The organism is Streptomyces sp. NPDC057424 (genome assembly GCF_042803315.1).
Classification (GTDB): Bacteria; Actinomycetota; Actinomycetes; order Streptomycetales; family Streptomycetaceae; genus Streptomyces.
Map to the genome: position 1 here is coordinate 279404 of NZ_JBHVCP010000002.1, position 54231 is coordinate 333634.

Consider the following 54231-nt stretch of genomic DNA (forward strand, 5'->3'; position numbering starts at 1 on the left):
CGACACCTGCCGCCGTCCTGCACCGTCAGGCTCCCGCAGCTCAAGCCACGCCGCATACTTCTCCGGGTCAGCGGGGGTATCGCCCAGCGGCATCAAGGACACCAGGAGCGAGGCCGGCAGGCCACCGTCCCGTGAGGTCGTCAGGAGGAAGAACTCCATGGCACCGCGAGCCCGGCCGGCCTCAGCGGTGTTGCGCAGTGTGATCCATACGTGTTGTTTGAGCTCAGCTGAGACGGGCCGGCCTTCCGACTGGCGGTCGACGAAGGTCTTGAGCTGGGCGCGCCAGCGGTCTCGCATGAGGTCGACACGGAACCACTCGCGAGGAACCAGCAGCCTGTAGTCCCTGGGCCCCCCCACCGTCGGTGAGGTGCCGCCCAGCGCCGCCCCCTTCACCCCGGCATCACCAGCGGAGCTCCGTCGGCGTCGAAGAAGCGGACGCTCTTCACCACCCCGGCGAACATGGCGGAGAAGACGTCCCAACCTTCGACCGTCGGCGTGCCCATTTCCAGCAGTAGCACGGTCCCGTTGTTCAGGGGAATCTGGACCTGTATGAACGACGTCCAGATCGGCTCGTCCTGCCCCGACTGCGTCAGGCTGCCGTCGATGCTGGATGACCGGTTGCCGACGCATGTCACGGCCGGGCCGCAGGGCAGCTGCACTTCGCCGACCTGTCCGAGCTCCAGGTGCCGCATCGTGGTGGCGATGAAGCCCACCGGGTTGCTGCCGGCTCGCTCATCGAGGTCCAGCAGGCTGACGTTCACCGTCGCCGTGCAGCGGACACCGTCGACCTCCGTGGTGACGAAGCCCGCGTACTGCACGCCCGCCTCGATGAACTCGTCGTAGTGCGCCACACACATCGCGGCGTACTGCACCTGCACTTCCTCGTCGGCACCGGGCAGCGCCTGCTTGGCCAACTCGACCAGTTGCTCAGCCAGATCTTCCATGTCATCTGCCTCGAAAGGCAGCTCGAGGAAGCCCTCCGGCATGATCCAGCGAACCTCTATGCCGCCGCTTTCTGTGAGGCTGCGCTGGGCTTCGTCAACGGTGTCCGTGGTCATCTGCGCCTTTACTCTCGGACTGTTCGCAATCAGCCACTTCGGGACGGAATCTCGCGGCGAAGGGGTAGGGCCCGTAGTGAGGGTAGTGAGCGGGGATGTCAGCTCCTCCCCGACGAGCAACGTGGGCGATCTGCCGGTACTTCGCCGCCCGGGCCCGCAGGTTCTGCCGGACCGGATCGCCCCATTGTGAAATCGCGCTTCGCACGAAGAAGAAGATCTCAAGCGCCAGGACGGCTCCGGCGACCGCCAGGTAGGCGTTGCGGGCTGCTGCGGTCTCCCAGTACTGAGCCACGCCGCCCCAATAGGTCACGGCCCCGAAGCCGACGAGCGCCAGCGGCACTCCGTGCTTGAACCCTGCGTTGAACATGTCCTCTTCGTCGACATGACGCCGGCGCAGCAGGTCGAGCACCGCTCGGTCGTCCAGGAAGTCGAACCGAAGGTCTCGTCGAGCTTCCTCCGCGGCCCGCTTCGCCTCGGGCACGGAAGCGATCACCGAGCTCTCGACCAACGTAGCCACGTCACCTCCCCGCCGGCCGATGAACTCCCGCGGCCCGAGGTTCCGCTTGTCCTCGCTCATGGTTTCTGTCCTCCTTGAACGGATTTCCAAGCCTTAGGCCGCCAGGGCCGCATTGAACGGCTTCGGCGAAACGTTCGGAGCGGGACCGGGCGAAGGCGACGGCGCAGGTGTCGGCGTAGGTGTGGGTGTACTGGCGGCAGGCTCCTGGTAACCGGTCCTCTCGCCGTTCTCGCCGCTGAGCATCCTGTGCAGGGCGCCGCCGAGACCGGCCCCCTTGATCACTCCAGTGATCTTCCTGCCCTCTATCGCGCTGCGGCCTGCCTTGCCCAGAACCCAGTTGACGCCCTTGACGGCGATCCCGTTCATGAAGTTGTCTCCCACGCCGCGGAGTGCGGCGGAGCCTCCCACCTTGAGCTTCGCCAGTCCCTTGACACCCTTGAGCGCCTTGATCCCCTTCAGGGCGCCAAGTCCGGGGAACACTCCCAGCGCATCGGCTCCCAGCTTCATCCAGTCGACCTTCCCGCCACGCACTGTCATGTCGTATGCATGGCCGGCGAGCGCAGCCGCGCTGGTCACCACCGCAAGGGCCGCGAAGACGGGAGCCAGGAACTGAAGGGGTGGGACGAATGCGCAGATCACCGCAAGCACGGACAGGACGGCCGAGATGTTCGACAACATATCCGCCCAGTCCGCCAGCAGGTTCATGAAACCGCCCGGATCCCGGACCGCATCATGGTGCACGACGTTCCTGATATGACGGGCCGCCTTGTCCCCCGCGTCGTCGTAGATTTCCCTGGCGTCCTTCACCGCCCTGCGTGCATCGCCGATGCGATGCAGGGCCTCGTCGCGCTTCTTGACCCAGCGCTCGTGCTCTTCCTTGTCCGCGGCGGGAATGTTCTGCGCGGGATACTTTTCGGTGAACTTCTTCACCTCGTCGTCCGCGAGGTCATGGTCGGCCTTGGCCTCACGGTAGTCGGCGAGCGCCTTGTCCGCCTTCCGCTGCGCGCGGCGCATTTCGCTGGCGAACTGGTCCGAGCTGCCTTCGCGCACATCCTCCCCGATGGCCTTGGCCGCTTCGTCGTAGCGCTCGAAGGACTTCTTCAGCTTGTCCGCCGTGCCACCAGCCAGTTCATGGAAGCCCTTTCCGGCCTCACTGTCCCAACCCTCCACCGAGGCGAGCGCCTTGATGACCCGGGACTGTTCCTCGATCATGTCGGCCATCTTGCGCAACTTGCGCCCCAGTTCGGCGACTTCCTCCGGGTCACCCGGCGTCGGGTCGTCGTGCCACAGAGGCGGCCAGTCGGCGTCGGTCCTGCTCACTTCTTCCCCTTGCTCTGCGCCTTGGCATCACGTATGGCCTTGGCCAGTTCCTGGTCGATCTCGTCGTACGCCTTGGCGGCGGTACGCGTGAATTCGGCCAGCTGCTCAAGTTCCTTCATCAGTTTCTTGCGCGTCTTCTTCCAGGTGTCCCCGAATTCCCCGAAGGCATCCCTGAGCCCACCGTGGCCTACCGCCTGACCGTACTCGTCCGCAGGATTGCCGTTCCGCTCGAACTCGCCATGAATCTTTGTCAGGTCTCGTGAGCACTGTTTGATGGCGGCGAGATCCGCCTTTATGTGGTCCCCCATCAGCGATGCCTCTCTATGGCTCTACAATTTTTCTCGGTGTGCATCTGACGAGCGCGGGCGCGATTGCGGACTCCCTCACACCTCCTGACGCCCCGTACGAGATACGCTCTCGATACACCAATCCCGTTCCGCGTCGGCGAGGAGAGTCTTGACGTGACACCTACGGACAAGCAGCGCGTGGTAATGGACCGCCTGGGCATCCACGCCGAAGCCGGCGACTGGTGCTGGATCGGCAAGATCCCGCAGCCCCCTGCCGACGTACTCCAGGCCGCAGGCAACCCCCGTCTCCGCCCTGCCAGACTGCCTCCACTGAGCATGATCGGCATGGTGCTCGGTGCACCGTTCATACCTCTCCTCATACTGTTGCGCCTTCTGTCCGCTGCGGAAGAAGCCGTCAAGCGATCCCTCGACAGGAAGGAAGAGAAGGAACAGCGGCGCGCCAAGGAGGAAGAGGAAAAGCGCCGGGACGCCGCCATCGCCCAACAAGATCTCGACAACGTCTTCGACGGAAACTGGCACGGCAACGCCGGGCAGTTCCTGCTGCGTTGGTACAGCCACTCCACCCACCACGAGCGCATGCTGCTTGCGACCCGGGAGGGGATCGTCCTGGCGGCTCCGCCGCGGCGCGTCAGCGTGGGGCGGGAAAAGCGCATGCAGGTCGTCGCCCGCCTGCCTGCCTCCGAAGCAATCCTCGTCGACCCCTTCTCCGGCGAATTCGAGACGAGCATCCTGCTCATACGTTTCCGCGACGGATCCTGGCTGCGCGTCGACACGGAAGAACTCCGCAGCGATCTTCACATGTACGTGCTCCGGCAGCCCCTGCCCGGCAGCTGACGAGCCTCGGCCGGTCGGACGCCTGCCCGGCACGTTCAGCATCCGCTGCCGCACCGGGCAGGCGTCATCCGGCTACTTGCGAGCCTGCTTCGCCAGTTCCTCGTCGATCTGCTCGAACTTGTCCGCGGCCATGGTCAGGTAGTCACCCATGCCGTCCAGACCGTCCAGCGTGTCCTTCGAACCCTTCACGAACTCGTCGAAGTTCTCGTCGAAAGCCTTGGACGAGCTCTTCGTGACGTAGCCGGACTCCACGAGGTTGCTGATGTACTTGCGGAGGCCGTCGAGCTTCTCGTGAAGCTTTTCCTTCTCCTTCACGACATGCTTGGCTGCATCCCGCATGTCCTGATATGTGACATCAAGGTCCTTGGCCATGAAGCCGCTCCCTCTCACAACGCCGCAGGGCCGACCCCCGTGGCTCCCTGTTTGCGGACTCATCGGGCCGGAAGCCGAGTTACTGGTAGCAAGTGGCAACCGGTGTGATCGTCCGCTCTTGCGTCAGCAGCTTACGGGTGTGGCCTGTGGTGCCCCATAACCGCCTTGTGAACGAGCCGTCGTGAAAGCGTGTACGAGGTTGCCATCGGGAACATCGCGGCGGCTCCCCCATTGCCCCGCCGTCGTAGCGAACGGATATCGTCCCTGTACCACTGGGGCCCGCGTGACCGAAGCGATCAGCGCGGCGGCCCCAGCGACAGACACCACAGCGGCCGTACCGGCCCAGTGGCACGGGGAGGACAAGTCGTGCGCCTGACTCTGACCGTCGTCGACCCGTACGGCGGCGGCACCGCCGACGTGGTGCTCGATGCCGATCCTGAGTCCACCGTGGGGGACATCGCGCAGGAGCTGGCCAAGCAGGTGGGGCACAGCGGGGCGCAGGTCATCCCGCTCGGGCAGCACCGGCACGCGCCGGCCAACAACGCGCCCCTCGTGTACGTGGACGGGTACGCCGTCGATCCCGGAGCCACCGTCGTCGGATCGCCCCTGCGGGAGGGCGCTGTCGTCAGTCTGCAGGACCCTTCGGGGTGTCTGCCCGGTGAGCCTACCGGCCTCGTCGAGCTGCGCGTCGTCGGCGGGCCCGCCGCCGGGTTCGTGCACCGGCTCGGCGTCGGGCGTTACGACATCGGCAGCGGGGCTGCGTCGTACGTCCGGATCGACGATCCCGAGGTCGACGCCCGGGCCCTCACCCTCTCGGTCGCCACCGACGGCACCTGCCAGGTCGTCGTGCACATGGACAAGGAACACGTCACCCTCGACGGCACGTCCCTCGCGGAGAAGGAAGAGGACGAGCCGAGCGGCAGGAAGAGCGGCAGGAAGAAGGACCAGGAGAAGAAGGAAGAGAAGAAGGACGGCCCCACCGAGTGGCCCCTCGGTGCTCAGATCGCCGTCGGCAACACTCTTCTCGAACTCACCCGGTACACACCCCCGAACGCCGCCCTCAAGTGGTCCGACGACGGTGTCGGTCTCGACTACAACCGTCCTCCGCGGCTGCGTCCGCCCGAGCGGCAGACCAGCTTCCGGCTGCCGTCGTCGCCGCGCGAGTACGAGGCCCGTCCGCTGCCCTGGCTGATGGCGATGACGCCGCTGGTCGGTGCCGTCGTGTCAGTGATGATCTTCCAGCGCTGGTACTACCTCATCATGGCGGGCCTCAGCCCGATCCTGCTCTTCGCCAACTACTACAACGACAAGAAGCACGGGCGTAAGTCGCACGCCAAGCAGGTCAAGGAGTACGAGGAGCAGAAGGAGCGGATCGAGAAGGACGCCCAGGACGCGCTCGTCGCCGAGCGGAACGACCGGCGGCAGGCCATACCCGACCCGGCGACCGTGCTCGCCCTCGGAACCGGGCCCCGTACCCGCCTGTGGGAGCGGCGGCGCACCGACCGCGATCACCTTCTGATCCGTTTCGGAACCGGGCAGTTGCCCTCCGAGGTGGTGCTCGACGACCCGGAGCAGGACGACCACCGCCGCCAGGTGACGTGGAAGATCGAGGACGCGCCGGTCGCGCTGCACCTGCGCACCCTCGGTGTCGTCGGTATGGCCGGGCCCGGTGACTCCGCCCGTGCCCTCGGGCGCTGGGCCGTCGCGCAGACCGCGGCGCTGCACAGCCCGATGGACGTGCAGTTCTACGTGCTGAGCGACAACGCCGCGCAGGAGTCCTGGGACTGGGTGCGCTGGCTGCCGCACGCCCGGCCGTCCGGCGGACAGGACGTCAACGCGCTCATCGGGACCGACGCCGAGACCGTGGGCGCCCGCATCGGCGAGCTGACGCAGATCCTCGACGCGCGCAAGAAGGCCGCCGAGGAGAACAAGTCGCAGGGCAATTCGAGCTTCAGCGACCCCGACATCGTCGTCGTGTGGGACGGGTCGCGGCGGCTGCGGTCCCTTCCCGGCGTCGTACGGCTGCTGCGCGAGGGGCCGTCCGTGTCCCTGTTCGCCATCTGTCTGGACGCCGAGGAGCGGTTCCTGCCCGGCGAGTGCCAGGCGTACGTCGTGGCCGAGCCGAAGGCCGAGGAGTACCGGCCGGCCGCCCAGCAGGTGCAGCAGCCCCAGCAGGCCGCCGGGGCGTTCCCCTCCTTCCAGGCCTGGCACACCACCGCGCATCAGCCCGAACAGGCGGATCGCACCGAGCAGTTGAGGCTGCGCGTCGAGGAGGCCGGTGCGGAGCGCCTGAAGGACGTACGGCCGGACTTCGTCTCCGCCGCCTGGTGTCTGCGGCTGGCACGGTCGCTGTCGCCGCTGCGGGACATCAGCGGCGAGACCGAGGACTCGGCGCTGCCTGGCTCCAGCCGGCTGCTCGACGTGCTGCAGCTGGAGCCGCCGACGAGCGACGCGATCGTCGCCCGGTGGCGGATGGGCGGGCAGTCGACGCTGGCCGTCATCGGTGAGTCGTACGACGGGCCGTTCGGCCTCGACATCCGCAAGGACGGGCCGCACGGCCTGATCGCGGGTACGACCGGTTCGGGTAAGTCGGAGCTGCTGCAGACCATCGTGGCGGCGCTGGCGGTGGCGAACACGCCGGAGAACATGACGTTCGTGCTGGTCGACTACAAGGGCGGCGCGGCGTTCAAGGACTGTGTGCATCTGCCGCACACCGTCGGCATGGTGACCGACCTCGACGCCCACCTGGTGGAGCGGGCCCTGGAGTCGCTGGGTGCGGAGCTGCACCGGCGCGAGCACATCCTGGCCGCCGCCGACGCCAAGGACATCGAGGACTACCAGGACCTGGTGCGCCGGGATCCGTCGCACCAGCCGGTGCCGCGACTGCTCATCGTCATCGACGAGTTCGCCTCGATGGTGCGTGACCTGCCCGACTTCGTCACGGGGCTCGTGAACATCGCCCAGCGTGGCCGGTCCCTCGGCATCCACCTGCTGCTGGCGACGCAGCGGCCCTCGGGTGTCGTCTCACCCGAGATCCGCGCCAACACCAACCTCCGTATCGCGCTGCGTGTGACGGACGGCGGTGAGTCGTCGGACGTCATCGACTCGCCCGAGGCCGGGCACATCTCCAAGAACACCCCGGGTCGCGCGTACGCCCGGCTCGGGCACGCCTCCCTGGTGCCCTTCCAGTCCGGCCGCGTCGGTGGCCGCCGGCCCGGCGCGGCCGACCCTGCCCTGCTGATGCCCTGGGTGGGCCCGCTGACCTGGGAGGATCTGGGCCGGGCGGCGCTGGTCAAGCCGAAGGCGGAGTCCCGGGAGGACGAGGAGATCACCGACCTGAAGGTCCTCGTCGACACCATCCGCGATGCCAACCGCTCCCTCGGCATCCCGCCGCAGCACAGCCCGTGGCTGCCCGCCCTGGACGAGACGCTGCTGCTGGACGACGTGGAGCTGCCCGCGTTCGCCGGTGGCCCCGGCAAGCTGCCGCCGGCCCCGTACGGCATCGAGGACCTGCCCGCGAGCCAGTCGCGCCGCCCGGTCGCCGTGGACTTCTCCTCCTTCGGCCACCTCATGATCGGCGGTGCCCCGCGCAGCGGCCGTTCCCAGGTGCTGCGCACCCTCGCCGGTTCCATCGCCCGCACGCACTCCATCGCCGACGTGCACCTCTACGGCATCGACTGCGGCAACGGAGCGCTCAACGCCCTGACGCGGCTGCCGCACTGCGGTGCGGTCGTGGGCCGTAACCAGACCGAGCGGGTCGTGCGGCTGGTCAACCGGCTCAAGGGCGAGATGGGCCGCCGCCAGGACGTGCTGGCGGAGAAGGGCTTCGCGGACATCGGGGAGCAGCGGGCGTCGGTCGCCGAGGACGAGCGGCTGCCGCACATCGTGGTGCTGCTGGACCGCTGGGAGGGCTGGGTGCCCACCCTCGGCGAGATCGACCACGGGTCGCTGACCGACGAGTTGCAGGCGATGATGCGTGAGGGCGCGAGCGTCGGCATCCACCTGGTCCTGACGGGTGACCGCACCCTCCTGGTGGGCCGTATCGCGACCCTCACCGAGGACAAGTACGGTCTGCGGCTCGCCGACCGCAGCGACTTCTCGTCGCTCGGTATCCCGGCGCGCAAGGTGCCGGAGGAGATCCCGCCGGGGCGTGCGTTCCGCAACGAGTTCGGTACGGAGACGCAGTTCGCGCTGCTCGCGGAGGACACGACCGGTCAGGGTCAGGCCGCGGCGCTTGCGGCGATCGGCGAGGCGGCCGCGGCCCGGGACGCCGCCGTCCCCCGCTCGCGACGGCCCTTCCGCGTCGACAGCCTGCCCAGCCGCATCTCCTTCCCGGAGGCGTGGGAGCTGCGCGACCCGGACGCGTCCCGCTCGCGGCTGTGGGGTCTGGCCGGCATCGGCGGCGACGAGATCGTCGGCTTCGGTCCCGATCTGGCCGACGGCGTACCGGCGTTCGTCATCGCCGGCCCGGCCAAGTCGGGCCGCTCGACGGTTCTGCTGAACTTCGCCCACTCGTTCCTGGCTCAGGGCACCCGGCTGGTCATCGCGGCCCCGCGGCAGTCCCCGCTCCGTCAACTCGACGGTACGGACGGCGTGCTGAAGGTCTTCACCGGTGACGACATCGACGAGGACGAGTTCGAGGAGCTCGTCGACCAGGCATCCCTGGAGGAGCCGATCGCGGTCCTCGTCGACGACGGCGAGATCCTGGAGGACTGTGACGCCGAGAGCCAGATGAAGAAGCTGGTCTCCCGCGGCGCCGAGCGCGGCCTCGCGCTCGTCATCGCCGGTGACGAGGAGGACGTGTGCAGCGGCTTCTCGGGCTGGCAGGTCGATGCGAAGAAGGCCCGCCGGGGCATCCTGCTCTCCCCTCAGGAGTCCTCCAGCGGCGACCTCGTCGGCGTGCGCCTCAACCGCAGCATGGTCGGCGGCCAGGTCGCCCCCGGCAAGGGCATGCTCCACCTCGGCGACGGGGAGCTGCGTACGGTCGTCATCCCGGGGTGAGCCGGTGACCAGGGGCAGCCGGTCCGAAGCGGGGACGGCTGCCCCGGCTACCGCACCTTCGACAGCCGAGCCCCCGGACGCCCCGACTCCTCGCTCTCCGACCGGTACTGCAGGTCGTCGCCCACCGGCTTGAGGTGGACGGTGGTCTTCGCCGGGTTGCAGCCGCTGTGGTTGGTCCTCGCGCCGACGGACGTCGCGACGAGCTCCGTCTTCGTCACCTGCTTCAGGGTGAGTACGTCGACGCAGACGCCGCCGAGCTGGTCGGTCTGGCGGAGCTTGCCCAACTCCTCGCCGACGGAGGCCTGTTCCACGGTGACGCGGAACGTGCCGAGGGGCAGTCTGCCGTCGAGGGCGACGCCCTGGCCCTCCCAGGTGCCGAGGTACGCGGCGGGCACCGCGCCGGTGGGGGCGGAGCTCGCGGTCGCCGCCGGAGGGGAGTCGGACCCGCTGCCGGAGTCCGCGTCGTCCGGGCCGCCCCGGCCCGGCAGCAGGTCGAACACGAACACCGAGCCGATCGTCACGGCCGCCATCGCGCCCGCGGCCGCCAGCGCCACGGAGCAGCTCAGCCTCCGCACCCGCCCGGCGCCCTCCGGGGCGGAGGTCGCCGCGACGGAGACGGAGACCCTGGCGGGGCGGCGGCCGGAGGTCGGGGCGGTGTCCTGCGGGTGGTCGCCGTCCCGGGGTTCGGGTACGGCGGCGTGGAGGGACGCGGGCGCCCCGGCCGTCGTGGGCGGAACCGGCGGCGGCATGACCGGCGGCGGTCCGAACACCCCCAGCCCCTCACTCTCACCCGCTTCCGGCACCCCCACCGAAGGGCTGCTGAACCCGACCGGCCCGGAAGGCCCCCCGGCCCCCGGCCCCGGCCCCGTCGCCTCCAGATTCAGCAGCCGCACGGCACCGCGGCTCACCTGCTCCACCAGCGCCCCCGGCAGCCATCCGCCCGCCACCAGCCGGGCCGCGCCTTCGGGGGCCAGTCGGCGGGCCACCTCCGCGGGGGCGGGCCGCGCGTCCGGGTCCTTGGCGAGGCACTCTGCCGTCAGGCTCCGCAACTCCCCGTCCAGCAGACCGAGTTCCGGCTCCTCGTGGACGACCTTGTAGAGCAGGGCGGCGGAGGAGTCACCGGGGAAGGGCGGCCGGCCGGTCGCCGCGTACGCGAGGACCGCGCCCAGCGAGAAGACGTCGGCCGCGCCCGAGACGCCCTTGCCGAGGATCTGCTCGGGCGACATGTAGCCGGGCGAGCCGATGGACACGCCGGTGGAGGTGAGGGACGCCGTGCCGTCCGTGGCCCGGGCGATCCCGAAGTCGATCAGCAGGGGGCCGTCGAGGGTCAGCAGGACGTTCGAGGGCTTCACGTCCCGGTGCACCAGCCCCAGTTCGTGCACCGCCGCCAGCGCCTCGGCGAGTCCCGCGCCCAGGGCCCGTACGGTGTGGGCGGGCAGGGGTCCGCCGTCGGCGACCGCGGCCGACAGGGACGGACCGGCGGCGTACGCCGTCGCCACCCACGGCACCCGCGCCCCCGGGTCAGCGTCCAGGACGGGCGCCGTCCAGGCGCCGCCCACCCGGCGGGCGGCCTCGACCTCGCGCCGGAAACGCGCCCGGAACTCCTCGTCCAGCGCGAAGTGCGGATGCACGATCTTCACGGCGACCGTGCGGCCACCGGCGCTGCGGCCCAGGTAGACCCGGCCCATGCCGCCGGAGCCCAGCCGGCCGAGCAGCCGGTAGGGACCCACGACGGTGGGTTCGTCGACGTCGAGCGGCCGCATGGGCGTCATCCCTCCCCCGTAGGCAAGCGGGGACGGCTGCGGTCCCGGTACGCCTGCGTTCCCCAGCAGAGTAGTGCGGGAGCAGCGCCCGGCTCACGGCTGGAGCAGGTCCACCTTCACGTCCGCGGGGAAGCCGGTCGTCGGCCCGACCCGCCGCGCGAACTCGGCGACCGCCGCGAGCTGCGGGCCGCCGAAGCGGAAGTCGAGGGTCGTGAAGTAGCGGGCGAGGGTCTCCTCGTCGAAGGCCTCCCAGCGGGCGGCCTGCTCGGCGACCTTGCCGACCTCCTCCAGGGAGAGGTTGCGGGAGTCGAGGAAGGCCTCGTGCACCCGGCGGGTGATGACCGGCTCACGCTCCAGGTAGTCGCGGCGGGCCGCCCAGACCGCGAAGACGAACGGCAGGCCCGTCCACTCCTTCCACAGCGCGCCCAGGTCGTGCACGTCCAGGCCGAAGCGCGGCCCGTCGAGCATGTTGGCGCGCAGCGCCGCGTCGCCGATGAGGACGGCGGCGTCGGCCTCCTGCATCATCAGGCTCAGGTCGGGCGGGCAGGTGTAGTAGTCCGGCTGGACGCCGTAGCGCTCGGCGAGGAGCAGCTGGGCGAGGCGGACGGAGGTGCGGGAGGTCGACCCGAGGGCGACGCGGGCGCCGTCCAGCCGGTCCAGCGGGACCTGCGAGACGATCACGCAGGACATGACGGGGCCGTCGCAGCCGACGGCGATGTCGGGGAAGGCGACCAGGTCGTCGGCGTGCCGGAGGAACTCGACGAGGGTGATCGGACCGATGTCGAGTTCGCCCTGCACCAGCTTCTCGCTGAGCTTCTCCGGGGTGTCCTTGGAGAGCTCGAAGTCGAGGAGCGTGCCCGTTCTCGCGAGCCCCCAGTACAGGGGCAGGCAGTTCAGGAACTGGATGTGGCCGACACGCGGCCGGGTGCGAGGATTGTCCACATCGTGAGGCTAGCCCTCACGGCGTACGGACCGGCGCGCGACCCCGCCGTCGGGGTGTGGGGCCGTTGTGGACGCCCCCACCGCCAGTCGGCGGGGGGATGTTCAAACATTCGGGTGACGTGATCTTGACCCCTATTGCATTCCGCGGCCTGCGTGCTAGGCTCGTCGCAAGTTGCAGTTTGGTTTCCCTTGCAGTACAGAGCCTGCGGAGCATGTGACCGCGGGCTCTCGTCATTCTCAGACATATGCACTTGTGCGGAATTCATCTTCACACTTGCTGGTTCTGGAGCAGGGCAACCCTTTTGGGCCCAAGGAGGGCTTATGGCTACCGGAACCGTTAAGTGGTTCAACGCCGAAAAGGGCTTTGGTTTCATCGCCCAGGAGGGCGGCGGCCCCGACGTCTTCGTCCACTACTCCGCGATCAACGCGACCGGATTCCGGTCCCTCGAGGAGAACCAGCAGGTGTCTTTCGACGTCACGCAGGGTCCGAAGGGCCCGCAGGCTGAGAACGTCACGCCGGTCTGATTTGTAGTACCCAAGGAGCCCCGCGCCGCCAGGCGACGGGGCTCCTGCCCTTTCCGGCCCTTCTGCCCGATGAATTCCCGGCGAATTCTGGCCGTGGGACGATGAGCGGATGCGGAAAGATCAGGGGAACACTGGGGAGGCCGGCGGCGCTCCCGCCGACAAGACCCTGGCCACGGGCCTGTCGGTCGGCCTCTCCCTCGGCCTGTCCCTCGGCACGGCCATAGGCCTCGTGTTCGGCATGACCGTCTTCGACAACCTCGCCCTCGGCCTGGCTCTGGGCCTCGGCTTCGGCACGGCGATCGGAGCGGGCGCGGGCATCGGCGCCGCGCGGGCACGGGCAGACCGGGAGGACGGGGAGCAGGGCCGGAATCACGGAGACGGCCGGTCGGACGAGGGCCGGGGAGACGAGGGCCGGGGAGACGAGGGCCCGCGCTAGGGTCGGCGGCCATGACCGACGCCGACTTCGTGACCGAGACCCGCGTGTTCTACGACACCGTCGCCGAGGAGTACTCCGTCCACTTCGGTGACCTGCGCCCGGGGACGCCCCTGGACCGGGGCGTGCTCCACGGCTTCGCGGAGCTGGTGGGTGCGGGGGGCGAGGTCGCCGATCTGGGGTGCGGGCCCGGGCGGGTGACGGCGTACCTGGCGTCCCGGGGGCTGTCGGTTTTCGGGCTGGACCTTTCGGAGTCGATGCTCGCGATCGCCCGCCGCGAGAACCCGGGCCTGCGGTTCGTGCGGGGCTCGATGCTGGAGCTGGACCTCCCGGACGGCTCACTCGACGGTGTCGTGTCCTGGTACTCGATCATCCACACACCCGAGGAGCACCTGCCCGGCCTCTTCGCCGGCTTCCACCGCGTCCTGCGCCCGGGCGGCCATCTCCTCCTCGGCTTCCAGTGCGGTGACATGCCCCGCCACTACGAGGAGGCCTTCGGCCACCCGGTGTCCCTGACCTTCCGCCGGCGACGGCCGGAGCGTGTGGCCGCCCTGCTGGGTGCCGCCGGCTTCACCGTGCGCGCCACGACGGTACGGGAGCCGGACGAGGCCCAGGGCGAGCCGGTCGCCCAGGCGGCTCTCGTGGCCCGGAAGCCGGCGGAGTAGGGGGCCCTGAGCCGCCCGGGGCATCGCCGCAGCCCCACGCGCGACACCCGGGCGGCCCCGCGACCGGGCACGGGTGCCCCAGGCGTACCGCGACCGGCTCACGCTCAGCCCTCAGGAGCCCTCCGCATCCGCAGCCGCACCCGCATCGCCACCGCCCCCTAGAGCACCCCCGCGATGTCCCTCGCCGCGATGTACCCGAACGTCATCGCCGGGCCGATCGTCGACCCCGCGCCCGCGTAGCTGTGGCCCATCACGGCCGCGCTGGCGTTGCCCGCCGCGTACAGGCCGGGGATCACCGAGCCGTCCTGCCGCAGCACCCGGGCCCGGGCGTCCGTGCGGAGGCCGCCTTTCGTGCCGAGGTCGCCGGGGACGATGCGGAAGGCGTGGTACGGGGGGAGCCAGAGGGGGGCCAGGCAGGAGTTGGGGTGAACCGACGGGTCCGTGTAGTAGTGGTCGTAGGCGCTGTCGCCGCGGTGGAAGTCGGGGTCCTCGCCCCGTCGCGCCTGGGCGTTGAAGCGGTTCACGCTGGTGCGCAGGGCCGCCGCGGGGACGCCGATCGAGGCCGCCAGCGCGTCCAGGGTCCACTCCCTGTGCGCGGCCCCCGAGTCGTACCAGGCGTCGGGGAAGGGCAGCGTCGGCAGGACGTCCTTGAAGAGGTACCGGTTGCGGTAGTTCTGGTCGACGACGAGCCAGCACGGGATGGCCGGGTCGGTGTCGTGGACGTCGTACATGGTGTGCACGACGTCGCTGTAGGGCGCGGCCTCGTTGACGAAGCGCCGGCCCGAGCCGTTCACCATCAGCCCGCCGGGCAGGGTGCGTTCGGCGAGGCAGAAGTAGGGCCGGCCGGGGAGGGGGATCGCCGGGCCCCACCAGGCGTCCTCCATCAGGTCGAGCGCCGCGCCCAGCCGCTCCCCCGCCCGGATGCCGTCGCCGGTGTTCTCCTTGGCCCCGACGGTCCACTCCGTGCCGATGGGCTGCCGCTGGAAGCGTTGCCGCATCGCGGCGTTGTGCTCGAAGCCGCCCGAGCCGACGATCACGCCCCGGCGGGCGCGGACCAGGCCGGGGGCGCCGTCGCGGGTGACGACGGCTCCCGTCACCGTGCCGTTCTCGACGTGCAGGTCCGTCAGGGGCGTGTTCAGCCAGACCGGGACCCCGGCCGAGTTCAGGCCCGCCCGCAGGCCCGCCGCCAGCGCCTGGCCCATCGTCAGGGGCTTCTGGCCGAGCGTCGCCGCCTTCGCGCCGCGGGCGAGGCACTGGGCGGCGACGGCCGCGCCCCGGGCGTTCACGGCGGCCAGGGCGACCCACTTGTAGTCGGCAGAAAAGACCACCATGCCGGCGGGGACGTCCATGTACGGCGGGTTCAGGTGCGCCAGTTCGGCGCCCAGGAGGTTGCCGTCGAACTGGTCCGGCTCGATGGAGCGGCCGTTCGGCAGTCCGCCGGGGAGCTCGGGGTAGTAGTCGCTGTAGCCCTCCATCCAGCGGAACCGGAGCGGACTGTTCGCCATGACGAGGGAGAGCGCCGCCGGGCCGTGGGTGAGGAAGGCCCGCTGCCGGTCGGCGGGGACGTCCGGGCCGACGACCGCGGCGAGGTAGGCGGCGGCCTTCGCGGGCGTGTCCGGGACCCCGGCCGCGAGGATCACCTCGTTGTTGGGGATCCAGATCCCGGCACCGGAGCGGGCGGCCGAGCCGCCGAAGGTCGGGGCCTTCTCCACGACGACGCAGCTCAGGCCCTGCCGCGCGGCGGTCAGCGCGGCGGTCATGCCGGCGGCGCCGGAGCCGATGACGACGACGTCGTACGTGCCGAGCGGGGGTGAGTCGGCTGCCCGGGCGCCCTGTTGCACTCCCGCGGCGACCGCGAGACCGGCACCGGCGGCCCCGGCCAGCAGTCGTCTTCGGGACGGGGCTCCGGCAGTTCCTGCGGTGTCCGTGCGTGTGGTCATGGCCGCTCCAGCCCGACGAGAACGCGAAAAGGGGTGGGGAATGTCGCGCGGGGGTCTTGCGAAGTCAAGACCCGTGCGGCACCCGCCCCGGCCCGCTACTCGAGGCCGATGGCCGCGCAGTCCGCCTTGTACGTGGCAGTGCAGATGTCCTTGACGGTGTACACGCCGTCCGTGATCACCGTTTCCTTGATGTTGTCCTTGGTGAGGGCGACCACCGGCACCAGCATCGCGGGGATGCTCTTCTGCGTCGGGCTGTCGACCGTCTCCCGGGTCAGCGCGGAGAACTCGATCGTGCGGCCCTGGACCTTGGCCACCGCGATCTTCGCGGCGTTGGTCGCCTCCAGCAGGAAGGACTTGTAGACGGTCATGTACTGCTCGCCGGACACGACCCGCTGCACGGCGTCGAGGTTGGCGTCCTGGCCGGTGACCGGCGGCATGCTGGTGGCCCCGGCCTCCTGCAGCGCCTCGATGACGGCGCCCGCCATGCCGTCGTTGGCCGAGTAGACGGCGGCGATGTTGTTCAGCCCGACGGCCTGGATGGCCTTCTCCATGTTGGCCTTGGCGATCGCCGGCTTCCACTCCTTGGTGTCGTACTGCTCGACGATGTCGACCTGGCCCTGGAGTTCGCTGAGCGCGCCGTCCTTGAAGCGTGCGGTGTTGGGGTCGGCGGGGTCGCCGTTCATCATGACGACCTTGCTCTTCTCGGCCTTGTCGCCGAGCTCACCGACGATGGCGCGGCCCTGGACCTGGCCGACGAGTTCGTTGTCGTGGGAGACGTAGGCGTCGATCGGGCCCTCGGCGAGCCGGTCGTAGGCGATGACCGGGATGCCGGCGTCCTTGGCCTTCTGCACGTCCGTGGCGATGGTCTTGGAGTTCAGGGCGTCGACGAGGATGACGTCCACCTTGTCGGCGATCATCTTCTGGAACTGCTCGCTCTGTCTGCTGACGCTGGCGTCGGCGTTGGCGTAGCGGACCGTGCCCTTGTTCTCCGTGAGGGACGCGACCTCCTCCTTGATCAGGGGGTAGTCGAACTTCTCGAAGCGTGCCGTGTCCCGGTCGGGCAGCAGCAGGCCCACCGTGATGTCGTTGCCCTTCTTCGCGGCGGTGTCGTCACTCCCGCCGTCGCCGCAGGCGGCGAGGGACAGGGCCGATACCGAGACCGCCAGGGCCATGGAGAGGTGCCGCACGGCGGCCTGACGGGTGTTGCGCGCTATCACTGGTGGTGCCTTCCGATGGGGGAGCATCGTGACGAGGTGGTCGAAAGCCAACGGGCAGACGCCGTGTGTCGTCAAGAACCACGTGTGAAGAGATCGCAAAGGTGCCTCACCGCGTGTACAGGCTCTCCACTTCCACGGCGAACGCGCGCAGCACGGCTTCCCGGCGGAGCTTCATCGAGGGGGTCAGATGGCCCGCCTCCTCGGTGAAGTCCTCGGGGAGGATGGCGAAGCGGCGGATGGACTCGGGGCGGGAGACCATCTTGTTGGCCTCGTCGACGGCCCGTTGGAGGACGGCGCGCAGTTCCTCGTCGTCGACGAGGAGCGCGGGCGGGACGGGGTGCTTGCCGTTCATCTGGCGCCAGTGGGTGATGCCGGCCGGGTCGAGGGTGATCAGCGCGGAGACGAACGGGCGGCCGTCGCCCAGGACGAGGCACTGGGAGATCAGCGGGTGTGCGCGCAGCCAGTTCTCCAAGGGGGCCGGGGCGACGGACTTGCCGCCCGCGGTGATCAGGAGTTCCTTCTTGCGGCCGGTGATCGTCAGGTAGCCCTCGTCGTCCAGTTCGCCGATGTCGCCGGTGGCGAGCCAGCCGTCCGGGGCGGCGGGGACGACGCCGCCGGCCTGCGGGTCCCAGTAGCCGCGCAGCACGTGGTCGCCGCCGACGAGGATCTCCCCGTCGGCGGCGATGCGCACCCGGGTGCCGGGCAGCGGCCAGCCGACGGTGCCCAGCCGGGGTTTCAGGGGCGGGGTGACGGTGCTCGCGCCGGTGGTCTCCGTCAGGCCGTAGCCCTCGAAGATCTCGATGCCGGCACCGGCGTAGAACGCGGCGAGGCGGCGGCCGAGCGGGGAGCCGCCGCAGATGGCGTAGCGGACTCTGCCGCCCATGGCGCTGCGGATGCGGCGGTAGACCAGGGGGTCGTAGAAGGCCCGGGCGGTCTTGAGGGCGCGGGAGGGGCCGGGGCCGGTGCCCGTCTGCTGGGCCTCCAGGGCCTCTCCGTAGCGCTGCGCCACCGACGCCGCACGGTCGAACGACGAGACGCGGCCGCCGGCCTCGGCCTTGGCGCGGGCCGAGTTGAAGACCTTCTCCAGCATGTACGGGATGGCCAGCAGACAGGTCGGCCGGAAGCTGGCCAGGTCCGGGAGCAGCCGGTCCGCCTTGATGCTCGGCGCGTGACCCAGCCGTACGCGGGCGCGGATGCAGGCGATGGCCACCATGCGGCCGAAGACGTGGGACATCGGCAGGAACAGCAGGACCGAGGCCTCTTCGCTGGTCTTCGCCCGGAAGACGGGGTAGAGCAGCTCGATGGCGTTGTCGACCTCGGCGAAGAAGTTGCCGTGGGTGAGCGCGCAGCCCTTGGGGCGTCCGGTGGTGCCCGAGGTGTAGACGAGGGTGGCCAGGGTGTCGGGGCCGAGCATGCCGCGCCGCACCTCGACCTCCTGGTCGGGCAGGTGCGCCCCGGCCTCCGCGAGCCGGTCCACATGGCCCTTCTCGACGATCCACATGTGTGTGAGGTCGGGCAGGCGTTCGCGTTCCGGGCCGAGGGCGGCGGCCTGCGCGGCGGTCTCGGTGACCAGGGCGACCGCGCCGGAGTCCTGGAGGATCCAGCGGGCCTGGAAGACGGAGGAGGTGGGGTAGACGGGGACGGTGACCAGTCCGGCCGCCCAGGCGGCGAAGTCCAGCACGGTCCACTCGTAGATGGTGCGGGCCATCACGGCGATCCGGTCGCCCGGCATCAGGCCCTCGGCGATCAGTCCCTTCGCCACGGCCCTCACCTGCTCGGCGAACTGCGCCGCCGTGACGTCGCTCCAGTGCCCGTCGGCGTCCTTGCGGCTGAGCGCCACGGCACCCGGGTTCGCGTTCGCGTTGTCGAAGGGCAGGTCGGCGAGGGACCCGTGGGTCCACGGTGGGGCCAGCGGCGGTACGGAGGCCTCCCGCGCGGCCCCGTCCAGCCGCCGCACCTCGGGCTCGACGAGCACCGGTCCGCCGTACGCGTCGCCGTAGGCGGAGGAGGGATACGCAGTGGACACGGGCGACTCCTGGGGCGTGCAGCGAGAGACTGCTTGCTGCATGACGTACGTGCCTCGTACGCCGAGGCGCTCAACCGGCTGAACCCCCAGATAGGGGTTACTGACGGTAGGAACGGGATCGTACGGCGCTCACGTGGCGGGTTTGTGCGGGTTCGGGGATGGTCCGGAGCCAGGCCTGTGCAATCTCGAGGGTTAAGTGAGAGTCCTTCAGGTTCTGCACGCCGTGCGCTCAGGCCCGTTCCAGGATCGCCGTCACCCCCTGCCCGCCCGCCGCGCAGACGGAGATCAGCCCGCGGGCGGGGGCGTCCCGTTCGGTGAGGAGCTTGGCCAGGGTGGCGACGATCCGGGCACCGGTGGCGGCGAAGGGGTGGCCGGTGGCGAGGGACGAGCCGGCGACGTTCAGCCGGGCGCGGTCCACCGTGCCCAGGCCCCGCTTCTCCCAGGCGGCGAGCGTGGCCAGCACCTGGGAGGCGAACGCCTCGTGGATCTCGACGAGGTCGAAGTCGTCCAGGTTCAGTCCGGCCCGCTCCAGCATGCGCGGGACGGCGTGGGCGGGCGCCATGAGCAGGCCGTCCTCGCCTCCGGCCACATCACCGCCCACGAAGTCGACGGCCGCCGTCTCGTACGCGGTGAGGTACGCCAGCGGTTCCAGGCCGCGCTGGCGGGCCCACTCCTCGCTCGCCAGCAGGACGGTCGCGGCGCCGTCGGTCAGCGGGGTGGAGTTCCCGGCCGTCATGGTCGGGCCGGGGTGGCCGAGCCCGAACACCGGCTTCAGGGAGGCGAGTTTCTCCACCGTCGAGCCGGGGCGCAGGTTCTGGTCGCGGGCCAGGCCGCGGAAGGGGACGACCAGGTCCTGGAAGAAGCCGCGTTCGTACGCCGCCGCCAGCCGCTGGTGACTGGTGGCCGCGAGTTCGTCCTGCGCCTCGCGGGCGACGCCCCAGGCGCGGGCGGTGACGGCGGCGTGTTCGCCCATGGACAGGCCGGTGCGCGGCTCGGCGTTGCGCGGGATGTCGGGGACGAGGTGGCCCGGGCGCACCTTCGCCAGGGCCTTGAGACGGGCGCCCGGCGACTTCGCCCGGCGGACCTCCAGGAGGATGCGGCGCAGGGAGTCGTTGACGCCGAGGGGTGCGTCGCTGGCGGTGTCGGCGCCGCCCGCGACGGCCGACTCCGTCTGGCCGAGGGCGATCTTGTTGGCGGCGGCGATGACGGCCTGGAGGCCGGTGCCGCAGGCCTGCTGGATGTCGTAGGCGGGGGTGCGGGGGTGGAGTTTCGAGCCGAGGACGGTCTCGCGGGCGAGGTTGAAGTCGCGGCTGTGCTTGAGCACGGCCCCGGCGGCGAACTCGCCCACCGCGCCCGGCTCCTGGAGCCCGTACCGCTCGACGAGGCCGTCGAGGGCGGCGGTGAGCATCTGCTGGTTGGAGGCGGTGGCGTAGGGGCCGTCGGAGCGGGCGAAGGGGATGCGCGCTCCGCCGACGATCGCCACGCGCCGCACCGACGGCGCCATCTCCTGGGGGCTCATCTCGACCTGCTCCTCGTCCGTGACGTAGCCTTACCTCCGGTAACCTTACTCCAGAGTAAACAGGAGTCGGGCTTCAGTGAGCCGTTGTCGGGAACTGGGAGTTGTCATGGCCGACCGCTATCTGCGCTTCACCGGTACCGCGCCCGGCCGCTTCCTCACCCGCCGGCTGGGGCTGCCGCAGCCCGCGGCGCTGACCCGCTGGTCCCCCGAGCGGCCCGCCCTGGACGGCGGCCTGCTGCACCTCACCGCCGGCCGCTCCGGCCTCGGCCTGGATCCGGTCCTGGCCCGTACGGGGCTCGGCCCGGCCGGCTCCGACCGCGCGGCCGCCGTCGTCCTGGACGCGACCGGGGTACATGACGTCGAGGGGCTGGCGGAGGTGCACGCGGCCCTGCATCCCGCCGTGCGGTCGGTCGCCGCCGAGGGAGGGCGCGTGGTGGTCCTCGGCGCGCCGCTCGACCCCGCCGACCACCACCAGGCCGCGGCCCAGCAGGCCCTGGAGGGCTTCACGCGCTCCCTCGGCAAGGAGATCGGCCGGGGCAGGACGGTGAACCTGGTCCGGCTCACGGACGCCGCCGCCGCCGAGTCCACACTCCGCTTCCTGCTGTCGCCCAAGTCGGCGTACGTCAGTGGCCAGGTGATCGAGGTGGGGGCACCGCAGGAGACCCCTCCCCCCGACGGGGAACGCCCCCTCGCCGGCCGCACCGCCCTCGTCACCGGCGCCGCCCGGGGTATCGGCGCAGCGGTCGCCGAGACCCTCGCGCGGGACGGGGCCCGGGTCGTGGTGCTCGATGTGCCGCAGGCCGAGCAGGACGCCCGGCGCGTCGCCGACCGGCTCGGCGGCACGGCGCTGCTGCTCGACATGACGGCCGCGGACGCGGGTGCCCGGATCACCGAGGCCCTGCCCGACGGCCTGGACCTGCTGATCCACAACGCGGGCATCACCCGCGACCGGCGCCTGGTGAACATGTCCGCCGAGCGCTGGATCTCCGTCCTCGAAGTGAACCTGGCGAGCGTGCTGCGCACCACGGACGCCCTGCTGAAGGACGGGACGCTGAGGCGCGGCGGCCGGATCGTCGCCACCGCCTCCATCGCGGGGATCGCCGGCAACGCCGGCCAGACCAACTACGCCGCGAGCAAGGCGGGCGTCGTCGGCCTGGTCCGCTCCCTCGCACCGCGTGCGCTCGCGGAGCACGGCGTGACGGTCAACGCGGTCGCGCCCGGTTTCATCGAGACGAAGATGACGGCCGCCGTCCCGCTGTTCATCCGCGAGGCGGGCCGCCGCATGAACTCCCTCGCCCAGGGCGGCCTCCCGGCCGATGTCGCCGAGACCACCGCCTGGCTGACGCACCCGGCCTCGGGCGCGGTCAACGGCCAGGTCGTCCGCGTCTGCGGCCAGAGCCTGCTGGGGGCGTGATGACCTCCACCGCCGATCTCACACTCGCCCAATCCCCCTCCCTCGCCCCGCTCCTGGCCCGTGGTGCCCTGCTGTCGCCCTTCAAGCGCCCCGGCCCCGACCGGGAGTTCGCCCGTACCCGGCTCGTCCTGCCCGGCCTGCGCGTCGACCTCGCGCGGCTCGCGGCGTACGAGCGGGTCTGCGGGTTCCCGACCGGGGAGGACGCGCTGCCGGTGACGTATCCGCATGTGCTCGGGTTCCCCCTGGCCATGCGGCTGATGAGCGGCCGGGACTTCCCGCTGCCGCTGCTCGGCCTCGTCCACACGTCGGTCACCGTCACGCGGCACGCCCGGATGCCGGCGAGCGGCGCGTACGAACTCTCCGTGCACGTCCAGGGGTTGGTCCCGCACCGGCGCGGCACCGAGGCCACGGTCGTCACCGAGGTGCGCGGCGGCGGGGACGTCGTATGGGAGTCGAGGAGCACGTACCTGGCACGGCACCGCACGCACGGGCCGGCCGGGGCCGGCCGGGAGCCCGAGGCGCGCGAGCCGCTGCCCGCCGTCGCCGAGTGGCGGCTCGCCGGGGATGTCGGGCGCCGCTACGGGGCCGCCTCCGGGGACCGCAACCCGATCCACCTGCACCCGCTCACGGCCCGGCTGTTCGGCTTCCCCCGGGCCATCGCGCACGGCATGTGGACCGTGGCCCGCTGCCTCGCCGCGCACGGCATCCCCGAGTCCTGCCATCTGCGCGCCGAGTTCAGGGCGCCGGTCCTGCTGCCCGGGACGGTGACGTACGCGGCGCGGGACGGCCGGTTCGAGCTGCGCGGCCGGGAGGGCCGGATCCACGTGACGGGGGACGTCTACCCGGTGTGAGGGCCCGGCTGCTCCTCCGGAGGTGCCCAGGGCCGCCCCTCCATGAGGTCGCCCAGCCCCGCCCAGGCGAAGTTCATCAGCGTGGCCGCTGCCTGCCGGGCCGTGACGCCCGGGGTGGCGTTGGCCCAGGCGGCGAGCGACTCGGCGGCGCCGACCAGGGCCTCGGCCAGGCCGGCGACCTCGCGTTCCGGGAGGTCGGGATCGCGGTGGGCCTCGCGGGCACCGGCGAGGATCAGCTGCGTCACGAACGCGACGATCTCCTCGCGCATCGCGGCGACCTCGGCGGCGAACGGCTCGCCGTGCGTACGGGCCTGGAGGTGCAGGACGGACCACGCGTCCGGGTTCTCGCCGGTGTGCGCGAAGAAGGCGCCGAGGCCTTCCCAGAGTTGCCGGTCGGCGGGCAGGTCGCGCCGGACGCCGGCCCGTACCGCCTCGACGAGGGCACCCGCCTCCCTGCGGATGCAGGCGGTGAAGAGGTCTTCCTTGGAGTTGAGGTAGAGGTAGACCAACGGCTTGGACACGCCCGCCAGTTCGGCTATCTCATCCATCGACGCGGCCATGTAGCCGCGCTGGCCGAAGATCCGCACGGCGGCGTCCAGCATCTGCTGTTCACGGACCGCGCGCGGCATCCGCTTGGTCTTCACGGCACCCATACCGCTTAGCGTACGGGCCCCCTGGACGGCCCTCGCCCCGGAGACCGGGGAAGGACCGCCCAGGGGGCCCGTCAACTCCGCAGGCCGATCGGCCCGTCAAGCGGCCGCGGGGACCGGCTCGGCCTTGCCGGGCTGCTCGTCGAGCGGCTCGTCCAGGGAGGAGCCGTCGGCCGTGGCGTACGCGTCGCGGTCGAGCAGGTTCTCGCGGGCCGAGACCAGCACCGGGATCAGCGCCTGTCCTGCGACGTTGGTCGCGGTGCGGATCATGTCCAGGATCGGGTCGATCGCGAGGAGCAGGCCCACGCCCTCCATCGGCAGGCCGAGGGTGGAGAGGGTGAGGGTCAGCATGACCGTCGCGCCGGTGAGACCGGCCGTGGCGGCGGAGCCGACCACCGAGACGAACGCGATCAGCAGGTAGTCGCCGACGCCCAGCTGGATGCCGAAGATCTGGGCGACGAAGATCGCGGCGATCGCCGGGTAGATCGCGGCGCAGCCGTCCATCTTGGTCGTCGCGCCGAACGGCACGGCGAAGGAGGCGTACTCCTTCGGCACGCCGAGCCGCTCGGTGACCTTCTGCGTCAGCGGCATGGTGCCCACGGAGGAGCGGGACACGAAGGCCAGCTGGATCGCGGGCCAGGCGCCCTTGAAGAACTGGACCGGGTTGGCCTTGGCGACGGTCGCGAGCAGCGTCGGGTAGACGCCGAACATCACGATGAGGCAGCCGACGTAGATGTCGGCGGTGAACGTCGCGTACTTGCCGATCAGGTCCCAGCCGTAGGTGGCGATGGCGTTGCCGATGAGGCCGACCGTGCCGAGCGGGGCGAGCCGGATGACCCACCACAGCGCCTTCTGGAGCAGGCTGAGGACGGACTCGCTCAGGGTGAGGATCGGCTGGGCCTTCTCGCCGAGCTGGAGCGCGGCGATACCGGCGACGGCGGCCATGAAGACGATCTGCAGCACGTTCAGCTCGGTGAACGGCGTGATGACGTCGGTGGGGATGATGCCCGTCAGGAAGTCGATCCAGGAGCCGGTGTCCTCGGGCTTCCCGCCGTCCTTGGGCGTGAGGCCGGTACCGGCGCCGGGGTTGGTCAGCAGGCCGATGACCAGGCCGATGCTGACCGCGATCAGCGAGGTGATCATGAACCAGAGGAGGGTGCGCGAGGCCAGGCGGGCCGCGTTGTTGACCTTCCGCAGGTTGGTGATCGAGACCAGGATCGCGAAGAAGACGAGGGGGGCGACCGCGAGCTTCAGCAGCCCGATGAAGGTGTCGCCGACCTTCTCCAGTGTCGTGACCAGCCAGGACACGTCCTGGCTGCGGGCGAGCCAGCCGAACAGCACACCCAGGACGAGACCGGCGAGGATCTGGGCCCAGAAGGGCACCTTGAAGGATTTCGTGTGTGAGGACACGGACTGACTCCGTTGGGGGGACGCGTGAGGGAGCTGACGTGGGAGACGACGGGGGGTTGCGTTACGTCAGGGACGACAGAAAGCGGACGCGCACCGACAGAGATCCACGTGCAGCCGCGCCACGAGCGGAACGCTCAGGGGCGAGTGGGGCGCGACTGCTGACTTCATACAATGACCTTAACACCTGAACTTTGAGGACCCCAAAGCCTGGCTTTGACAGGTGACGGCGCACACACGCCCATACAACGCAAAGCGCCCCGTTTCCGAGCATGTGCGGAAACGGGGCGCTGGCGAGCGCGTGAAGGACCCTACGAGGTCTGGCCCTGGGCCTGGGTGCGGGCGGAGTCGTCAGCGACGTCCTCCTGGCTGCGGCTGGCCTCCAGGTTGGCCTTCATCCGGTCGACCCGGTGCACGATCTGCACGGACGCCCGGTCCCGCTCCTTGCGCAGCACGACGAAGCTGATCGGCGCGGAGACGAGCAGGGCGAGCAGGACGATCCACAGTCCGTTGCTGTCGCCGAGCCCGCGCGGGGCGATGCCGGAGTAGACGGCGCCCCAGACGACCACGAGGCAGCCCACGAAGACTCCGAGGCGCATCAGCGTGTAGCGGAGCATCTCAATCCACTCTTCCGGTTTCGAACGGCCAGAACACACCCAAAGGGGCACCGTCCAGTGAAGCACGCCGAACGGCCGATCTTGCAGGGGGGTCAGCCGAGGGGCAGCAGCATGATGACGTCGTCCCGGTCGTCGCCCGGCGCCACCCGGATCGCCCCGGGGATCCGCCCGACCTCCTTGTAGCCGCAGGACGCGTAGAACCGCTCGAGACCGAGCCCGCCCCGGCAGGTCAGCCGGATCGCCTCGATGCCGTCCATCCCGCGGGCCGCGCCCGCGGCGGCGTCCAGCAGATCCCGCCCGTAGCCCTTCCCCTGGTGCCGCGGGTGCACCATCACCGTGTACAGCCACAGCCAGTGCGTCATGAGGTGATGCGTGTTGAAGGTCAGGAACGCGGTCGCGGCGACCCGCCCCTCCGCGTCGTGCCCGACGAGGAGTCTGACCCGCCCCTCCGCCATCGACGCGAAGTGCTGCACCAGAGCGGGGCGGATCTCCTCCCGTGTCACCGGCGGCACGTACCCGACGGCGCCGCCGGCGTTGGAGACATCGGTCCAGAGATCCAGCAGACCGTCACGCAGCGCGGGGGTGACGGCGGGGGCCAGCGTGAAGGTAAGGGGCATGGAGCGATTGTAGCTATTACGACAGGGCGCGGGGGGAACCGCGCGATCAGCCCCCACGCACCCGCACCCGCACCCGCACCCGCCGTCAGACCCGCATAGGCTGTGGCGCCTCGCGAAGCGAGGGATCGGGCCCGTCGTACTCCCGGATGATCTCGTACCGGGTGTTCCGCTCCACAGGCCGGAACCCGGCATCACGAATGAGGTCGAGCAGATCCTCGCGCGTCAGCTTGTTCGGCGTCCCGTAGTTGTCCGCGTCATGCGTGATCTTGTACTCGACGACCGAACCGTCCATGTCGTCCGCACCGTGCTGCAGCGCGAGCTGCGCCGTCTGCACACCGTGCATGACCCAGAAGACCTTCACGTGCGGCACGTTGTCGAACAGCAGCCGCGACACGGCGAAGGTCTTCAGCGCCTCGGCCCCCGTCGCCATCTGCGTCCGCGCCTGGAGCCGATTGCGCACCTTGCCGTCCTGCATGTCGACGAAGTCGTGCTGGTACCGCAGCGGAATGAAGACCTGGAAGCCGCCGGTCTCGTCCTGCAGCTCGCGCAGCCGCAGCACGTGGTCCACCCGGTGACGGGGCTCCTCGATGTGCCCGTACAGCATCGTGCACGGGGTCTTCAGACCCTTCTCGTGCGCGAGCCGGTGGATGCGCGACCAGTCCTCCCAGTGGGTGCGGTGGTCGACGATGTGCTGCCGGACCTCCCAGTCGAAGATCTCCGCACCGCCACCGGTCAGCGACTCCAGACCGGCCTCGATCAGCTCGTCGAGGATCTCGGAGGCCGGCATCCCGGAGATCGTCTCGAAGTGGTGGATCTCGGTGGCCGTGAACGCCTTGAGCGAGACGCCGGGCAGCGCCTTCTTCAGCTCGCTCAGCGACCGGGGGTAGTACCGCCACGGCAGGTTCGGGTGCAGCCCGTTGACGATGTGCAGCTCGGTGAGGTTCTCGCCCTCCATCGCCTTGGCGAGCTTGACGGCCTCCTCGATGCGCATCGTGTACGCGTCCTTCTCCCCCGGCTTGCGCTGGAAGGAGCAGTACGCGCAGGAGGCCGTGCACACGTTGGTCATGTTGAGGTGCCGGTTGACGTTGAAGTGCACGACGTCGCCGTTCTTGCGCGTCCGCACCTCGTGCGCGAGGCCGCCGAGCCAGGCCAGGTCGTCCGACTCGTACAGCGCGATGCCGTCCTCACGGGTCAGGCGGACACCCGCCCTGACCTTCTCCTCCAGCTCGCGCTTGAGCCCGAGATCCATGCCCACACCTTTCTACGACGACGTCCCAACCGTACGCCCCCACCCTTCGGGCGGGAGGTGCCCCCAGACGGCCCTTCGGGCCTACTCTTCTTCGGGCAGCTCTCCGACCCGGTTCTCCCACTTCGTGGAGAGCACGATGGTCGTACGCGTCCGGGAGACGCCCTCGATCCCGCTGAGCCGCCGGATCATCCTCTCCAGGCCGTCCACGTCCGCCGCCCGCACCTTGAGCATGTACGAGTCGTCGCCCGCGATGAACCAGCAGTCCTCGATCTCCGAGAGGTCCTTCAGCCGCTGCGCCACGTCCTCGTGGTCGGTGGCGTCGGAGAGCGAGATGCCGATCAGGGCGGTGACGCCGAGGCCGAGCGAGGCGGCGTCGACGGTGGCCCGGTAGCCGGTGATGACACCGGCCGCCTCCAGCCGGTTGATGCGGTCGGTGACACTGGGTCCCGACAGTCCGACGAGGCGTCCCAGCTCCGCGTAGGAGGCCCGGCCGTTCTCCCTCAGGGCCTGGATGAGCTGCCTGTCCACCGCGTCCATTGCGATCGAAGCCTTCCGCTGAAGTTGTCGTTGAGTCCGATGAGGTTCGGGTGCTGCTCAGCCGTCGCGGTGTGCACCGCCGCCGAGTTCACCCTGCCAACGGCGGTAGAGACCGTGCGGCACGCCCGCCGCGTCGAGTACGCGTCCGGCGACGAAGTCCACCAGGTCCTGGATGTGCGTCGCGCCCGCGTAGAAGGCGGGTGAGGCGGGCACCACCGTCGCGCCCGCGTCGTCGAGGGTGACCAGATGCCGCAGGGTCTGGCCGTTCAGCGGGGTCTCCCGTACGGCCACGATCAGCTTGCGGCCCTCCTTGAGGGTCACGCTCGCCGCCCGTTGCAGCAGGTCCTTCGACAGACCGAGCGCGACTCCGGCCACGTTCGCCGTCGAGGCGGGCACGATGAGCATGCCCTTGGTGGGGTACGACCCCGAGGAGGGCCCGGCGGCCAGGTCGCCGGCGCTCCAGTGCCGTACGGCGCCGATGTCGACGGAGAAGGTGTCCGGCTTGCCATCGGCACCCCGGGACAGCCATTCCCGCAGGTCAGACTGCCAGTGGGCGTCCCGGAAGGAGATCCCTGTCTCGTCCAGCAGGGTGAGCCGGGAGGCCCGGGACACCACGAGGTCGACGCTCTCCCCGGCGGCGAGAAGAGCCCGCAGCACGGCAGCGGCGTACGGGGTGCCGGAGGCGCCGGACACCCCTACGATCCAAGGCGTACGCGGCATCTCGCCTGGCTTGACTGGGTTCACGACACCGAGCCTATCCGGCGTCGCAGGGTGGGAACCGGCCAAGGGGTGCGGGCCGTTGCACTGAGGGGATGAGCGAGCACTGGGGGTCGCCATGTCGAATCCGAAAGCCGGGTGGTCACAGAGCGACCGCGCGCTGGCCGCGGGCAAGCTGATGCTGGCCTGGGTCGCGCTGCTGTGGCTGCTGGAAGTGGTGGACACGGCCACGGGCCATGCGCTGGACGGCTTCGGCGTCACCCCGCGCGACCCGTCCGAGCTGGTCGATGTCGTCCCCTCCTCCTTCATCCACTTCGGCTTCGCCCATCTGGCGGCGAACACCGTGCCGCTGCTGGTCCTCGGCTTCCTCGCCGCGCTCGCGGGCCTGCGCCGGTTCCTGCTCGTGTGCGCGCTGATCATCGTCGTGGACGGCCTGGGTGTCTGGCTCATAGCCCCCGCCCACACCAACACCGCGGGCGCCTCCGGCCTGATCTTCGGCCTCTTCGGCTTCCTCCTGGTCAGCGGCTTCGTCGAGCGCCGCCCCTGGGGCGTCCTGGCGGGCGTCCTGATCGCCGCGATCTGGGGCGGCTCGATCCTGGCGGGCCTGGCCCCGACCCAGACGGGCGTCAGCTGGCAGGGCCATCTGCTGGGCCTGCTGGCGGGGGTGGCGGCGGCGTTCGTGTTCCGCCGCGACCCGGCAGCACCGCCCGCGCTCACACGGTGAGACCACGCACCAGCAGATCCAGCAGCGCGCACACGAACAGGGCGATGCCGATGAAGCCGTTGACGCTGAAGAACGCGCGGTTCACGCGGGACAGGTCGTGGGGGCGGACGATCGAGTGCTCGTAGAGGAACGCGGCGGCGACGATCAGCAGGCCCAGCCAGAAGAAGGCACCGGCGTCGGTGGCTAGGGCGTACCAGACGAACAGGGCCGTCGTCACCGCGTGGCAGACCCGCGCGCCCCAGACGGCCGCCGGGATGCCGAAGCGGGCCGGGACGGACATGACGCCGATCTCGCGGTCGGTCTCCACGTCCTGGCAGGCGTAGATCAGGTCGAAGCCGCCGATCCAGATGCCGACGGCGAGACCGAGGAGCACCGCGTCCCAGGACCAGGAGCCCGAGATCGCCAGCCAGCCGCCGACCGGGCCCATCGCCTGGGCGAGGCCGAGGATGGCCTGCGGGAAGTTCGTGAACCGCTTGCCGTACGGGTAGACCACCATCGGGACCACCGCGATGGGGGCCAGCGCCAGGCACAGCGGGTTCAGCAGGGCCGCAGCGCCGAGGAACACGGCCAGGGCGATCAGCGCACCCGTCCAGGCGTGCTTCACCGACATCGCGCCCGTCACCAGCTCGCGCTGCGCCGTACGCGGATTCCTCGCGTCGATCTCGCGGTCGATGATCCGGTTGACCGCCATCGCGAAGGTGCGCAGGCCCACCATGCAGACGGTGACCAGCAGCAGCCGGCCCCAGTGGATGTTCCTGTCCCACTGGAACATCGCCGTGAGCGCGGCGATATAGGCGAAGGGCAGCGCGAAGACCGAGTGCTCGATCATCACCAGCCGGAGGAAGGCCTTCGTGCGTCCTGGCTGCTGCGGGATCGCGGCGGAAGCGGAGGTCACAGTCCGTACTCCTTCCAGCGGCGGTCCACCTTCGCCGCGGTCTCCGGATCGGACTCCACCATGTCGGGCCAGCCTCCGTCGCGCGTGTAGCCCTCCTCGGGCCACTTCTTCGTCGCGTCGATACCGGCCTTGCCGCCCCAGAACTGCTGGTAGGAGGCATGATCGAGGTGGTCGACGGGGCCCTCGACGATCGACAGGTCGCGGGCGTAGTCCGTGTTGCCCAGCGCCCGCCAGGCGACCTCGTGCAGATCGTGCACGTCGCAGTCGGAGTCGACGACCACGATCAATTTGGTCAGGGACATCATGTGCGCACCCCAGACGGCGTGCATCACCTTCTGCGCGTGCTTCGGGTACTTCTTGTCGATCGAGACGATCGCGCAGTTGTGGAAGCCGCCCGCCTCCGGCAGGTGGTAGTCCACGATGTCCGGCACGATGATCTTCAGCAGCGGCAGGAAGAAGCGCTCCGTCGCCCGGCCCAGGGGCCCGTCCTCCGTCGGAGGGCGGCCCACGACGATCGACTGGAGCAGGGGCCGCTTCCGCATCGTCACGCAGTCGATCTTCAGCGCCGGGAAGGGCTCCTGCGGCGTGTAGAAGCCGGTGTGGTCGCCGAAGGGACCCTCGGGGAGCATCTCGCCCGGCTCCAGCCAGCCCTCGATCACGACCTCGGCCTGCGCCGGCACCTGGAGCGGCACGGTCTTACAGTCGACCATCTCGATCCGCTTGCCCGCGAGGAACCCGGCGAACAGGTACTCGTCGATGTCCCCGGGCAGCGGCGCGGTGGAGGCGTACGTCACGGCGGGCGGGCACCCGAAGGCGATCGCGACGGGCAGCCGCTCACCCCTGCGCGCGGCCACCTGGTAGTGGTTCCGGCTGTCCTTGTGGATCTGCCAGTGCATACCGATGGTGCGTTTGTCGTGCCGCTGGAGCCGGTACAGGCCGAGGTTGCGGACGCCGCTCTCCGGGTCCTTGGTGTGGGTCAGCCCCAGATTGAAGAACGACCCGCCGTCCTTCGGCCAGGTGAAGAGGGCGGGCAGCTGGTCCAGGTCGACATCGTCCCCGGTCAGGACGACGTCGTGCACCGGGCCGTCCTTCACCTTCTTCGGCGGTACGTGCGTCATCGCGCCGAGTTTCCCGAAGGCCTCGCGCACGCCGACGAACCCGTGCGGCAGTTCGGGCTTCAGCAGCCCGCCGATCCTCTCCGAGATCTCCGCGTACGACTTCAGGCCCAGCGCCTTCAGCAGCCGCCGGTCCGTGCCGAACACGTTCATCGCGAGCGGCATGCGCGACCCGCGCACGTTCTCGAAGAGCAGGGCGGGGCCGCCGGACTTCTGCACCCGGTCGACGATCTCCCCGACCTCCAGGTACGGGTCCACCTCGGCCTTGATGCGCTTGAGGTCGCCCTCGCGCTCCAGCGCCCTGAGCAGGGAGCGAAGATCGTCGTAAGCCATGGGGTCCAGTATCCCCGAGCGGCTACTCTGACCCTGAACCGCCCACCCGATTTCGCTGAGAGGCCGCGCATGCTCCGGGTACTGATGTTCCTCGTGCCGCTGGCGCTCAGCGTGTACGCGTTCATCGACTGCATCAGCACGAAGGACGACGACATCCGCCACATGCCCAAGCCGCTGTGGGCGCTCCTCGTGCTGGTGTTTCCGCTCGTCGGCTCGATCTCCTGGCTGATCGCCGGCAAGAAGCGGAGCCCGGCCGCCGAGGGCTGGTCCGGTGCGCGCGGCGGCGGCCGGTCCCGCCAGTGGGTCGCGCCCGACGACAACCCCGACTTCCTGAAGTCCCTCGACGAGGACAAGGACGCCGACCCGGACGAGCGCAAGCGCGACGAGTAGCGCTCAGAGAGCGGCGGTGAACGCGGACCAGGCGGACCGGCCCACGAGCAGGATCGGACCGTCAGGAGTCTTGCTGTCGCGGACGGGGACGGATTCGGGGAAACCGGGGGCTATTTCTATGCAGTTGCCGCCGTTGCCGTCGCTGTAGCTGCTCTTGACCCAGGCCACTGTGCCGAACTCGTTCCGGTCCATAGCGCTCGTACCTCTCCATCGCCTCGTGGATCAGAGCGGCGGACTGGGGAGCTGACAGGGTGTCCGCCCTGAGCACATCATAGAACTGGTTATAGCGCTCGTAGACGGCCGGATCGTTCGTGAAGTGGCCACGGTCGAGGGACTCCGAGTAGAGCCACTGACGGCCTTCGGGCAGCGTGATCAGCGACATGGAGCCGCTGGGACGGACGATTTCGAGCGGCCCTGCGGGCGCGACCTGAATACGGATATTGGGGCGCTGCGCGACGCCGAGCAAGTGCGCGCACTGGTCCCGCATGACAGCCGGACCACCGACCACGTTGCGCAGGCAGCTCTCGTCGAGGACAACGACGTACAGCGGACCGCCGTCGGCGAGGAAGCGCTGCTGTCGGCTCATCCGGGCTCGGACACGTTCCTCCAGGTCCACCCCGCTCACGTAGCGCGAGGACAGCGCCCGGGCGTAGTCCGACGTCTGCAACAACCCCGGGATGACACGCTCCTGGTACTCCCGCAAAGTGACGGCCTCCTGGTCCATCTCCGCCCGCCGCCGGAACCAGTCAGGATGCTCCACCTGCGGATACCAGTCGATCCGCCCCCACAGCCGAAGCAACACCCCACCCGTACCGAGCAGTTCGTCGCAGGTCTTGGCGAACGTGTCCTGCGGAACCCTCGTACCGGCCTCCACCCGCGCCACGTGCGAGCGGTCGCACGGGATCTGCCGCGCCAGCCCCTCCTGCGTGAGCAGCGCCACCTCGCGGAAGTGCCGCAGCACCTCGCCGAACACGGCGGCCGTGCTCGCCCCCGACTCCGCCCCGCCGTTCCGTCGGCTCACGGCATCCCCCTCCGTGACAGTGCACCGGTGTCACACGCCAAGCATTGATCCGGACCGTTCCCCTGCGCAACGCTCACCACACCCAGAGTGACGAAGGAGTACGCGATGGAACCGGGAACGCTCGTCTACGACCCCCAGACGCACAAGGTCGGCGAGTACCAGGACAGGACCGGCCCGTACGTGATGCTGCGCCCGGTCGGCGGCGGCCGCGAGTGGCAGGCGGACCCGGCGAGGATCCGCGAGGCGACGCCGGAGGAACGGCTGAGCGCGGGCGTGCGCGCGGCCAACGACCGTTCCAGGGAAGGGCTGTCGGCGGATCCGGCCCGGCCCCCGGTCCCCGTGCCCGGGTGCGCGGCATGCGAGGAGCTGGCAGCCCGGAGGGACACCGCGCGGGCCGCGTTCGACGGAAGCGCCGTGACGGACGCGAACGTTCTGCTGCGCCAGCACCAGAACAGGGAACACGGTGGGGAACCGGCCGGCCGCAGGATCTTCCGGTACGTGCCGTACACGATCGTGCAGGACGCGTCGGCCCTGCCCGAGTACGAGGCCCGCTGCGTCTCGGGCGACGACGCGGACTGCGGAGCCGGTTCCGGGCTCCGTTCGGCACCGGCCGAGGTCGAGGAGTGGCAGCGCCGGCACACCCAGAAGACCCGCCACCTGCGCTACCGGCGCTGCTTCGCCGACTACGCGGTGCTGGAGAGGCAGGGCTGAGGGGGCCCGGACCGGCGTCAGGAGGGGGCCCGGCGCCGCCCGCGCGGCGATGATCGGGCCAGGTTACAGAGGGGCGAGGAGGGGTCATGGATGAGGTCATGGACCGGGCACGGGCACGCACATGGCTCACGACCGCCGTCGAGGAGGCCCGTACCGGGCTCGCCGAGGGCGGCATCCCGATCGGTGCCGCGCTGTACGGCGCCGACGGCACCCTGCTGGGCCGCGGCCACAACCGCCGCGTCCAGGACGGCGATCCGTCCCTGCACGCGGAGACGGCGGCCTTCCGCGCGGCCGGACGGCAGCGCTCCTACCGGGGCACGACGATGGTGACGACCTTGTCCCCGTGCTGGTACTGCTCCGGTCTGGTGCGGCAGTTCGGCATCTCCAGGGTGGTGATCGGCGAGGCGGTCACCTTCCACGGCGGCCACGACTGGCTGGCCGAACACGGTGTGGAGATCGTGCTGTTGGACGACGCCGAGTGCGCCGGGCTGATGCGCGGCTTCATCGCGGAACACCCCGCGCTCTGGCACGAGGACATCGGCGTCAACTGAGCACACCGGACAGGCCCCGTATCGCCGTTCGAGACGCCATCCGTTCTCCTGAAATGTCGCGACACGCGGTGTGGCCGGTGGCCGGCTCGGCATTCCCTTGATCGGGTCTGTCCCACCTGCGAACGGAGACGCCCCGTGCGAATGACCGACATCCAGCGCTGCGAGGTCCGGCCTGGACGACTCGTCGAATGGACGCTCAGTCCGGCGACCGTCGCGACGGCGAAGGCCCTGCCGGAGGACTCCAGGCCGCCCGCCTACATCCAGGAGTCACATCTGCGGACGGCACGGTCGGTGCGCGAGGACGGGCTGTTCGTGCCGACCTGGATCGGCGCGGCCTTCGACCTCCCGGGCCGGGTCGACCTGGACGCCCTCGGGGAGGCGCTGCGCGGCTGGACGCTGCGGCACGAGACGCTGCGCAGCGGCTTCCGCTGGGCGGGCGGCCCGGGCGACTCGCTCCGCCGCTTCACCCTCGACCCGGCCTCCGTCTCCCTGCACCGCGAGGACGCCGGTGAGTTCACCGACCCGGCGGCCCTGGCCCAGCACCTCCAGGACCGCTTCGACACCACCGCCGACGCGCTGCGCTGGCCGAACCTCATCTACACGGCCGTCGTCCGGGACGACTCCACCAGCGTGTACATGGCCTTCGACCACAGCAACGTCGACGCGTTCTCCATCTACCGCATCCCGGCGGAGATCCAGGAGCTGTACGCCGGTCACCTCACGGGCCGCGCCCCGGAGCAGTCCCCGGTCTCCAGCTACGTCGACTTCTGCGAGGCCGAGCGGGCGGACGCGGACCGGCTCGACGCGGACCACGAGATCGTCGCCCGCTGGCGGGAGTTCATCCGGCGCTGCGACGGGCGGCTGCCGGGCTTCCCCGTCGACCTCGGGCTGGAGCCCGGCGGCGGGCTGCCGACGCAGAAGCTCATGCGCGAGATGCTCGTGGACGCGGACGCCGCCGCCGCCTTCGAGGCGTACTGCCGCCCCTACGGCGGTTCCCTGGTCGGGCTGCTGGCCGCGACGGCCCTGATCGTCCACGAGATCGGCGGTGAGCCCGTCTACCGGACGGTGGTGCCCTTCCACACCCGGGCGAAGTCCGCGTACTCGGACTCGGTGGGCTGGTACGTCGGCGGCGCGCCGATCGAGGTGCCGGTCGCCGAGACGCCCGACTTCCCCGCCGCGCTGAAGACCGTACGCGCCGCCCTGCACGCCACCCGGCCGCTGGCCCGGATGCCGCTGGCCCGGGTGCTGCGGCTGCTCGGCGCGGACTTCCGGCCGACGTCCCCCGACATGTACTCGATCGTGTCGTTCGCCGACGCCCGCGGCATCCCCGAGTCCGCCGGCTGGACCGAGCGCAACGCCTACGGCCTGATCCGGGTGTCGTACGGCGACCAGGTCTGCGCCTGGGTCACCCGGCTCCACGAGGGGCTGTGGTTCGCGGCCCGCTACCCCGACACCGATGTCGCGCACAAGAACCTGCGGCTGTACGCCGACCGGCTGCGCGACATCATCGTGTCGGTCGCGGACCGCGCTCCCGCCCTCCGGCGGTGAGGTGCCCGGCGGGGCCTAGACGCCCGCGTACGAGTGCTTGCCGGAGACGAAGATGTTCACGCCGTAGTAGTTGAACAGCCAGCAGCCGAAGGCGATCAGGGCCAGGTAGGCGGCCTTGCGGCCCTTCCAGCCGGCGGTGGCGCGGGCGTGCAGGTAGCCGGCGTAGGCGACCCAGGTGATGAAGGACCAGGTCTCCTTCGGGTCCCAGCCCCAGTAGCGGCCCCAGGCGTCGCCGGCCCAGATGGCGCCCGCGATGATCGTGAACGTCCACAGCGGGAAGACGGCCGCGTTGACGCGGTAGGAGAACTTGTCGAGGGAGGCCGAGGAGGGCAGCCGCTCCAGGACGGAGGTCGCGAAGGTGCCGGGCGTGCCGCCGCTCGCGAGCTTGCTCTCGTAGGAGTCCTTGAAGAGGTACAGGATCGTGCCGACCGCGCCCACGTAGAAGACCGCGCCGCAGAAGATCGCCGTGGAGACGTGGATGTACAGCCAGTACGAGTGCAGCGCCGGGACCAGCTGGTCGCTGGCGGTGTAGAGGACCGTGACCGCCAGGCCCAGGTCGAGCAGGACCGAGGTGATCAGGAACAGGCCGAGCCAGCGCACGTTCTTCTTCAGCGCCAGCAGCCCGAGGTACACGCCGACGGCGACCGTGGAGAACGTGATGTTGAACTCGTACATGTTGCCCCACGGGGCCCGCTCCACCGACAGGGCGCGGGTCAGGACACCGCCGAACTCGATCAGGAAGGCGAGCACCGTGAGGGAGATGGCGATCCGGCCGTACAGGTCACCCTGCGCGTCCCCGCCGTGCGCCCCGGGGCCGTCCGGCACGTCGCGCTGACCGGCGGCGGCCCGCACGGTGACCTTCGGCCGCTCCAGCACGGCGGTGCCGCCGGCCTGGTTCACGGTGACGGCCGGTGCCTTCCTGGCGTCCGGCTCGGTGGTGAGCGCGGCGGCGGTCCGGGCGACCTTGCTGCGGCTGCCGAAGAGCCATTCGGCGATGTACGCGAAGAAGGCCAGGGTGTAGACGGCCATCGCGGAGTAGATCAGCACATTGCTGATCTCCGCGAGGTTTTCGTTGGTGGCGGCGGCGAGAGTCACTTCTCAGCCCCTTCGGCAGGTACGGGGGTTTCGGTACCCGGCTCCTGGTCGGTGTCGGGGGAATCTGCGGGGTCGTCGGGGCCGGGCGCGCCCGGTGCCTGCTCGTAGAGGGTGCCGGCGAGGTCGCCCAGTTCTTCGGGGACCTTGGCGGACTCGCTGCGGCCGAGGCCGGCCATCTCGACGACGGTGACGCCGTCGGCGCCCCAGACCGCGCGCACCCAGACGCGGCGGCGCTGGATGAACAGGGAGGCGGCGAGGCCGCCGATCGCGGCGAGGGCACCGGCCAGCGCCCAGCCGCTGCCGGGCTGCTGGACGACCTGGAAGCCGGCCCACTCCTTGATGTCCTTGCCGAAGGTGACCGTACCGGCGCCGTTCGGGAGCTTCATGGTCTCGCCGGGCCGCAGCAGCTTCTTGAAGAGCTTGCCCTCGGAGTCCTTGAACTCCTTCATGTTGCTCTTGTCCATCTGGTACACGCTCTGCGGGATGCCCGAGTCGGCTCCCAGGTCGCCGTGGTAGGCGGACAGCGCGAGCAGCGGACTGTCCAGCGCCGGGAACTGCGACAGCATCGTGCCGCTGGCGGAGCCGCCGAAGGTCGGCACGAAGAACGCGTTGAAGCCGAGCTGTTCCTTCTTGCCCTGGGTGTTGCGGTAGCCGTCGAGGACCTTGACGACACCGGAGGAGGTGACGTTGGCGTCCAGCGGCAGCAGCGGTACGGCGTCGTCGAAGACGACCTTGCCCTTGGCGTCGCGGACGGTGATGACGGGTGCGTAGCCGTGGCTGACGAGGTAGACCTTGGAGTCGCCGATCTCCAGCGGGTGGTTCACCCGGACGGTGGTGTTCTCGTCCTTGCCGAAGGCGCCCGAGCTGTAGGTGAGGTCGGCCCGGTAGACGCGCGGGGTGCCCTTGTTGGGGCCGGTGCGCTCGTAGGTGCCGGTGAACTTCTTCAGGTTGAAGCTGAACGGCACCAGGTCGTCGGACGTGAAGAGGTTGCCGGACTTGAAGTCGTCGTACTGGGTGAGGGTGTTGGAGAAGCCGTCGCCCTCGACGACGAGCTTGTTGCCCTCGGACTTGAAGAGCTGGCCCCAGGCGAAGGCGATCAGCATCACGATGAGGGCGATGTGGAAGGCGAGGTTGCCCACCTCGCGCAGGTAGCCCTTCTCGGCGGCGACGGCATCCCCGGTGACGTGGGCGCGGAAGCGGCGCTTCTTCAGCAGGGCCAGGGCCGCCTCGCGGACCTGCTCGGGTTCGGCCGTGGTGCGCCAGGTGGTGTGCGCGGGCAGCCGGGTCAGGCGCTTGGGCGCGCCCGGCGGACGGCCGCGCAGCTGGCCCACGAACTGCCAGGTGCGAGGCACGATGCAGCCGATGAGGGAGACGAACAGCAGGATGTAGATCGCGGAGAACCACACCGAGCTGTAGACGTGGAACATGCCGATCTTGTCGTAGACGTCCGAGAGGGTGGGATGCGCCTCGCGGAAGTCGGCGACCTTCGTCTCGTCCTGGCCGGTCTGCGGGATCAGCGAGCCGGGGATCGCGCCGAGCGAGAGCAGCAGGAGCAGCAGCAGGGCGACCCGCATGGAGGTCAACTGCCGCCAGAACCAGCGGGCCCAGCCGATGACGCCCAGGGCGGGCAGGTGCGGCGCCTCCTCCTTGGGGGCGGTGGACAGCTGGGAGCCGGCGTCGCCCAGCTCCTGGTCCTCGGCGGCGGACGGGGACGGGTCGGAGGCGGTGGTCTTGCTCATCGATCAGATCCCCACAGTGAAGCCGTCGGACCAGACCTGCATCTCCTGCACGATGCGGTCCCACGCGCCGGTCAGCAGCAGCAGACCGGTCACGATCATCATGGTGCCGCCGACCCGCATCACCCAGACGTAGTGGCGCTTGATCCAGCCGAAGGCTCCGAGGGCCTTGCGGAAGGCGACCGCGGCGAGCACGAACGGCACGCCCAGGCCCAGACAGTACGCGATGGTCAGGACGGCGCCGCGGCCCGCGCTGCCCTGGTCCAGGGCGAGGGTCTGCACGGCGGCCAGGGTCGGGCCGATGCAGGGCGTCCAGCCGATGCCGAACAGCGCACCGAGCACGGGGGCGCCGGCCAGACCGGCCGCCGGCTTCTTGTGGAAACGGAACTCGCGCTGCGTGAGCCAGGGCATCAGCCCCATGAAGAAGACGCCCATGAGGATCATGAAGACCCCCAGGACCTTGGTCAGCACGCCCCGCTCGTCCTGGAGTGTCTGGCCGAAGTATCCGAAGAAGGCCCCGCCGGAGACGAAGACGGCCGTGAAGCCGAGCACGAACAGCGAGGCCCCGGCGACCATCCGCCCGCGCCGTGCCTCGGCCAGGTCGGTGCCGCTGACTCCGGTGACGTAGGAGAGGTAACCGGGCACCAGCGGCAGCACGCACGGCGAGAAGAAGGAGACGAGGCCGCCGAGCAGCGCGATCGGCAGGGCCACCAGCAGGGCGCCGTTGAGTACCGTGCCGTTGGGGTCCGCGACCGCGGCGAGCGTGGTGACTGCGCTCACGTCACTTCTCCGCGACGACCGGCTTGAGCATCTTCAGCAGCCGTTCCTCGCTGAGGGCGGACAGCGAGCGGGCCGCGATCTTCCCGTCCCGGTCGAGCACGAGCGTGGAGGGGACCGTCTGCGGGTTGAGCGTGCCCCTCTCGAAGCGGAGCATCAGCTTTCCGGTCGGGTCGTACAGGCTCGGGTAGGGGATCCCGAAGTCCTCCTCGAAGGCGGTGGCGGACTTCAGGTTGGTGTCCCGGGTGTTGATGCCGACGAACTGCACGCCCTTGCCGGCGTACGCCTTGGAGACCTTCGCGAAGTACTTGGCCTCGGCGCGGCAGGGGTTGCACCAGGATCCCCACACGTTGAGGACGACGACCTTGCCCTTGTAGTCGGCGACGTCGAGGGTCTTGCCGGTGATGGTCCTGCCGGACAGGTCGGGTGCCGGGGTGCGCTCGCCCTTGGCGGCCGTGGCGATGCCGTCGGTGCCGGTGACGAAGTTGGTGTTGCCGCCTCCGCCGGAGGTGCCGCCGGAGCCGCACGCGGAGACGAGCAGCGCGGCCGCGGCGAGACCGGCGGTCAGCGCGGCGTGACGGCGGACACGGCGGGCGCGGTTCGAGCGCAGGGGGGCACGGCTGGCGGCACTCATGTGAAAAGTTTCGCATGCCCGTTCTGGGACTCTCGCCCACCCCCCTTGCGGGCGGAAAACCGCATTTCAGGCGGCGTTCCGCGAGGTGTCTCCGCTGGGCGTGGACGTCTGGCCGGTGAACTCCCGCCAGCCACCGGCCGGCTGCTGCCCGACGCCGAGCGTGCGGAGCTTGGCGAGCACCTCGGGCTTCTGCGCGTCGAGCCAGTCGGTGAACTGGCGGAAGGAGACCAGACGCACATCCGCGCCCTTCTCCTTCTCGCGCGCGATGTGCTTGAAGGACTCCTCGACGGCGTCCATGTAGATGCCGCCGTTCCACTGCTCGAAGTGGTTGCCGATGAAGAGAGGCGCCCGGTTTGTCTCGTATGCTCGCTTGAATCCCTGGATGTACGCCTGCGCCGACTGCTCACGCCAGCCCGGGTAGTTGTGGGCCGGGGCCTTCGTGGAGTTCAGGGACTGGTTGGCCAGCATGTTGTAGTCCATCGACAGGACCTCGAAGCCGCGGCCGGGGAAAGGTATCTGCTGCAGGGGCAGGTCCCATATGCCCTGGCGCTTGGCGGGCCACACCTGGAGGCCGCCGGGCGAGGAGGCGTCGTAGCGCCAGCCGAGCTCGCGGGCGGTGGGCAGCAGGTTGTCCTGGCCGAGCAGGCAGGGCGTACGGCCGCCGACGAGTTCCTTGTCGTAGTCGAACGGCAGCGCGGGCAGGTCGGTCCAGCCGGTGTTGGTGCGCCACTCCTTCACGAACGACTTCGCCTGGTCGATCTCGCTGCGCCACTGCCGGGGCGTCCAGTTCTTGACCGAGCCGTGGGACTCGCCACAGAAGTGCCCGTTGAAGTGGGTGCCGATCTCGTGGCCCTCCAGCCAGGCGCGGTGGACGTTCTTCAGGGTGTCCTTGATGTGCGCGTCGGTGAGGTAGCCGATGTCGGAGGCGCCGCGCGGGTTGTTCGGCGGGTCGTAGAGGCGCTTCTTCGACTCGGGCAGCAGGTACAGCCCCGACAGGAAGAAGGTCATGCTCGCGCCGTGCTCCTCGGCGAGGTCCAGGAAGCGCGGGAAGAGGCCGTTGCCGACCTCTCCGGCGCCGTCCCAGGAGAACACGACGAACTGCGGCGGGGTCTGGCCCGGCTCAAGCGGCTCGGGCTTGCCGGGCTGGCGGGGCTGCTTGCCGGTGTGGGAGGTGGAGCCGTCGCCGATGGGGCGGGCGGTGGGCTCGGGCTTGGACTTCGATCCGCCCTGTGCGGAGTCGCCGCCGGAACCGCCGGCGCGGCCGGAGTCGTCCGAGCCCATGAGACCGCCGCATCCGGTGAGCGAGACAGCGGCGGCTCCCGCGCCGAGTCCGAGCATTCCCCTGCGGGAGAGAGCGCGCATGGCATCCCCGATTCGTCACGTCGTGCTGGTCACCCAGTGAGAGGACGTGACGAACGCGGAGGTTCCGCTGATATTTGCAGATTCCGTAACGAAAGAGTCGTAAACGATCAGAAGGGGGCGAACGGCAAGCGCTCACGCGCCTGCCGAACGCCCGGGCCGGGCCCGCGCGACTACGCGCCGAACGCCTTGCCCTGGCCCTTCACCGGCTTCGCACCGGCGAGGAGGTGGGCCGGGACGAGGTCGCGGGCCGGCTCGGCGTAGCCGACGGAGACGATCCGGTCGCCCCGGTACGTGAAGGTCGTCAGCGAGGCGAGCGTGCACTGGCGCTTGCGCGGATCGTGCCAGAGGCGGCGGCGCTCCACGTACGACCGGACGATCCAGATGGGCAGCTGGTGGCTGACCACGACCGCCTCGTGCCCCCGGGCCTTGTCCTTCGCCGCACTCATCGCGCTCATCATGCGGACGACCTGGTCCAGGTACGGCTCGCCCCAGGACGGCCGGAACGGGTTGACCAGGTGCTTCCAGTTGCCGGGCTTGCGCAGCGCCCCGTCCCCGACGCCGAACGTCTTGCCCTGGAAGATGTTCTCGGCCTCGATCAGCCGCTCATCCGTGGCGAGGCCGAGCCCGTGCGCCTTGGCGATCGGCTCGGCCGTCTCCTGCGCCCGCTCCAGCGGCGAGGCGACGACGTGCGTCACATCGCGGCCGGACAGGTGCTCGGCGACCCGGTCGGCCATGCGGCGGCCCAGGTCGGAGAGGTGGTAGCCCGGGAGGCGGCCGTAGAGGATGCCGTCCGGGTTGGCGACCTCGCCGTGTCGCATGAGGTGGACGACGGTGATGTCCTGGGCGCTGTTGTTCCGCTGGTCGCTCATGCCGTCGCCTCCGCGGCCGCCCGGGCCGCCGCCGGAAGGGCGTCGGCGATCCGCTGCACGGCCCGCTCGTCGTGCGCGGTCGACACGAACCACGACTCGAAGGAGGACGGCGGCAGGTAGACGCCGCTGGCGAGCAGCGAGTGGAAGAACGCGGTGAAGCGGAAGGACTCCTGCGCCTTGGCGTCCTCGTAGTTCCGCACGGGACGGTCGGTGAAGAACACGGAGAACATGTTGGAGGCGGTCTGCAGCCGGTGCGCGACGCCCTCCTTGGCCAGGGCCTCGGTGACGAGCCCCTGGATCTCCTTCGACACGGCGTCGACCTTGGCGTAGGCGGCGTCGTCGAGGAGCCGCAGCTGGGCGAGCCCGGCGGCGGTGGCGACGGGGTTACCGGAGAGCGTGCCGGCCTGGTAGACGGGCCCGGCCGGGGCGAGGTGCGCCATGACGTCCGCGCGCCCGCCGAAGGCCGCCGCGGGGAAGCCGCCGCCCATGACCTTGCCGAAGGTCATCAGGTCCGGGACGACGCCGTCGACCCCGAACCACCCGGCGCGGCTGGTCCGGAAGCCGGTCATGACCTCGTCCGACACGTAGAGGGCGCCGTTCTCGGCGCAGAGGTCCTTCAGGCCCTGGTTGAACCCGTCGGCGGGCGGTACGACGCCCATGTTGCCCGGGGAGGCCTCGGTGATCACGCAGGCGACCTCGCCGGGGTGGGCCCGGAAGGCCTCGCGTACGGCGTCGAGGTCGTTGTACGGCAGGACGATGGTGTCGCCGGCCTGGGCGCCGGTGACGCCCGGGGTGTCGGGCAGCGCGAAGGTGGCGACGCCGCTGCCGGCCGCGGCGAGCAGCGAGTCGACGTGCCCGTGGTAGCACCCGGCGAACTTGATCACCTTGGTGCGCTGCGTGAACCCGCGCGCGAGCCGGATGGCGGACATCGTCGCCTCGGTCCCGCTGGACACGAGCCGCACCTGCTCCAGTGGCGCGACCCGGGCGGTCATCTCCTCGGCGAGCGCGACCTCGCCCTCACCGGGCGTACCGAAGGACGTACCGCGGGAGACGGCGTCCTGCACGGCGGCGATGACCTCGGGATGGGAGTGCCCGAGGATCATGGGCCCCCAGGAGCACACGAGATCGACGTACTCCCTGCCGTCGGCATCGGTCAGATAGGGGCCGGTGCCGGACACCATGAACCGCGGCGTGCCGCCGACGGCCCGGAAGGCCCGCACCGGTGAGTTCACGCCCCCGGGCGTGACGGCCGCCGCGCGGTCGAAAAGAGCCTGCGAGGCCGGTGCTTCATACGGATATGTCAGTTCACTCATGACCTGCGACTTCTCCGACCTTCTCCGACGCTGTCGGGCTCCGGGTGTCAGTGACCTGTTCAGGGTAGGCCAGGGGCGAGGGGGGACGGGGCGGGGGACAACCGGCCCCCCGGCCCCCCGGCGTCTGCGAGACTGGGCCCTGATACACACAGCTCAAGCGGCCAGGGGTGGTCGGAGGCTGCGGAGATCCTGCGGACAGATGTTTCAGCGCACGTTTCGGCGGGCGGCCGTGGGGGAGGTCACTGACACGATGATCGGGTTGCGCGGCGGGGGCGACGCGTTCTGGAAAAGCAGTCGGGTGGAGATATGCATCGCGGTGGCGGACTGGGCGAGGGGACCGACGACCTGGGTCCTCGACGTGCCCGGCGGGGAAGGCACCGGCGCGAGGCGGAGGAGGCTCCGGAGCCGCGTCAGACACAGGGCCGGCCGAGTGAACCGGAGCGGGCCGCCGGACGTACTGAACGCCGAGTGGACGATCTTCGGGCCGGGAGCAGCGGGAATGGTGGTCGGGTGGGGGTGACGTACAAGTACTTCGGTGCGCCCGACGGCGCGACCGCGGCCCGCGTACCGATCTCGATGCGCCCCGAGGAGCTCGGCGGCGACGAGCTCGGCATGAACGGCATGTTCACGAAGATCAAGCCGGAGACCATGGCGGCGATGGTCCTCACGGGCATCGAGGGCGTCCCCCTGCACAAGGTCCCGCCCCTGGAACTGGTCGTCCTGCACCCCGACTACGCGGTGGTCAAGCTCCCCATGACGGTCGTCGATCCCCTGCGCGGCATCGGCGAGGAGGCGGTGGGCGCGGCAGCGTTCATCTGGTCGACCGTCCCGGACCGGGGCGGCCCCCGGGACGCGTTCAACGTCTACCAACTGCTGCACGAGTGGCAGGACTTCAGCCACCGGCTGCATGAGGCGGGGCATCAGCCGTATTGCCTGGTGTGGCCCTGAGCCGGAGTTCCACCAGTAGCGGGCGGGGTCTTCGGGCCTCGCCCTTTTCCGTGCCGGAGAGGAGCCGTCAGACGGCCGGCGCACATGGAGGCACATGGTTCCGGAGCGCCCACGACGACGCGGGAGGCGGGCGGGGCCCCTACGCGCTCCTGGGCCGGTTGTCGGCGTCAGGAGTGGTCCAGGCCGCGGTGAACGCGGCGGTCATGGAGATGACGGCCAGGAGCACGAAGAGGTGGCTGTACCCGAGTGGCGCGGCGAGCGCCGCTCCGGCGAAGGGAGCCATGGCGGCCGCGAGGGTTGCCGGGGCCGCGAGCAGTCCGGAGAGCCGACCGTAGTGGGTGGCGCCCCAGCGGTCGGTGACGGCGGTGGCCTGCAGCAGGGTGAGATTGCCCCGGACCAGGCCGGCCGCGACCGACACGGCGAGCAGCAAGGCGTAGGGGCCCGACGTGGCGGCGAACGCGGCGGTGGTGAGGCCGCCGAGAACGATCAGGATCATCGTGCGGGCCGTCACGGGGGTGCGACGGGCCAGTGCGGCGTACAGGGTGCGGCCGAGGGTTTGTCCGGCCCCGCCGAGCCCAAGAGCCCAGGCTGCTTGGCTGGTCGTGTAGCCGCGTTCCAGGAGAAGCGGGACGAGGGCCACGACGACGGCGTACATCGCGAACGCCGACAGCGTGAAGGCGGTTGCGAGCAGGAGGAAGGGCTTGCTGCGCTCGGCTCCGGACACTCCGGTGGCCGCGAGCGCGGTGGTGGATGGGGCCTCGGGCCAGGGGCCACGCAGCGCCAGAGCGTGGGCGGGGATGGTGACGGTGGCGAGGATGGCGGCCAGTACGAGGTAGGTGTGGCGCCAGGAGAGGTGGTCGGCGAGCAGGGCGGTCAACGGCGCGAAGACGGTGGAGGCCAGGCCGCCGGCGAGGGTGACGATCGTCAGGGCCCGAATGTGGCCGGGGGCCCACCAGCGGGTGAGGGCGGCGAAGGCGGGCTGGTAGAAGGTCGCCGCCATCGCGAGTCCGGCGAAGGCCCAGCCGAAGAAGAAGACGGGCAAGTTGGGAGCCGTGGCGACCACCAGCAGGCTGGTGGCGCCGATGGCCGAGCCGATCGTCATGACGGCGCGCGGGCCACGCCGGTCGAGGATGCGCCCGACACGGATTCCGGCGAGCGCGGAGACGACGAGGCCGAGCGAGAACGCCGCCGTGGTCGCTCCGGCCGGCCAGCCGGTCGCGGCGGTGATCTGTGGGTTGAGGACGGGGAAGGCGTAGTAGACGATGCCCCAGCTCACGATCTGCGTCAGGCAGAGGGCGGGGAGAGCGGCGCGGGGCCGCGACCGGTCCGCTGTTCCGGTCGCGGCCCCGCTGTCGCGGGTTTTGGGGCCGGTCACGAGCCGCAGCAGCCGCCCGCCGGAGCTTCCTCGGCGGCCGCGCCCACCGCCGCGGGCGCGGTGAGCCGTACGAGCTGGGGTTCCGGGGCGGCGCAGCAGCCGCCGTCGGTCTGCTGGGGGTCGGGGGTGTCGAACAGGCCCGCGCCGCCGCAGACTCCGGTCTCGGGGAGGGTGAGTTCGACGCGGTCGGCGGAGTCGAGGTCGCCGGCGATGGCCGCGGCGACGGAGCGGACCTGCTCGTACCCGGTCATGGCCAGGAAGGTGGGGGCGCGGCCGTAGGACTTCATGCCGACCAGGTAGAGGCCCTGTTCGGGGTGGGAGAGCTCGCGGTGGCCGTGCGGGTAGACGGTGCCGCAGGAGTGCTGGTTGGGGTCGATCAGCGGGGCGAGTCCCACCGGGGCCTGGAGGCGCTCGTCCAGGCCCAGGCGCAGCTCGTCCAGGAAGGACAGATCGGAGCGGAACCCGGTGAGCGCGATCACCTCGTCCACCGCGTCCAGACGGCGTCCGTCCTCGCCGACCAGGACCAGGCGTCCGTCGTCGTCGCGTTCGAACGCCTCGGTGCGGAAGCCGGTGACCGCGTCCGCGTGCCCCTTGTCGACGGCGGCCTTCGCGGCGAGGCCGAGCGCGCCGCGGGCGGGGAGCTGGTCGGCGGTGCCGCCTCCGAAGGTGGAGCCCGAGATCCCGCGGCGCAGGATCCACACCGTGTGCGTCCCCGCACCGTCCTCGGACTCGGCCAGCTCGGCGAGGTAGGCGAGCGCGGTGAAGGCGGAGGCACCGGAGCCGATGACGGCCGTGCGCCGACCCGCGTACCGGGCCCGGACGGTCGGGTTCTTCAGATCCGGCACGCGGTAGGCGATCCGGTCGGACGCCGCCTTCTCGCCGAGCGCGGGCAGGCCGCTGCCGCCGGCCGGGCCGGCCGTGGCCCAGGTACCGGAGGCGTCGATCACCGCGCGGGCGACGATGCGCTCCTCGCGGCCGTCTGCGTACTCGACGTGCACGACGAAGGGCTGCGTCTCCCGTTCGGCGTCGACGATCCGGTCGCGGCCGGCCCGGGAGACACCGGTGACCGTGGCGCCGGTGCGGACCTTGTCGCCGAGGGCGTCGGCGAGCGGCCGCAGGTACTGCTCGGCCCAGTCGCCGCCGGACGGGTACGTCGCCGGGTCGGGGCGCGTCCAGCCGGTGGGGGCGAGGAGCTTCTCGGCGACCGGGTCGACGACCTCCCCCCAGGTCGAGAACAGGCGCACATGACTCCACTCACGAACGGCCGCGCCCGCACGGCCGCCCGCTTCCAGAACGAGGGGCTCGATGCCGCGCTCGAGGAGGTGGGCGGCGGCGGCGAGTCCGGCGGGGCCGGCTCCGATGACGGCGACGGGGAGCTGCTGGGTGCTCATGATGCTCGGTCTCCTTGAGGGGCGAGGGAGTCAGCGCGCGTGGGTGAAGGCGGTCAGCCGGGTGTGCTGCCGACGTTCGGCCGCCCGGGTGGCGCTGTCGCCGACCTGAGCGCGACTGTCACAGAAGCCGACGCCGGCCAGGTGGCGGGCGGTGCGGCGGGTCCGGGTCGCGGTGAGCACGGTACGGAGGGTGGTGGTCACGACGACTCCTTGCTTCGATACCTGTCGATACCTGCCGACACCTCGGAGCTTGCCACCCGTATCGACGAGTGTCAACATAGACACATGTCGAAACCAGAGGTCGCGGAACTGCCCGTCCTGCAGGACGGTGACGTCGTGCCGTGCTGCCCGCCGATCACCGCCGGGGAACTGTCCCAGGCGGACGCGGAGAAGATGGCCGCCATGTTCAAGGCGCTGTCGGACCCGGTGCGCCTGCGCCTGTTCTCCAAGATCGCCTCGCATCCGGGCGGGGAGGCGTGCGTCTGCGACATCGCCGACGTCGGCGTCTCGCAGCCGACCGTCTCCCATCACCTGAAGAAGCTGCGCGAGGCCGGCCTGCTGACCTCCGAACGGCGCGGCACCTGGGTCTACTACCAGGTCGCCCCGTCCGTGGTGGCGGCCATGGCCGCCATGCTCGACCTGCGCGGCTGACCGCCGCCCGAGCCGTCCGCGGTCAGGCACCACAGCCGGGCGGGCGGCAGCGCGGCGGGTGCCGGGGAGCGGCAGCCCGCCCGGCAGCCGGCCTCCGGGCGTGCCGTACCGGATGGTCGCGGGGTCAGGGAGCCAGCTGACGCGCGATCTGATGAGCCGCCTCGCGGGCAGGGCGGCCCACGCCGATGAGGGTGGCGGAGGCAGGGCCGGTCCAGTCTCCGTAGCCGAGCAGGTGCAGGCGGGGTTCGCCGACCGCCTGGGTCCCGGAGGTCGCGACGTGGCCGCGCGGGCCGCGCAGCCCGAGCGGGGCGAGGTGAGCCAGAGCCGGCCGGAATCCGGTGGCCCAGAGGATCGCGTCCGCGTCCGACCGGCTGTCGTCCGCCCACTGAACGCCGGTGGCGGTCAGCCGGCGGAACATCGGCCGGGCGCCCAGGAGCCCGGCGTCGCGAGCGGCGCGGACGGGCGGGACGGCGACGACGTCTCCGAGTGAGGCGACTCCGCCGGTGTCGCCGCGGCCCTCGTCGAGGGCGCGGCGGCGTGCGGTGGCGACGCCGAACAGGACGCGGCCGTCGATGTCGTCGGGGAGGAAGCGGGGCGGGCGCCGGGTCACCCACGTCGTCTCGACGCGGCCGTCCAGAGCGAGATCGGCGGCGATCTGGGCGCCGGAGTTGCCTCCTCCGACGACGAGGACGCGCTGACCGGCGAAGTCGGACGGGCGGCGGTAGTGCACGGTGTGCAGCTGCCTGCCGGTGAAGTCGCTGCTGCCCGGAACGACGGGGGCGAAGGGCCGCGACCAGGTGCCGGTGGCGCTGATGACGGCGCGGGCCCGCCAGGTGCCGGAGTCGGCCTCCACCAGGAGCCGGCCGCCGTCGCGGTGCACGGCGTCCACGCGGATGCCGTGCTGGACGGGCAGGTCGTAGCGCTTCTCGTAGTCGGTGAGGTAGTCCACCACGTGCCCGGCGTCCGGGTAGGTCTCGCCGGGCTGGGCGGGCATGAGCCGGCCGGGCAGGGAGGAGTGGTCGGCCGGGGAGAACAGGTGCAGCGAGTCCCACATGTGCTGCCAGGACCCGCCCGGCGCCGGATCGGCGTCGAGGACGGTGAAGGCGGCGCCCTGGCGGCGCAGGTGGTAGCCGGCGGCGAGCCCTGCCTGACCGCCGCCGACCACCACCACGTCCACGTGCTGTGTCACGGGGCCGTGGTCACCGCGCCGGTGGTGAACTTCTTGCGCCAGGCGAGCGCGACGTAGACCAGGCCGATCAGCACCGGGACTTCGATGAGCGGTCCGACGACGCCGGACAGGGCCTGGCCGGAGGTGACGCCGAAGGTGGCGATGGCGACCGCGATGGCCAGCTCGAAGTTGTTGCCCGCCGCGGTGAAGGCCAGCGTGGTGGTCCGGTCGTAGGCGAGCCCCAGGCCCTTTCCGAGGAGGAAGGTGCCGAAGAACATGACCGCGAAGTAGACCAGCAGCGGCAGCGCGATCCGGGCGACGTCCCACGGCTGGGAGGTGATGGTCCTGCCCTGCAGGGCGAAGAGGATGACGATCGTGAACAGCAGCCCGTACAGCGCCCACGGCCCGATCTTCGGCAGGAAGCGCCGCTCGTAGGACTCGCGGCCCATCTTCCTCTCACCGATCCGGCGGGTCAGGAAGCCGGCCAGCAGCGGGACGCCGAGGAAGATGACCACGTTCAGGGCGATCTCCCCCGTCGAGATGTCCAGGTGCTCGCCGTCGCCCAGGCCCAGCCAGCCGGGCAGCAGGTCGAGGTAGAACCAGCCCAGCAGGCCGAACGCCAGAACCTGGAAGACCGAGTTGAGCGCGACGAGCACGGCCGCGGCCTCGCGGTCGCCGCAGGCGAGGTCGTTCCAGATGATGACCATGGCGATGCAGCGGGCCAGGCCGACGATGATCAGCCCGGTGCGGTACTCGGGCAGGTCCGGCAGGAAGACCCACGCCAGGGCGAACATGACCGCGGGTCCGAGGACCCAGTTGATGACCAGGGAGGAGATCATCAGCTTCCGGTCGCCGGTGACGGCGTCCAGCCTGTCGTAGCGGACCTTCGCCAGGACCGGATACATCATGATCAGCAGGCCGAGCGCGATCGGCAGGGAGATACCGCCGACCTCCACCTTCGCCAGCGCGTCGTTCAGCCCTGGGACAACCCGTCCGAGCCCGAGACCGACGGCCATGGCGATCAGGATCCACACCGCCAGGTAGCGGTCGAGGGTGGAGAGCTTCCTGACGATCGAGTCGCCCCCGTCCCCGGCCTGAGCGGAGGCAGTGGTGGGCTCGGTGGAGGTCACGGGCAGGCCCTCTTGTTCTCGGCGGCGGTGCGGGCGGACTCGGCCAGGTCGGCGAACTGCCCGGCGAGCTGGGCGATGACGTCGGGGCGCAGCTTGTAGTAGGTGAAGCGCCCGCACGGCTCGGTCTCGACGACCCCGGCCTCGCGCAGGACTCTCAGATGGTTGGAGAGGTTGGTCTGCCGGGCGCCGGTCTCCTCGACGAGGTGGGTGGTGCACAGCGTCTCGCGGGCGAGCAGGGTCACGATCTGGAGCCTGAGCGGATCGGCCAGCACCCGGATCAGGTCAGTGTCGACTGACGTCATCATGGGCTGATACTGTCACATCACCCGGCACTGATACCAGCTGGGGCTGACCTATGGGATCGAAAGGGTCTTCCATGCCCGCCGCCCCCACGCCCGCCCTGCCCGACGAGCGCCTTGCCACCGGCACGGCCCGCCTCGCCACCCTGCACGCCGGCCGCTTCGCGGTGGAGACCGTGCAGCGCCTGCTCACCGACTCCCACCAGCGTCCGGCCGCGATGGGAGTCGTCCGCCGGATCCGCGACGACATCGACCATCGGATCACCGGCCTGCTCGCCGGCCTGCCGAGCACCTGACACTCCGCACCACCTGCCACCACTTCGTGAAGGAAGAACGCATGCCCTCCGCTCCGCTCGCCTCCGTGCTGTTCGTCTGCGTCCACAACGCCGGCCGCTCCCAGATGGCCGCCGGCTTCCTCCAGCACCTCGCGGGCGACCGCATCGAGGTCCGCTCCGCCGGATCCGTCCCCGGCGACCAGGTCAACCCGGCCGCTGTGGAGGCGATGAAGGAGGTCGGTGTCGACATCGCCGGCGCCAGGCCGAAGATCCTGACCACCGAGGCCGTCCAGGCGTCCGACTACGTCATCACCATGGGCTGCGGCGACGCCTGCCCCGTCTTTCCCGGCAAGAAGTACCTCGACTGGGCCCTGGAGGACCCGGCCGGCCAGGGCGTCGAAGCCGTCCGCCCCATCCGCGACGAGATCAAGACCCGCATCGAGGCCCTGATCACCGAGATCGACGCGAAGCAGGAGGCGTGACGTCCATGTCGGACACCGGGGCACGCGAGGTCATCGTCATCGGCTCCGGCCCCGCCGGACACACCGCTGCCCTCTCCACGGCCCGCGCCGAGCTCAAGCCGCTCGTCTCCGGCGGCGCCGTCTTCGCGCTCGAGGCCGAGCGCTACCGCGCCGCACTCCACGCCGGCGGCGCCGAGGCCGCGTTGACCGCCGTCCCGGTCTGACTGCCCGCGCGGACGGGTCGCCCTGTCCGGCGGGCGGACCCGGCCGGCGGGTCCGCTCACGCCTCGGGTGGTGCCTTCCCTACAGGGCGGACGAGGCGATGACCGCGGTGAGAGCGGCGACCGTGGTGCGGATCGTGTCTCCCAGGGCCGCGGCCGGGCCTTGCCCCTCGGCGATCGCGGCCAGACGGTACTCGCGCGCCTCCGCCCAGGGGCCCTGCGGCATGACGGCCTGGAGGCCCGCGTGGTGCAGCACGGTGATCAGCGCCGCCGTGCGCTCATCGGGGTCCTGGCCCCGCACGAGGACGGCTGCCAGCCGTCCTCGCAGCGCCGCGAGTTCCGACAGGCCCGTGACCGGGTACTTCACCGATCCGAAGGCGCCGAAGACCCGTCGTCCCTGCTCCCGTACCAGTCCCTTCGCCGACAGCCCCTGATACGCCGTGCCGAGTGCCTGCTCGCGTACGGCCAGCAGCCACTCCCGGGGCGTCTCCTCGGGATGGCTCCGCAAGTGCTCGGCCACGGCCGCGGCCGCCGGATCCACCGGCCTCGACGCTCCGGCGACGCCGAGTGCGCCGTCACGCTCCGTCAGGTATCCGGAGAGGCTCAGCTCCAGCAGGGCGGCCGCCGAAACCGCCAGGGACACCCGCAGCGGCGCCTCGCGCAGGGTGCCGGTCTCTTCGTCCAGTGCGAGCAGCACGATCTGCTCGCCGATCGTCAGATCCTCAGTCACAAGATCCCCTCTCCCGGGAGGGGGGAGGCACCAGCAGGAAGCCGGGGTTCCCGGCAGCCTCGGCGACGTCAGGCTCGAGCGCGGACATCGGACTGTGCGCCGCGAAGAGGGCAGGCTCGCCCCGCAGCATGGCCCTGTCCGCAGCAAACTCGCCGACCGCTTCCGCACCCGGTTCCGGGTCGCCGACCAGCACGGCCCCTACCCCGCCATGGCACTCGGCGGATCGGGCCGCCCAGTCGACTCCGTCACGAGCAACCTGGGCCACCTCCTGGCCACCGGCATCCTCAACGCCGACGAGACGGCCACAGTCGCCGCACGGCTCGCCGCCCCGGACATGCCCGACGCGTACGGGCTGCGCACGATGTCGTCCCGGTCCGGCGGCTACGGCCCGCCGCGCCACCACTGCGGCACCGTCCGGCCCCATGACACCGCCGTCGCCTCCTCGCCCGCGCCGGACACCCCGAGGCCGCCGCCCGGCTCATCGAGGGCATCCTCGACGCGGCCGCGGCCTTCGACTACCGGCTGCCGGAACTGTGGGGCGGCGGCGCCCGCGCGGAGACCCGGCCCATGAGCCTGGACGCCGACGGCGGCCGGGCGGCGTTTTCCGGCCGCACGACCCGCGACCCGCTGAACGGGACCCCGGCGGCGACGGGACCGGCGCGGGCCGGGCGTCGGTGAGGGCCCCGTCGGCGCGTATCGAAACGGCCCGGTGGTCAGTGGTCGGAGTAGCTGAAATCCCCGACGGTCCAGGCGCTGACGTCCTCGATCGCGACGCGGTACATCCCGCCCGTCTCCGGGATCCCCACCGTGCCCTGCAGGATGCGGGCGACATGGAAGTGCAGATGCGTGGGCGGCCCGTCCGTCTTCGCCGGGGTGTCGAAGACGGCGGAGAACTCCCCCAGTCGGGCGGAGCCCGTCAGCACCTCCGAGACCCGCTGCCGCCACACGGCTTCTGGAGCCAGCCGACCGGTGATGACAGCACCACCGGCGACCACGGTCAGGGACATCTGATTGCTCAGCCCGGACTCCACACGGGCAGCGATGTCAACGATGAGCTCGTCAGGCTTCGGCATGGAACCGGATTCTATGCACCGGCCCGCCCGGGCGCCTCGGGCCCTGGCTAATCGGGCCCTTGGCCGGCTTCACCACCGGGTGGGACTTCTCGCCGTCCGCGATCTTCTCGGTCACCTTTCCGGCAGGGCCCTTCAGGTGCCGGGGTCCGGTCGCCCGCCGGTCCGAGCCGGTCCCCTCCGGCCTCCCGGCGGGTGGGATGAGCCGCCCGCCCGACGGGCAGTACGAGTGCGGTGGCGGTCGGTGAACTGAGGGGGACCTGGTGCGTGATCTCACGGAGTCGGTCGAATCGATGGAGCAACTCGCCGCGGTCTGGCGGCTCATGGTGCTCGACCGGGATCCGCGGGCCGATGTGCGGGACCTGCCGGGTGTCGCCGTGCGGTGGGCCGACTGCCGGTTCGCCTTCTGGAACTGCGTGACCCTGACCGACGTCGGCGCGGACGCCGGGTCGCTGAGGCAGCGGCTGGGCCAGGCCGCCGGGATCATGCGGTCGAAGTCCCGCCCCGGGTTTCTGTGGGTCTTCGAGGACCTGCTCGACGACGAGGCTCGTGCCGTCCTCGGAGAGGCCGCCGGGGCAGCGGGGCTCGCCTACGCCTTTCCCGGTACCGGCATGGCGGGAGATCTGCTGCCGGTTCCCGAGCCCGTCCACCCCGAGCTGACCTTCGCGCGCGTCAGTGACGACGAACTGCTGCGGGCCTACGCGGACATCAACGCGCGTGCCTACGGGTTTCCGCTGGAGGACGGGCGGGACGGACTCGCCGGGTCCTCGCTCTGGAAGAGCCGGGTGTTCGCGTATCTGGGGCTGCGGGACGGGGTCCCCGTGACCTGCGCCGCCACCGTCGAGGCGGACGGGAGGCTCTTCGTCGTGCTCGTCGCCACCGATCCGGCGTGGGAGCGGCACGGGTACGGCGAGGCCGTGACGCGCAAGGCGCTGCATG

Annotated in this window: 58 protein-coding genes (2 of these 58 only partly in view); 19 read left to right on the forward strand and 39 right to left on the reverse strand. The window is 70.8% G+C overall.

Annotated features, from left to right (window positions below; all coding sequences use genetic code 11):
- The 5 genes from ACFU3E_RS03480 to ACFU3E_RS03500 form a co-directional block, all read right to left on the reverse strand.
- Nucleotides 1-297 carry the 5' portion of a hypothetical protein gene (locus tag ACFU3E_RS03480; RefSeq protein ID WP_384151286.1) on the reverse strand. It extends 186 nt beyond the left edge of the window, so the window shows 297 of its 483 coding nt (coding positions 1-297); it begins with the start codon at nt 295-297; the stop codon falls past the left edge of the window.
- Nucleotides 298-389: 92 nt separating this feature from the next.
- Nucleotides 390-1058 (reverse strand): hypothetical protein, encoded by a 669-nt coding sequence (locus ACFU3E_RS03485; protein WP_384151289.1) that lies wholly within the window; start codon nt 1056-1058, stop codon nt 390-392.
- Nucleotides 1039-1635: a hypothetical protein gene (locus tag ACFU3E_RS03490; RefSeq protein WP_384151292.1), complete on the reverse strand. Its 597-nt coding sequence runs from the start codon at nt 1633-1635 to the stop codon at nt 1039-1041. The genes ACFU3E_RS03485 and ACFU3E_RS03490 overlap by 20 nt, the downstream gene beginning before the upstream one ends.
- A 33-nt stretch (nt 1636-1668) precedes the next feature.
- On the reverse strand, nt 1669-2895 hold the full coding sequence (locus ACFU3E_RS03495) for a putative T7SS-secreted protein (protein WP_384151295.1): 1227 nt from the start codon (nt 2893-2895) through the stop codon (nt 1669-1671).
- A complete protein-coding gene (locus ACFU3E_RS03500; RefSeq protein WP_384151298.1) occupies nt 2892-3203 on the reverse strand; it encodes a WXG100 family type VII secretion target in 312 nt (103 codons plus the stop codon). Before ACFU3E_RS03500 ends, ACFU3E_RS03495 begins: the two co-directional genes overlap by 4 nt.
- Nucleotides 3204-3356: 153 nt before the next feature.
- Here ACFU3E_RS03500 and ACFU3E_RS03505 point away from each other — a divergent pair, with 153 nt between their 5' ends.
- Nucleotides 3357-4037: a hypothetical protein gene (locus ACFU3E_RS03505; RefSeq protein WP_384151301.1), complete on the forward strand. Its 681-nt coding sequence runs from the start codon at nt 3357-3359 to the stop codon at nt 4035-4037.
- Nucleotides 4038-4109: 72 nt separating this feature from the next.
- On the opposite strand, the gene ACFU3E_RS03510 is transcribed toward ACFU3E_RS03505, so the two are convergent.
- Nucleotides 4110-4409, reverse strand: coding sequence for a WXG100 family type VII secretion target (locus ACFU3E_RS03510; protein WP_384151304.1), 300 nt, complete (start codon nt 4407-4409; stop codon nt 4110-4112).
- A 366-nt stretch (nt 4410-4775) separates the two neighbouring features.
- Between ACFU3E_RS03510 and ACFU3E_RS03515 the strand changes: the two genes are divergently transcribed.
- A complete protein-coding gene (locus tag ACFU3E_RS03515) occupies nt 4776-9410 on the forward strand; it encodes an FtsK/SpoIIIE domain-containing protein (protein WP_384151307.1) in 4635 nt (1544 codons plus the stop codon).
- Between the two features lie 47 nt (nt 9411-9457).
- Here ACFU3E_RS03515 and ACFU3E_RS03520 read toward each other — a convergent pair whose 3' ends face one another.
- Nucleotides 9458-11173 carry a serine/threonine-protein kinase gene (locus tag ACFU3E_RS03520; protein ID WP_384151310.1) on the reverse strand — a complete coding sequence of 572 codons (1716 nt, stop codon included), beginning with the start codon at nt 11171-11173 and terminating at the stop codon, nt 9458-9460.
- 93 nt (nt 11174-11266) lie between these two features.
- A complete protein-coding gene (locus ACFU3E_RS03525) occupies nt 11267-12115 on the reverse strand; it encodes a menaquinone biosynthesis protein (protein WP_361309734.1) in 849 nt (282 codons plus the stop codon).
- Nucleotides 12116-12436: 321 nt separating this feature from the next.
- Between ACFU3E_RS03525 and ACFU3E_RS03530 the strand changes: the two genes are divergently transcribed.
- The 3 genes from ACFU3E_RS03530 (at nt 12437) to ACFU3E_RS03540 (ending at nt 13738) form a co-directional block, all read left to right on the forward strand.
- Nucleotides 12437-12640, forward strand: a complete 204-nt coding sequence (locus ACFU3E_RS03530; RefSeq protein WP_004984723.1) for a cold-shock protein — start codon at nt 12437-12439, stop codon at nt 12638-12640.
- A 109-nt stretch (nt 12641-12749) separates the two neighbouring features.
- Complete coding sequence (locus ACFU3E_RS03535; RefSeq protein WP_384151315.1) at nt 12750-13076, forward strand: hypothetical protein; 327 nt, start codon at nt 12750-12752, stop codon at nt 13074-13076.
- A gap of 11 nt (nt 13077-13087) precedes the next feature.
- Nucleotides 13088-13738, forward strand: a complete 651-nt coding sequence (locus ACFU3E_RS03540; RefSeq protein ID WP_384151318.1) for a class I SAM-dependent methyltransferase — start codon at nt 13088-13090, stop codon at nt 13736-13738.
- A 158-nt stretch (nt 13739-13896) separates the two neighbouring features.
- Here the strand turns inward: ACFU3E_RS03540 and kstD are convergent, their stop codons facing one another.
- From kstD to ACFU3E_RS03560, 4 genes are all read right to left on the reverse strand, one after another.
- Nucleotides 13897-15678: a 3-oxosteroid 1-dehydrogenase gene (kstD, locus tag ACFU3E_RS03545; RefSeq protein WP_384151321.1), complete on the reverse strand. Its 1782-nt coding sequence runs from the start codon at nt 15676-15678 to the stop codon at nt 13897-13899.
- 95 nt (nt 15679-15773) lie between these two features.
- Entirely contained in the window at nt 15774-16850 is a 1077-nt protein-coding gene (locus ACFU3E_RS03550) for a sugar ABC transporter substrate-binding protein (RefSeq protein ID WP_384151609.1), read from the reverse strand.
- A gap of 151 nt (nt 16851-17001) precedes the next feature.
- Complete coding sequence (locus tag ACFU3E_RS03555) at nt 17002-18921, reverse strand: AMP-dependent synthetase/ligase (protein WP_384151324.1); 1920 nt, start codon at nt 18919-18921, stop codon at nt 17002-17004.
- Between the two features lie 229 nt (nt 18922-19150).
- Nucleotides 19151-20440 (reverse strand): acetyl-CoA C-acetyltransferase, encoded by a 1290-nt coding sequence (locus ACFU3E_RS03560; protein ID WP_384151327.1) that lies wholly within the window; start codon nt 20438-20440, stop codon nt 19151-19153.
- A gap of 106 nt (nt 20441-20546) precedes the next feature.
- Between ACFU3E_RS03560 and ACFU3E_RS03565 the strand changes: the two genes are divergently transcribed.
- Together ACFU3E_RS03565 and ACFU3E_RS03570 are read left to right on the forward strand one after the other, a co-directional pair.
- Nucleotides 20547-21854, forward strand: a complete 1308-nt coding sequence (locus ACFU3E_RS03565) for a 3-oxoacyl-ACP reductase (RefSeq protein WP_384151330.1) — start codon at nt 20547-20549, stop codon at nt 21852-21854.
- Nucleotides 21854-22705: a MaoC family dehydratase gene (locus ACFU3E_RS03570; RefSeq protein ID WP_384151333.1), complete on the forward strand. Its 852-nt coding sequence runs from the start codon at nt 21854-21856 to the stop codon at nt 22703-22705. Before ACFU3E_RS03565 ends, ACFU3E_RS03570 begins: the two co-directional genes overlap by 1 nt.
- Here ACFU3E_RS03570 and ACFU3E_RS03575 read toward each other — a convergent pair.
- The 8 genes from ACFU3E_RS03575 to ACFU3E_RS03610 form a co-directional block, all read right to left on the reverse strand.
- The gene (locus ACFU3E_RS03575) at nt 22693-23358 is read right to left on the reverse strand and encodes a TetR/AcrR family transcriptional regulator (protein WP_384151336.1); all 666 of its coding nucleotides are present in this window, start codon (nt 23356-23358) and stop codon (nt 22693-22695) included. The two genes, ACFU3E_RS03570 and ACFU3E_RS03575, sit on opposite strands and share 13 nt — an antisense overlap.
- Nucleotides 23359-23454: 96 nt before the next feature.
- Nucleotides 23455-24765: a dicarboxylate/amino acid:cation symporter gene (locus ACFU3E_RS03580; protein ID WP_384151339.1), complete on the reverse strand. Its 1311-nt coding sequence runs from the start codon at nt 24763-24765 to the stop codon at nt 23455-23457.
- Between the two features lie 66 nt (nt 24766-24831).
- Nucleotides 24832-24933, reverse strand: coding sequence for a putative leader peptide (locus ACFU3E_RS03585; protein ID WP_329503596.1), 102 nt, complete (start codon nt 24931-24933; stop codon nt 24832-24834).
- A gap of 140 nt (nt 24934-25073) precedes the next feature.
- A complete protein-coding gene (locus ACFU3E_RS03590; RefSeq protein ID WP_384151343.1) occupies nt 25074-25379 on the reverse strand; it encodes a DUF4229 domain-containing protein in 306 nt (101 codons plus the stop codon).
- Nucleotides 25380-25471: 92 nt separating this feature from the next.
- Nucleotides 25472-25996, reverse strand: coding sequence for a GNAT family N-acetyltransferase (locus ACFU3E_RS03595; protein WP_384151346.1), 525 nt, complete (start codon nt 25994-25996; stop codon nt 25472-25474).
- Between the two features lie 85 nt (nt 25997-26081).
- Complete coding sequence (gene mqnE, locus ACFU3E_RS03600; RefSeq protein WP_384151349.1) at nt 26082-27245, reverse strand: aminofutalosine synthase MqnE; 1164 nt, start codon at nt 27243-27245, stop codon at nt 26082-26084.
- An 81-nt stretch (nt 27246-27326) separates the two neighbouring features.
- Nucleotides 27327-27782 carry an Lrp/AsnC family transcriptional regulator gene (locus tag ACFU3E_RS03605; RefSeq protein ID WP_384151352.1) on the reverse strand — a complete coding sequence of 152 codons (456 nt, stop codon included), beginning with the start codon at nt 27780-27782 and terminating at the stop codon, nt 27327-27329.
- 57 nt (nt 27783-27839) lie between these two features.
- On the reverse strand, nt 27840-28502 hold the full coding sequence (locus tag ACFU3E_RS03610) for a UbiX family flavin prenyltransferase (RefSeq protein ID WP_384151612.1): 663 nt from the start codon (nt 28500-28502) through the stop codon (nt 27840-27842).
- A gap of 115 nt (nt 28503-28617) precedes the next feature.
- Here ACFU3E_RS03610 and ACFU3E_RS03615 point away from each other — a divergent pair, with 115 nt between their 5' ends.
- Nucleotides 28618-29223, forward strand: a complete 606-nt coding sequence (locus tag ACFU3E_RS03615) for a rhomboid family intramembrane serine protease (RefSeq protein WP_384151355.1) — start codon at nt 28618-28620, stop codon at nt 29221-29223.
- Here ACFU3E_RS03615 and mqnP read toward each other — a convergent pair.
- Nucleotides 29213-30118, reverse strand: a complete 906-nt coding sequence (gene mqnP, locus ACFU3E_RS03620) for a menaquinone biosynthesis prenyltransferase MqnP (RefSeq protein WP_384151358.1) — start codon at nt 30116-30118, stop codon at nt 29213-29215. The genes ACFU3E_RS03615 and mqnP overlap by 11 nt on opposite strands.
- Nucleotides 30115-31566 (reverse strand): menaquinone biosynthesis decarboxylase, encoded by a 1452-nt coding sequence (locus ACFU3E_RS03625; protein WP_384151361.1) that lies wholly within the window; start codon nt 31564-31566, stop codon nt 30115-30117. The genes mqnP and ACFU3E_RS03625 overlap by 4 nt, the downstream gene beginning before the upstream one ends.
- Before the next feature lie 69 nt (nt 31567-31635).
- On the opposite strand from ACFU3E_RS03625, the gene ACFU3E_RS03630 reads away from it, so the two are divergent.
- A complete protein-coding gene (locus tag ACFU3E_RS03630) occupies nt 31636-31956 on the forward strand; it encodes a PLD nuclease N-terminal domain-containing protein (RefSeq protein ID WP_384151364.1) in 321 nt (106 codons plus the stop codon).
- A gap of 3 nt (nt 31957-31959) precedes the next feature.
- On the opposite strand, the gene ACFU3E_RS03635 is transcribed toward ACFU3E_RS03630, so the two are convergent.
- Together ACFU3E_RS03635 and ACFU3E_RS03640 are read right to left on the reverse strand one after the other, a co-directional pair.
- Nucleotides 31960-32070 carry a DUF397 domain-containing protein gene (locus tag ACFU3E_RS03635; RefSeq protein WP_384151615.1) on the reverse strand — a complete coding sequence of 37 codons (111 nt, stop codon included), beginning with the start codon at nt 32068-32070 and terminating at the stop codon, nt 31960-31962.
- Nucleotides 32018-32977, reverse strand: coding sequence for a Scr1 family TA system antitoxin-like transcriptional regulator (locus tag ACFU3E_RS03640; protein ID WP_384151367.1), 960 nt, complete (start codon nt 32975-32977; stop codon nt 32018-32020). The genes ACFU3E_RS03635 and ACFU3E_RS03640 overlap by 53 nt, the downstream gene beginning before the upstream one ends.
- A gap of 105 nt (nt 32978-33082) precedes the next feature.
- Between ACFU3E_RS03640 and ACFU3E_RS03645 the strand changes: the two genes are divergently transcribed.
- The 3 genes from ACFU3E_RS03645 to ACFU3E_RS03655 all read left to right on the forward strand — a co-directional run bounded on the left by ACFU3E_RS03645 (nt 33083) and on the right by ACFU3E_RS03655 (nt 35787).
- On the forward strand, nt 33083-33688 hold the full coding sequence (locus ACFU3E_RS03645; protein WP_384151370.1) for a hypothetical protein: 606 nt from the start codon (nt 33083-33085) through the stop codon (nt 33686-33688).
- A gap of 86 nt (nt 33689-33774) precedes the next feature.
- The gene (locus tag ACFU3E_RS03650; protein WP_384151373.1) at nt 33775-34239 is read left to right on the forward strand and encodes a nucleoside deaminase; all 465 of its coding nucleotides are present in this window, start codon (nt 33775-33777) and stop codon (nt 34237-34239) included.
- Nucleotides 34240-34374: 135 nt separating this feature from the next.
- Nucleotides 34375-35787: a condensation domain-containing protein gene (locus tag ACFU3E_RS03655; RefSeq protein WP_384151376.1), complete on the forward strand. Its 1413-nt coding sequence runs from the start codon at nt 34375-34377 to the stop codon at nt 35785-35787.
- Nucleotides 35788-35802: 15 nt separating this feature from the next.
- Here the strand turns inward: ACFU3E_RS03655 and ccsB are convergent, their stop codons facing one another.
- From ccsB to hemL, 7 genes are all read right to left on the reverse strand, one after another.
- On the reverse strand, nt 35803-36882 hold the full coding sequence (gene ccsB, locus ACFU3E_RS03660; protein WP_384151378.1) for a c-type cytochrome biogenesis protein CcsB: 1080 nt from the start codon (nt 36880-36882) through the stop codon (nt 35803-35805).
- A complete protein-coding gene (locus tag ACFU3E_RS03665) occupies nt 36879-38621 on the reverse strand; it encodes a cytochrome c biogenesis protein ResB (RefSeq protein ID WP_384151382.1) in 1743 nt (580 codons plus the stop codon). The genes ccsB and ACFU3E_RS03665 overlap by 4 nt, the downstream gene beginning before the upstream one ends.
- A 3-nt stretch (nt 38622-38624) precedes the next feature.
- A complete protein-coding gene (locus ACFU3E_RS03670) occupies nt 38625-39398 on the reverse strand; it encodes a cytochrome c biogenesis CcdA family protein (RefSeq protein WP_384151385.1) in 774 nt (257 codons plus the stop codon).
- Between the two features lies 1 nt (nt 39399).
- The gene (locus tag ACFU3E_RS03675) at nt 39400-40029 is read right to left on the reverse strand and encodes a TlpA family protein disulfide reductase (protein ID WP_384151388.1); all 630 of its coding nucleotides are present in this window, start codon (nt 40027-40029) and stop codon (nt 39400-39402) included.
- 66 nt (nt 40030-40095) lie between these two features.
- Complete coding sequence (locus ACFU3E_RS03680; protein ID WP_384151391.1) at nt 40096-41391, reverse strand: hypothetical protein; 1296 nt, start codon at nt 41389-41391, stop codon at nt 40096-40098.
- Between the two features lie 170 nt (nt 41392-41561).
- Complete coding sequence (locus tag ACFU3E_RS03685) at nt 41562-42260, reverse strand: histidine phosphatase family protein (protein WP_384151394.1); 699 nt, start codon at nt 42258-42260, stop codon at nt 41562-41564.
- Complete coding sequence (gene hemL, locus ACFU3E_RS03690) at nt 42257-43573, reverse strand: glutamate-1-semialdehyde 2,1-aminomutase (protein WP_384151397.1); 1317 nt, start codon at nt 43571-43573, stop codon at nt 42257-42259. The genes ACFU3E_RS03685 and hemL overlap by 4 nt, the downstream gene beginning before the upstream one ends.
- 510 nt (nt 43574-44083) lie before the next feature.
- Between hemL and ACFU3E_RS03695 the strand changes: the two genes are divergently transcribed.
- Entirely contained in the window at nt 44084-44521 is a 438-nt protein-coding gene (locus ACFU3E_RS03695; protein WP_003974483.1) for a hypothetical protein, read from the forward strand.
- A 139-nt stretch (nt 44522-44660) separates the two neighbouring features.
- On the opposite strand, the gene ACFU3E_RS03700 is transcribed toward ACFU3E_RS03695, so the two are convergent.
- Genes ACFU3E_RS03700 through ACFU3E_RS03710 form a run of 3 tightly spaced genes read right to left on the reverse strand, consistent with a single transcriptional unit; the run spans nt 44661 to nt 47488 of the window.
- Nucleotides 44661-45896: an MFS transporter gene (locus ACFU3E_RS03700; protein ID WP_384151400.1), complete on the reverse strand. Its 1236-nt coding sequence runs from the start codon at nt 45894-45896 to the stop codon at nt 44661-44663.
- A complete protein-coding gene (locus ACFU3E_RS03705; RefSeq protein ID WP_384151403.1) occupies nt 45893-47287 on the reverse strand; it encodes an NAD(P)-binding domain-containing protein in 1395 nt (464 codons plus the stop codon). Before ACFU3E_RS03705 ends, ACFU3E_RS03700 begins: the two co-directional genes overlap by 4 nt.
- Before the next feature lie 30 nt (nt 47288-47317).
- Nucleotides 47318-47488, reverse strand: coding sequence for a hypothetical protein (locus tag ACFU3E_RS03710; protein WP_384151406.1), 171 nt, complete (start codon nt 47486-47488; stop codon nt 47318-47320).
- A gap of 84 nt (nt 47489-47572) precedes the next feature.
- Here ACFU3E_RS03710 and ACFU3E_RS03715 point away from each other — a divergent pair, with 84 nt between their 5' ends.
- Nucleotides 47573-47938 (forward strand): ArsR/SmtB family transcription factor, encoded by a 366-nt coding sequence (locus tag ACFU3E_RS03715; protein WP_384151409.1) that lies wholly within the window; start codon nt 47573-47575, stop codon nt 47936-47938.
- Between the two features lie 124 nt (nt 47939-48062).
- Here ACFU3E_RS03715 and ACFU3E_RS03720 read toward each other — a convergent pair whose 3' ends face one another.
- From ACFU3E_RS03720 to ACFU3E_RS03730, 3 genes are read right to left on the reverse strand one after another with little or no spacing between them, the layout of a single operon-like run.
- Nucleotides 48063-49127 carry an ArsO family NAD(P)H-dependent flavin-containing monooxygenase gene (locus ACFU3E_RS03720; protein WP_384151412.1) on the reverse strand — a complete coding sequence of 355 codons (1065 nt, stop codon included), beginning with the start codon at nt 49125-49127 and terminating at the stop codon, nt 48063-48065.
- Nucleotides 49124-50236 (reverse strand): ACR3 family arsenite efflux transporter, encoded by a 1113-nt coding sequence (arsB, locus tag ACFU3E_RS03725; RefSeq protein ID WP_384151415.1) that lies wholly within the window; start codon nt 50234-50236, stop codon nt 49124-49126. The genes ACFU3E_RS03720 and arsB overlap by 4 nt, the downstream gene beginning before the upstream one ends.
- Nucleotides 50233-50541: a helix-turn-helix transcriptional regulator gene (locus ACFU3E_RS03730; protein ID WP_248506642.1), complete on the reverse strand. Its 309-nt coding sequence runs from the start codon at nt 50539-50541 to the stop codon at nt 50233-50235. The genes arsB and ACFU3E_RS03730 overlap by 4 nt, the downstream gene beginning before the upstream one ends.
- A 71-nt stretch (nt 50542-50612) precedes the next feature.
- Here ACFU3E_RS03730 and ACFU3E_RS03735 point away from each other — a divergent pair, with 71 nt between their 5' ends.
- Genes ACFU3E_RS03735 through ACFU3E_RS03745 form a run of 3 tightly spaced genes read left to right on the forward strand, consistent with a single transcriptional unit; the run spans nt 50613 to nt 51495 of the window.
- On the forward strand, nt 50613-50831 hold the full coding sequence (locus ACFU3E_RS03735) for a hypothetical protein (protein ID WP_384151420.1): 219 nt from the start codon (nt 50613-50615) through the stop codon (nt 50829-50831).
- Between the two features lie 41 nt (nt 50832-50872).
- Nucleotides 50873-51292, forward strand: coding sequence for an arsenate reductase ArsC (locus tag ACFU3E_RS03740; RefSeq protein WP_384151423.1), 420 nt, complete (start codon nt 50873-50875; stop codon nt 51290-51292).
- 5 nt (nt 51293-51297) lie between these two features.
- Entirely contained in the window at nt 51298-51495 is a 198-nt protein-coding gene (locus tag ACFU3E_RS03745; RefSeq protein ID WP_384151426.1) for a hypothetical protein, read from the forward strand.
- Between the two features lie 79 nt (nt 51496-51574).
- Here the strand turns inward: ACFU3E_RS03745 and ACFU3E_RS03750 are convergent, their stop codons facing one another.
- Nucleotides 51575-52222, reverse strand: a complete 648-nt coding sequence (locus ACFU3E_RS03750; RefSeq protein ID WP_384151429.1) for a GPP34 family phosphoprotein — start codon at nt 52220-52222, stop codon at nt 51575-51577.
- Nucleotides 52223-52316: 94 nt separating this feature from the next.
- On the opposite strand from ACFU3E_RS03750, the gene ACFU3E_RS03755 reads away from it, so the two are divergent.
- A complete protein-coding gene (locus ACFU3E_RS03755; RefSeq protein ID WP_384151432.1) occupies nt 52317-52793 on the forward strand; it encodes a hypothetical protein in 477 nt (158 codons plus the stop codon).
- Nucleotides 52794-52935: 142 nt separating this feature from the next.
- Here the strand turns inward: ACFU3E_RS03755 and ACFU3E_RS03760 are convergent, their stop codons facing one another.
- Nucleotides 52936-53295 (reverse strand): hypothetical protein, encoded by a 360-nt coding sequence (locus tag ACFU3E_RS03760; RefSeq protein WP_384151435.1) that lies wholly within the window; start codon nt 53293-53295, stop codon nt 52936-52938.
- Between the two features lie 260 nt (nt 53296-53555).
- Between ACFU3E_RS03760 and ACFU3E_RS03765 the strand changes: the two genes are divergently transcribed.
- Nucleotides 53556-54231, forward strand: the 5' portion of a protein-coding gene (locus ACFU3E_RS03765; RefSeq protein WP_384151439.1) for a GNAT family N-acetyltransferase. It continues 188 nt past the right edge of the window; only the first 676 of its 864 coding nucleotides appear in the window; the start codon lies at nt 53556-53558; its stop codon lies off the right edge, out of view.

Bases quoted from the DNA above. Each gene is read 5' to 3' on its own strand.
- ACFU3E_RS03485 (WP_384151289.1), bottom strand. From the start codon at position 1,058: ATGACCACGGACACCGTTGACGAAGCCCAGCGCAGCCTCACAGAAAGC.
- ACFU3E_RS03490 (WP_384151292.1), bottom strand. From the start codon at position 1,635: ATGAGCGAGGACAAGCGGAACCTCGGGCCGCGGGAGTTCATCGGCCGG.
- ACFU3E_RS03500 (WP_384151298.1), bottom strand. From the start codon at position 3,203: ATGGGGGACCACATAAAGGCGGATCTCGCCGCCATCAAACAGTGCTCA.
- ACFU3E_RS03510 (WP_384151304.1), bottom strand. From the start codon at position 4,409: ATGGCCAAGGACCTTGATGTCACATATCAGGACATGCGGGATGCAGCC.
- ACFU3E_RS03520 (WP_384151310.1), bottom strand. From the start codon at position 11,173: ATGCGGCCGCTCGACGTCGACGAACCCACCGTCGTGGGTCCCTACCGG.
- ACFU3E_RS03530 (WP_004984723.1), top strand. From the start codon at position 12,437: ATGGCTACCGGAACCGTTAAGTGGTTCAACGCCGAAAAGGGCTTTGGT.
- ACFU3E_RS03535 (WP_384151315.1), top strand. From the start codon at position 12,750: ATGCGGAAAGATCAGGGGAACACTGGGGAGGCCGGCGGCGCTCCCGCC.
- ACFU3E_RS03540 (WP_384151318.1), top strand. From the start codon at position 13,088: ATGACCGACGCCGACTTCGTGACCGAGACCCGCGTGTTCTACGACACC.
- kstD (WP_384151321.1), bottom strand. From the start codon at position 15,678: ATGACCACACGCACGGACACCGCAGGAACTGCCGGAGCCCCGTCCCGA.
- ACFU3E_RS03550 (WP_384151609.1), bottom strand. From the start codon at position 16,850: ATGGCCCTGGCGGTCTCGGTATCGGCCCTGTCCCTCGCCGCCTGCGGC.
- ACFU3E_RS03560 (WP_384151327.1), bottom strand. From the start codon at position 20,440: ATGAGCCCCCAGGAGATGGCGCCGTCGGTGCGGCGCGTGGCGATCGTC.
- ACFU3E_RS03565 (WP_384151330.1), top strand. From the start codon at position 20,547: ATGGCCGACCGCTATCTGCGCTTCACCGGTACCGCGCCCGGCCGCTTC.
- ACFU3E_RS03570 (WP_384151333.1), top strand. From the start codon at position 21,854: ATGACCTCCACCGCCGATCTCACACTCGCCCAATCCCCCTCCCTCGCC.
- ACFU3E_RS03575 (WP_384151336.1), bottom strand. From the start codon at position 23,358: ATGGGTGCCGTGAAGACCAAGCGGATGCCGCGCGCGGTCCGTGAACAG.
- ACFU3E_RS03585 (WP_329503596.1), bottom strand. From the start codon at position 24,933: ATGAAGTCAGCAGTCGCGCCCCACTCGCCCCTGAGCGTTCCGCTCGTG.
- ACFU3E_RS03590 (WP_384151343.1), bottom strand. From the start codon at position 25,379: ATGCTCCGCTACACGCTGATGCGCCTCGGAGTCTTCGTGGGCTGCCTC.
- ACFU3E_RS03595 (WP_384151346.1), bottom strand. From the start codon at position 25,996: ATGCCCCTTACCTTCACGCTGGCCCCCGCCGTCACCCCCGCGCTGCGT.
- mqnE (WP_384151349.1), bottom strand. From the start codon at position 27,245: ATGGATCTCGGGCTCAAGCGCGAGCTGGAGGAGAAGGTCAGGGCGGGT.
- ACFU3E_RS03605 (WP_384151352.1), bottom strand. From the start codon at position 27,782: ATGGACGCGGTGGACAGGCAGCTCATCCAGGCCCTGAGGGAGAACGGC.
- ACFU3E_RS03610 (WP_384151612.1), bottom strand. From the start codon at position 28,502: ATGCCGCGTACGCCTTGGATCGTAGGGGTGTCCGGCGCCTCCGGCACC.
- ACFU3E_RS03615 (WP_384151355.1), top strand. From the start codon at position 28,618: ATGTCGAATCCGAAAGCCGGGTGGTCACAGAGCGACCGCGCGCTGGCC.
- ACFU3E_RS03625 (WP_384151361.1), bottom strand. From the start codon at position 31,566: ATGGCTTACGACGATCTTCGCTCCCTGCTCAGGGCGCTGGAGCGCGAG.
- ACFU3E_RS03630 (WP_384151364.1), top strand. From the start codon at position 31,636: ATGCTCCGGGTACTGATGTTCCTCGTGCCGCTGGCGCTCAGCGTGTAC.
- ACFU3E_RS03645 (WP_384151370.1), top strand. From the start codon at position 33,083: ATGGAACCGGGAACGCTCGTCTACGACCCCCAGACGCACAAGGTCGGC.
- ACFU3E_RS03650 (WP_384151373.1), top strand. From the start codon at position 33,775: ATGGATGAGGTCATGGACCGGGCACGGGCACGCACATGGCTCACGACC.
- ACFU3E_RS03665 (WP_384151382.1), bottom strand. From the start codon at position 38,621: ATGAGCAAGACCACCGCCTCCGACCCGTCCCCGTCCGCCGCCGAGGAC.
- ACFU3E_RS03675 (WP_384151388.1), bottom strand. From the start codon at position 40,029: ATGAGTGCCGCCAGCCGTGCCCCCCTGCGCTCGAACCGCGCCCGCCGT.
- ACFU3E_RS03680 (WP_384151391.1), bottom strand. From the start codon at position 41,391: ATGCGCGCTCTCTCCCGCAGGGGAATGCTCGGACTCGGCGCGGGAGCC.
- ACFU3E_RS03685 (WP_384151394.1), bottom strand. From the start codon at position 42,260: ATGAGCGACCAGCGGAACAACAGCGCCCAGGACATCACCGTCGTCCAC.
- hemL (WP_384151397.1), bottom strand. From the start codon at position 43,573: ATGAGTGAACTGACATATCCGTATGAAGCACCGGCCTCGCAGGCTCTT.
- ACFU3E_RS03705 (WP_384151403.1), bottom strand. From the start codon at position 47,287: ATGAGCACCCAGCAGCTCCCCGTCGCCGTCATCGGAGCCGGCCCCGCC.
- ACFU3E_RS03715 (WP_384151409.1), top strand. From the start codon at position 47,573: ATGTCGAAACCAGAGGTCGCGGAACTGCCCGTCCTGCAGGACGGTGAC.
- ACFU3E_RS03730 (WP_248506642.1), bottom strand. From the start codon at position 50,541: ATGATGACGTCAGTCGACACTGACCTGATCCGGGTGCTGGCCGATCCG.
- ACFU3E_RS03735 (WP_384151420.1), top strand. From the start codon at position 50,613: ATGCCCGCCGCCCCCACGCCCGCCCTGCCCGACGAGCGCCTTGCCACC.
- ACFU3E_RS03740 (WP_384151423.1), top strand. From the start codon at position 50,873: ATGCCCTCCGCTCCGCTCGCCTCCGTGCTGTTCGTCTGCGTCCACAAC.
- ACFU3E_RS03745 (WP_384151426.1), top strand. From the start codon at position 51,298: ATGTCGGACACCGGGGCACGCGAGGTCATCGTCATCGGCTCCGGCCCC.
- ACFU3E_RS03760 (WP_384151435.1), bottom strand. From the start codon at position 53,295: ATGCCGAAGCCTGACGAGCTCATCGTTGACATCGCTGCCCGTGTGGAG.